We start from the raw sequence: 54942 nt of genomic DNA on the forward strand, positions 1-54942 counted from the left end.
AAAAAAACTCCCCAAAAAATCAAAATTTATTTTGAACGGGAGAAAATTTGGGCTTTTTTAAAAATTTAGAGGTTATGCAACGCGCTCTTTATTTATAAAATAACTCTTACTGATTATAGGTGTATTGGTCTGTTTCCGGTTGCTGCTAAAGCGGCTTCTTTGACGGCTTCTGTAAACGTTGGATGCGCATGAGAGAAAATAGCGAGGTCTTCGGCAGAGGCTCTGAACTCTAATGCGACAACGGCTTCGGCAATAATATCTGCACTGCGCGGCCCGATAATATGAACACCTAACAACTCATCAGTATGTTGATGTGCCAAAATTTTCACAAAACCATCTAAATCCATACTTGCGCGGGAACGCCCCAAAGCCCGAAAAGGAAAACTTCCTTTTTTATAGGGAGTTCCTGTCTCTTTAAGTTCTTCTTCGGTATAACCTACACCGGAGACCTCCGGCCAAGTGTAAACCACTGCTGGAATATTCCGATAGTTTATATGCGGATGCTGGCCGGCAAAATGTTCCGCTACAAAAACACCTTCTTCCGAAGCTTTATGTGCCAACATCATTCCGGGAATCACATCCCCAATGGCATAAACTCCGGCAACGTTTGTCTGTAAATGCTCATCCACAATTACACGACCTCGTTTGTCTAAGTTTACGCCTATTTTTTCTAAGCCAAGATTCTCAGTATAGGGCTTCCTTCCGGTAGAAACAATACAATAATCGCCGGAAAGTTCTATTGCATTGCCGGTTTCTCTGGAAACAGCTTGTAAAACTACGGCATCACCGTTATTTTGCACTTGCTTGACTTCATGGCTCAGATAAAATGAAAAACCAAGTTGTTTTTCTAATACCTTTTTGGTTTCTTTACCCAATTCGCGGTCCATCCCGGCAATAATTGCGTCTAAATATTCTATAACGGTAACTTTTGCTCCTAAACGTGCATACACAGACCCCATTTCTAAGCCGATAACTCCTCCGCCGATAACCAACAGATGTTTGGGAATCTCCGTTAAATTTAATGCTTCTGTGGAGGTTATGATTCTCTTTTTGTCAATAGTAACCCCCGGTATGGAAGCCGGTTTAGAACCGGTAGCTATCACAATGCGCGGTGCTTGGATAACCTTTTGCCCATCAGAAGTTTGGACAGATAAGGTATTTGAAGTTTCAAAAGTTCCATGTCCGTTATAAACATCTATTTTGTTTTTCTTCATCAGAAATTGGATTCCGGCTACCGTTTGCTTCACTACGTCATCTTTTCGTTTAATCATTTGGGTTAAATCTATCCGGAGGTTATCTAATCCAATTCCGTGCGTAGCAAAGTGGTTTTTGGCATTATGATAATGTTCGGAAGAGTCTAATAATGCTTTTGAGGGGATGCAGCCTACGTTTAAGCAAGTGCCTCCAAGTGCCGCGTAACGTTCTACAATAGCTGTTTTGAATCCTAACTGCGCACAACGAATGGCACATACGTACCCGCCCGGCCCAGATCCTACCACAATTACATCGTAATTCATCTTTTTATGGCTAAATTTTGTGCCCAAAACTACGTTTTTTTATCCAAACACACCAAAGAAACTTAACCTATGAGGCTTTACTCTCGTTCATAACAAACCGTATCCATCTATTGCTAATTTGTTTGTTAAATAGTATTTTTATTTCAATTTAAATAATTTATTCAATTTTTTATTCAAAAAAATAACAAATTATGGAACCAATTATGTTATATGGGATGGAAAGCGTAATGACTAACCAGCCAACGTTAATTCCCTATTCAAAGCCAAGGCATCGGGGTATAATTACCCACAAAATGTGATACAGAACTGTCGCAAGAATAAAACTCGCTGCCCAGTAAAAAGGAGACTTTTTATTGTATTCATCTATTTGCTAATGTTTTGGATTTTCTTGGGAATACTGATTGTAGCTCAGAAACTACACAGTTTATAATTTTGTTTTTATTATACTTTCTGGGAGATAGCTGATAATCAAGCTATTGGCGGTGTTAGTTTCCAGCGTTTGTGGGACCAAAGCCAGCATTCCGGTTGTTTTCGGATGTCTGCTTCTAAGAGTTGCGCAAATTGTTGAATCAGTTCTTCAGTGGTATAGTCTTGTGCATCTTTGGTCATAACTTCAAATTCAAATTGATATTTAGATCGGCTTTTTTTCCAGATGCGACAATAGAAGATAAGCATTTTGTATTCTTTTGCGAGCAATACCCCGCCGGGCAAAAAGGCAGTTGGTTGCCCAAAAAAGTTTACCCATACAGCTTTGTTCGGGTCTCCGGGAGATTGGTCGGCAATAAAGCCGGCTAAAAAAGCCTTATCTGGGTTATCTGCAAACCACTTTTTGGTTTCATAGGTAGGGAGCAAAGCGCAATTAGATTGGCTGCGAATTTTTCGCATCCATTTATCTATGGCCGGATTCCGAAGCGGCTTGTAAATAGCAATAAACTGTTTGTGTAACAATTTACTGGCATGTGCTAACCATTCCCAATTAGCAAAGTGCCCCATTATACCGATAGCATTTTTTCCGCTATCTAAATGGGCATTTACCGCATCAATATTTTGGTGGCCTAAGTGTTCTTGCGCCTCTTCGGCAGTTAAATAATTAGATTTCAGGACTTCTACCAATAAATCAGCAAAGTGAATATAAAACCGGCGTGCAATGTCTGCCCGCTCTGCAATTGTTTTTTCAGGAAAGCAACGCTCTAAATTAGCATAAATGACGGATTTTCGGTACTGGATTACATGAATGAACAGCCAAGCCAAAACATCAGATATTTTGTGCAACACAGGCCAAGGAAGCCGCCCAAATGTTCCTACAAATAACCGAACCAAAAGATAAACAAAATAATCAGATATTATTTTCATATAAGCGAAAATAGTGCATTCGGAAACCAAATCCAAGTGAGTATTAAGCCGGTGAGTGCTCCCCAAAGATGGGCATCATGGTTAATAGGACGCGGGTCATTTTTGGCCGCAAAAAATGAATATATTAAATAAAGCACCCCAAACAACCACGCTGGAGCTGGAAATATGTATAAATAAATTTTCTGAAACGGATTTAACGCGATAAAACTGAATATCACCGCACTAACAGCCCCAGATGCCCCCAAACTGCGGTATTCAGGGCGATTCCTATACCGAATTAAAGATGGTATATCGCTGATTATCAACCCAAGTACATATAACAAGAGAAACCGAACTGACCCTAAAAATACTGCTTCTAACAGAAAGGCAGCAAAATAGTAGGTAATCATATTCAGAATAAGATGTAATAACCCTGCATGAACTAACCCGCTGGTTATGATTGTGTAATATTTCTTTTTTCGAAAAAAATAATATGGATGCAGGATAAATTGCTGATACACTCTATTATCAACATACAAAGCATAAAGGCTTGTAACTAAGGTTATTAAGAATATAAAACTGGCTATTGGAGCCGCATGAATGGGTAGAAAGTTCATCTGCGGGTAAATATCATCTTAAAATGCGGAATTTTAGCTTCATAGAATTCGCTTCCGACTGCTTCAAAGCCCAAACGGGAATAAAATCCCAGTGCGTTGCTTTGTGCATGTAAATAGATAATATTTTGCTCCGGAATTTCATTGATAACGTGCTGCACGATAGCTGCGCCTATTTTCTTTCCGCGATAAGGTATTAATACGGCACAGCGTTCTATTTTGGCATAACCTTGTTTCGTAAGCCGCCAACGGGCACAAGCTACGGCATGGCCGTCAAGCCAAAAACCATAATGTTTACATACCTCCTCAAATTCATCATACTCTAAGGATTCCGGAACACCTTGTTCTACCACAAAGACTTCCCGCCGAATGTGGTATAACTCGGCTAACTGCTCGGAAGAAACGGCCTGCAAAATCATCTTAAACTCAACGTATAATTACCATTTTCCCCCAACCGTTATCGAAAAACTTTTTGGTTTTATCATTATTCATTTTCAATTGGACTTCGTTAGGCATCCGAATTAAGGTACGATAGAGGTAAACGCCATTAGCCAATCTATCCCCAAATTCATCTGTACCGTCCCATGAATAATTGGTCATCGTGTTTCCAATACGAAGTTCTCCAAGACTTTTTAGGTCAATTTCTTTGACATATTTCCCTGATATGGTAAATATCTGAATTTTAAAGACTTCTGGAAGTAGGCTTCCTGTAAGGGTATAGACAAACTTAGTTGAAGTTGAAAATGGGTTTGGATAGTTAAAGATATTTGTGATGGTACTTTCGTTGATTACTTTAAAGGATATTTGGTAGCGGAGTTTTTCGCCGGATAAATTTTTGCGTACATCAAAGCCTTGTGCTTCTAAGACATAATCGCCATTAGGGAGTGGCCCTGGTCTGAATATCACTTGGGCACGGTTTTCGGGCATCGTTGCCGGAACGAATACCATTCTTCCATCTCCAAAAAACACACGTTTTGCCGGTGTAGGGTCTTCTTTGGATTTAAAAAATACTTCTATGGCCGTAGTGTCTGTTAAAGCTAAATATTTGTTTTCATCGTTTACATCCATTGTAATTGTGGCTATTGGGGAGACAATATCTCCGTCTGTAATATGCCGTCCGTCAAATGTTACGTCTAAAATAGGGTTAATAACATCCGGCAGTACTTGGAATTTTTGGTAGTAAACATTATTAAACAAATATTGCTCCGGCTGCTGCCTATCCGGGTTGATAGTAACAATTAAGGTATTTTCACCTACAAGCCCAGAAGAGGAGAAAGAATATCGAAAGGAATATTCTTTCTGTGCACGCAGGGAGTCCATGAAATATTCTGCCAGTAAAACTTCTGTTCTATCTGCTTTTCTCACAACATAACGCACTAAGAGGCTATCCATGTGTAGGTTAGATATATTTCTGGCAGTCAGTTGAATATGCATACTATCTCCTTCTTCAACAGTGGTGCTATAGAATTGGAAGTTAGTTTTGGGATCTAAAACGGCTTCGGGAACAGCGGAATACAAGATATGCCAGTGTTTTAGCTGTGGGGCAGTTCGGTAGAGAGAGTCGGATACATCGGCACGCAGGCGTAGTTGTGGATACATTGCAGGCGATATTAAACTTAAATCGTGGCTACCTCTGGGTAAATTTTCCAAGAGTTTATCTTCCTGCCCGTTTCTTTGTACTCCCCAAACGGACACTTTGGTTTGGTCGCTTACACCTTGTTCTTGAGCGTCCCAGTTCCAGATAAGCTCATCCCAAACGATTCCCGGCCCAATAAGCGGGCTTTTAATAATTCCGGTAGCGGTGTTAGAATACATGGTGTAACGCAGTTCTATTTTGTAATTGCGATTAAAATCATAGGCTTCAACGGCTGCTCCCATAGGTGCGCCTTTTTGCCCTACAATGCCAAACCATACATTATCAGGAACATTTCGGATGGTGTTTGAGACTCCTACACCATTTAAGGCTGCAAATAGTGCTTGTGAATACTGTGGAACACGTGGATTCCCGACCCCCAACATCACAATATAGTCTCCTTGATTCATAGTGTTCAAGATATTCACAAATGCGTTCATTTGTTCCGGAATTCTGGCTAATTCACAATTGTAGATGTTAAAGTCATATAGTTTAGGTTTCAGGGTATTTTTGTCAAAAATCTGATATATGATTCCGGCACTAATACCCGCTGCATTTTGGGTGTTTACCATAGAGCTACCGTTCAGGTAATAGTCATAGCTATTAAAGCCGGGTGCTTGGTTCATAGATATTTGGATATTAGACTTGATGGGGTCAAAAGCCCATTCGCGCTGGTCTTTATCCATAAAGATACCGGAGGTGATATTTTTTTCAAAAAACTGCGGGGGTTTAGATTGTGCCCAGCCGTCATGTGGGATGTTTTTGATATACTTAAATGATGAGTAAGCCCATTGAGCCTGTGGGTCGTCAGCTAAACGAACTCTCCAGTAATAAACTGTGCTGTCTATCAACGTAAAAGGAACAAACCAACTTCCTTGTATGGCTGTACCACTCACAACGGGAGAACGGCTCAAACGAGGGGAGGTAAACTCAATAACGGTATCTATTTCAAAAAGATAGTTTACTAAATTTGGGGTTACTCCGTAGGTAGATGCAACCAGTGAAACCGTATCTCGGTTTATAACAGCAAATTCGATTGGGAATAAGCAGTATGGGATATTTGCCGGAACACTTTTTTCAACCATTACCCGGTTATTGGTTTCATCGCTTTCTGGAATGGTATCTAAAGCATCTACAAATATGTCAAATTGGTTGATGCCGGCAGATTCCATTCCGGGATTTTTTACCCGAATAGATAATGTATCCCAAAAATGAGTTGCCGTAAAAGGGTGCTTTCCATGATCAACCCACGACCCGCTGCCGGTTAGCTGCCGAATAGATACCATAAAAGTATCATCTACAATTGTGCCTTTATTCTGAACGATTACATTAACCGTAAATGAATCTACTTGGGTAGAGATATTATCCGGAGAAAAGTAGATACTTGCCGGAGTAATAGCGAGATCAGGCATTTTGGGAACAGCAATGCGCATAGCTGGATCTCCTTGTAGATTAATCTGCATGGCATGGTTCAAATACAGTTGATTAGTATTAGGTTGCGTTCCTATAAACTGATGAATAGTTGCTTGCATCTGAGTACCGATAGCTCGACCTATGGAATCTCTATAAGCAGCTTTGTAAAACTCTTCTGTATGCTGCCCTAATGGGCCAATGTATCCAGTTGATGAAGAGGATATGTAGGCAATAGCTCCCTTCGCAGGAGTTAATAAAAAATCTTCCCCAAAAGAACGATATATGCTACTTGCAAAATCACCTGAATAACAGCCATTTGCAATAATAACCGGGTATTTTTTATGGTTATTATAAACCTGAACGGGTTCTAACTGAACGTCAAAAATGTTACTGGTAGAGTGGCCAAAAAATGTTATTTGCACAACTCCGGAGTCTATCAAAGACCGAACGTCTAAGTCATTTCCGATAACGACATTTGATGTCTTTTGGCTATAGAAGATGCTGCCTCCCAGAGGCTGAGATTCAAATATGGGTTCAAATCTTCCTTCCAGAAAAGACCGAATAGATTGTTGCTCTCCGTCTCCTTTACCGCCGCCTAAGTGTAATCCTTGTTTTTTCCAAATATCAAAAGGTGCGTGTTCATATTCTATCATTTTATTTAGAAAAGATAGACCCTCTTCGTCATTCCGAACATTCATACGGCCAATTGGAATAATCGGGGTATAGTCTTTCTGGTCCGGGTTAAACTTACATACATACATGATGTCGCTGGCAGGGAAACCATAAGTAGGAACAAGGTTGTTTGCTCCCGATTCACGTTGAAAAAAAAGACCTTTTCCCCATAAAAAGAAAAATTTTGGTTTAGTCTGCCAACGGGTAGCGGCTGCATAACAAAAACGTTTGATAGCCAATGCGGTTGTTGAACCATAGCCAAACTCATCGTAGATTTCATCTACATAAACTATTTTTGTAGATAACCGATTAACGGTGTTGGTATCTCGGTAAGTAGCATAGGATTCGGCAGATTGCTTTAGGCTTCTGTGGGTAATGATAACAAACTCTGCGCCTGCTGAGTTTGCTAAATTTGCTAATGAAGGGTCTTGAATAAGAGGACTCTGGATACTTGAGCCATCTGTTACCCAATATTCTGCGGAAGTTCCGGTTGTTTTGGGAACAATCACATGTAAATCCGAACCATTAATAGTTCCTTTTGCCCGAATTCCGTTCGTAACGTCATAAACGAACCCTGAATCTGGGTCGTTATGACCAATATTTTCAAATATAAAGTATGAATTTGTGCTCAGTTGATCCCATAAAAAGCTGAACACCTTGTCGCTATTAAACTTAAACTGCCGTTGATATTCTATTTGTACCCAACATATCAAGTTGTTGTCGGTAGTTGTGGATGAGGCTCCGGAAGTAAAGGTTACATTTGTAGCAGGCGTTATGTCAGAAGCATTTGCAGACAGCGAGAACGTATTGATTGTAATTCTATTATAGGAAAAAGTTTGTTGTGCTGTTCCTGCCTTAATGGTTAAGCTGTGTGGCGTATCAGAGAGCCCAAATATGCGGGCAAGAATCGTTGGAGAAGCCGAATTTGGCACAATGTAAGGTGTAGGCACTGTGCTAACAAACGATTGACCAATATTATACCCCGTATAACCCTCGCCGGTGATATAATCAGAATTACCATAATAGTCGGTTGCTCCACCGGATATTATAGACCCGCCACCTCTTTGGTAATAAGAAGTATTGTATTCCAATAAAGCGCGGTGCTTAAATGAAGGCTGAACTGTCAGTGAGGCATAGTTAGTATTGAGATAATTCTGCATACGCAAGCCGGGTAAGTTATCCCAAGTTAAAAAATAAGCACTCGTATCCGTAAATATAGAATGATAAATATTGGGCTGCTGGCCTGCATCTTGAAGCCCCGTTTGCGGATGACGGTATAATAAGCTGTCTATAAATCCGTTATTTTTTCGGCCAAAAAACTCAAAAAAATCACTTCCGTCAAATTCCGTTACATTTCCTGAATTTGACACAAAAATAGGCACTTCTACACCTCGATAAATCAGATGTAGATGCACCGGATTCACCCCCGATAGATTAACATCAGAAGCAGTTACTCTGTATATCCCATCTTTCCAAACAAGTAATTTCTTGTAGGTTAATCCCGGATTATACCACTGATTCCCAATATTATAAGTCTGAGAAATGCCGCTTAATGAAATTAGATATAATACTAAAAATCCCAAAAACGACCGTAAATGAGCCATTTGTAAATAACAAGTTTGTAGGACGTAAAAATACAACTTTTCTGTTATCCTCATGCTACTATACTTCTGTTAGAGGTAGATATTTCTTACTTTTGCAGCGATATTTACCTATTGCGTGCCGGATATTGCCAAAGGCAGAGAATTTTTAGCACTACCGCTCAATCGAAGAACCGAAGTTTAACTTTAGCAAAAAGTTTCATACGAAGCACTTCACCCGCTCTCTTGCAAAACCGTTTGTTGGTGGCTGTGCTGTGTAGGCGTTTAGTTAGAACAATGATTGTTGTGTTTCTATTTTCGGATGAAAAGTCCCGATAATCATAAACGGATTTTTTCCAGTAAAATGATGAAGCTGTGATGTTCCTAAAAACAAATGCAAGTCTTTTGTTTTTGCAAAGTCGTCAAAGTATTTTTTCTTAACATCTTCAACGGCTTTTGCTTCGTTGCCTTCGTGTTTGGCAAGGCATTTCCAGTAAAGCCCTCCGATTTCCCAATCTTCAATCATTAGTTTACTTTGTTTGCCTTGATTATCTTCAAAAATGTAAGAAAATTTATAAGGCAATTTCTGCACAACGTCAAACGGATTTTCGGGTTGTTGGAACAAATTTCCCTGTAATCGTTCGGCTTCGAGTTTGGCTAATTTGTTCTTGTCCCATTGACGTTCAACCTCTTCAATCGTAAAGTTTAAAATTTTTGTAGGTTTAAAAACTGCCAACGAAGTACAAATGTTTTTGTTTTGTGCTTCTGCAATCAATTCTTTTAGGTTGTAATAGATTTTCCCTAAAACAAATTTCTTTCTTTCCGCCCAATTATGCGTCGTTTCAAGATGATTGAGAATTTTAATTTCGCTGTCGTGCGAATATGGACGATAACTTTCTGGTCTAAAATCGCTGTCGTTTTTTACCAAATCAAGTTCTATCCAATCGTATTTTTTGTATTGTTCTTCAAACGACTTTTTACGAAACTGAATTGGATAAATTCTTATCCAAGTTCCGTTTTCTGTGAAACCTGCTGTACAAACCAATTCTTCGTATTTGCTTGAAATGGCTGGATAGGTTTTGACTGTGATTAAAACTTTTGTCTTTGCCATTTTCAAATGTGTTTTACTTCGTAATCAAAGTCAGGCAAGTTCTCAATAGCTTCTGCTAAATGTTTGCGATGGCATTGGCAAATGTTTGCTTCAAAACAAGTCAAAGCAATGCGTTTTTTTTCTTTCAGCAAGTTCAAAATTTTCACTTGTGAAGATGTTGTTTGTGTTAAATTATTTTTGCGATAAACAGCAAACAATTTATCGTAGTCGGCTTGTGTGTTTAGTTCTTGTCGTTGCTCAGATTGTATGCCTACTTCGGGATAATGCACATATTCAATCCCCAAACTGTTGCAAAAGCGTTGTAATTGGCTTTTGCTAAAACCGTACTTCATACTCAACGGATTGTTGCGAACGTCCACCAAAATTTTCACATCATTTTTAAGCAACCTGTTTAAGTATTCTTCTAACGAAATGCCCTCATAACCGATTGTAAATAAAATTGTTGCTTCACTTTTTGGACGGCTATCATTTACTTTTTTTAACTGTTCAGGATTTAAAATTTCCTGTGCTTTTATGCTATTTATCGCCCAATACGGAAAATTTAAATAAGTATGCTTCATTAAAGCATTCGCTTTCATTTTTCCGTATTGATCTTTCACATACAGCATCAACTTTTTGTCATCCGCTTTTAGTGTGTTAAAATAGTCTGTTGTTTCATTACTCTTATATGCTTTTTCAAGGTCGGTTAGTATTCCTTTGCTAACCATAGCAGTTAAATCGGCATTAGCAGAATAGGAATAACAGCCAAACTTGTATGGGATAAAATCGTATTCGGCTTTGGCTTGACGTTGGGTAAACAGGAAAAGTAGCTTCTGTAGGCTGATTTTATCAATCGTTCCCTCAAAAATTTGCAACAAGGCTAATATAACTTTTCTTCTGTAAAACATCCCACAAAGGTCGTAAAATACGCTTTTTCTTCCTACGAAAAACGGGAAAGAATGAATAATCAAATGTTCAAAACCTTATTTATTGGTTTTCTATTAGTTTTATTTCGTCTGTTGTCAATTCGTAAAGTTCGTAAACCATTTGGTTGATTTTATCTTCTGCGTGTTCAATTCTGTTTTCAATCATTTCAATTTGGTTAGGCAAGGTTACGTTTTGCTTGTCTTGGTTGAGTTGGAGAAGTTGTTCAACAAGTTTAATGATTTCGGTTTGTTGTTTATCGTTGTTCTTATCAAGCAATTTAATAGGCAAATTTTTAGCATCATTAGGATAAAAATGTAAATCTTCACTTAGGAAATTCCTGAAATACCAATTAATCAAATTAGAATTTAAAATACCGAGTAAAAATTTGTAATCGTATTTTGTACATAATTTTAAGTCAGTTTCTTTTATTGCTTTACGAGCTGAAATGTGTTCTGCTTTAATCAATTTATCAATGCGAACACAATTAATAATAGTATGACTGTTGTAAAAACCTTTATTATCATACGCAAATCTCAATCGGTCTTTAACAACATTAATAAACATTATTTTTTCATTTTCAAATAATTCAGGAAACATAGAATTGTAATGTTCATTGGGTGTGTAGTTTAACCAACCGTATTGAGAAAAACTATAACGTTCAATGTTTTTTCCTTCTAAAAAAGGTTTGAAACCTTTTTCTTTTTTATCAGAAATATAATGCTCTTTCCCAATGTTTTTTGTTTTGTGGTTTAACCTTGCACCGTAAGCAATCAAACAAATATTAGAAAGTGGAATACTGCTTTCCCAAATTTTTTCTTTCAGCGAAATTAATGAGCCAACAGGTTTTGTTTCTAATCGACTATCTTCTAATGTTCGAAATATTTGTTGTTCTGTTTCAAATACATCAAATTTTTCTGCTATAAAATCAGCTTCAGAATTGACTTTAATAATCCTTGTATTTAGCGATTTTGCTTTTGAGGGTTTATGCTGAATAGTCAAAATAATATTTTTCACTACTGCACTTGAAAACACAAAGTATTTGCTGGTATCTACGATTTCTTTGATGAAATAATCATCAATTAATTTTTGCCTTAATAGTGTTCCGTAATTTTGATTTGTAAAAGCATACGGAATAATAAATGAAATGAAACCGTTTTTTGTTATATACTCTAAATTTTTTTCAATAAATGCAACATAAATATCTGTACGGCCTTTGCAAGTTTTATATTTTTTGAAAAAATAGGCTTTGCTTTCTTCACTTAAATTTTCAATACTCACATAAGGTGGATTTCCAATTACGCAATCAAAACCACCTCCTGAGCCTGTCGAAGGGTTAAAAACTTCGGGAAACGCTTTTTGCCAAGAGAAAGGTTTTACTTTTCGTTCTTCTCCAAAGTTCAATTCATTGTCGTAATAATCCAAGTCAATTAAACTGTTTCCGCTTTTAATGTTGTTGTCAAGCGTTGGTAAAATACGGTCGTGAAACAATTTTGTTTGTGCTTCAATTGTTTCTTTGGTTTCGCCCTCCATACATTTCAAAAGCAAACTTAACTTTGTTACTTCCACTGCGTTGCTGTCTAAATCAACTCCGTAAATGTTGTTCAACAAAATGCGTTTCTTTTCGGCTGTGGTCAATTCGCCTGTTGGTGTTAGCACATCATCTTTTCGTCCTTTAATCCGTAATTCATCATTTTTAATTCGTAATTTATTGTAATAATCTTTGTGCCAATTCAATAAAAACTGGTAAGCGCCAATCAAAAAGCTGCCGCTACCGCAGGCAGGGTCGCATATTTTTAGTTTGCTTACTTCTTTGGGTGTGAGTGGTGAGCCTGCCGAACCATCAACCAGCTTTCCAACGGTGTTTTTTACGATGTAATCCACGATGTATTGCGGAGTGTAATAAACGCCACCTGCTTTGCGCACTTCGGGCTTTTCTTCTATTACGGCTTTTCCCGTTTTAGAAAGTGTGATTTGTTTTCCTAAAAATTGTTCGTAAGCACTTCCTAAAATTTCAACCGATAATACCGAAAATTCATAAGGGCAAATAGGGTAGTAAAGTTCTGAAATAATGTTTTTAATGACTTTATTATCAATCGTAATTTTCTCGCTGATTTTATCTTTCTTAAAATCAAAAAGTCCTGAATTATATTTTTGGTCTGCTTGATGAAAACGGAATAAAAGATTTTGGTAATAGGTTCCGGTTTTAATGTCAGTTTGCAATTCGCCGTAAGGTTCGGCACTTCTATCTTCTGCAATACGAAGAAAAATTAGTCTGTCTATGGTATGTTGCACTACAAAATTTAATTCTTCCTCGTTAATATCTTTGTTGCGAAGTGCAATATTTATCGCCAATTCAACACGCCATTTGTCTAATGATAGCAGAAATTCGTTATCAACTGTGGTTGTTCCTTTTTTGTTTTTGTCGCTGGTAATGTATTTGTCAAAACTGCCTTTGAGAACATATTCTTTTGAAAAAGTTTCCCAAATAAAATTAAAGTCGTTTAGGTAGTCAGAATATTGTAAATACTTAATTCGTCCGTTGCTGGCTTTGTCTGTTGGTTTGGGTTTGTTGGAGCAATCGTAAATTGCAAATTCTTCAAAATCGGTAATTACGGAAATGGGCATTTTCGCACTCCAACCGTAACGCCTTACTTGATAAGCCGGCTGAATATCGTCTTTGATAAAAACGCTTGGTTTTTTGGCTTCGAGAAAGAAAAGTCGTTTTCCGCCAACAAGTCTAAATGAATAATCGGGAGCTTTTGTTGCACCGCCCACTTTTACACGGTCTTCGTGAATTACCTCACGGTAGCTTTCTGCATAACCGTTTTCGTTGTCAATATCCCAACCGAGAGCTTTCCAAAACGGGTCAATAAAATCGCGTCTTGTTTGCGTTTCGTTGTAATCTGCTTTTTTGTAAAATTCTTTTTGTTCGTCAAAGCGTTGAACTAATGATTTTATTTTTTCAAATGCTATTTGTTTTTGCATTTACTTTCTATTTACAGTAAGTGAATATTTTGGGTCGTTTTAGTGTGCGTTTTCAATTCAGCACTGTTATTCGCTTTCGTTAAGCCGATATTCAAGCGACAGTAGTTCTTTTTGTAGGTTCAGCTTGTTAAACTATTTAGTCATACTCTCAATAAACGGATACATTTTTTTAACTGTCGCATAGATAATGTTTGTGTTGTCAAAAAGTGTGTAGATAACTCCGATAATGAAAACGGCAATAGAGATATAAAGGTAACGAGTTTTCCAAGCGTTATTGTTGGTGAAGTAGAGAGCTATAAGTATTACAAGAGTTGTTATCAGCGTTGTTCCCCAAAGTGAGCCGATTGTCAGGGGTTTAACTTGGTCAATGAGTGAAGCTATCACAATACCTGGTGAGAAAGCTATTATTGAAACAATCACACAGAGTGCAATAAAAAGGATTAAAAATACTTTAGCTGCACTATTCTCTTCTTTTTTCTTAGCCATTAGTTTTTTATTTTAGGGTTAATAGATATTTGTCCTTAAAGTTAGAAAAAAATTAGTTTTTTTATCCAATTTTTTTCAGCACAGTCGTTCGGTAGGGTTCTGACTAACGGGTGAAAAACTGGTGATGGGCGGGATTTTTCATCTGTCTTTTGCTTTTTTCTTGTCTATTTGTTTGGTATTTTCTTTTTCTTTTAGTATTGCCTTTGTGTTCAAAGATATAACACTTTTTTTGCTTTTTGAACTACAAACTAAAAGCGATATAATTTTGGCTTAGCTGAAACAAAATACTACTATCTTCGCGTATAAATATCCAGAAAACGAATACTAAAAGATGAAGCAGATTTTTCAAGAATATTTTAATCCATTTCAGGAAGAAAATGTTTTTTTAGATCAAAGTAAAGACTTTACTACCAGACTGAATGAGGTTCAAGAGATACAGAAAAAGGAGCAAAGTAAAGAGTTACGCTCTTTTACTGCTTTTGGGCTGATTTTTGCTGTTGCTGCTTTCTTAATGATTTTACAGTTTTTGGGTATTAGTAACACCTACTCGGATTTTAGCGTAATAATATGGATAGCTTTGTTTTCGGCAACTATTTATACCATAAAACGAATTAAGAGTAACCCTTTGGTACCTTTATACGAGGAGTTGGAATTTGCTTGGCGGAAAGTTTATGCACGAGCCAACCAAACTTCTGTGGAATATAAAAAACCATATCGGCCGAAAGTCATTATGGGTGTTGCGGCGAATATTGCCGAAAAATTAGGCATCAACCCATCAATAGTGCGATTGCTACTTGTTATATTGTTATTTATTCCTTTTTTAGGGGGCGGAATTTTTATATCATACTTTATCTTGGGAATCACACAACAGAAAAAGGAAAATTATCTAAGTAGGTAATTGTAAATATCTTGGATACTAACTAAAATTGACTCACAAACTCAAATTATCGTTAGTAGGGAATCTTTTGGGGGAAACGAGTTATCTTAGGCGTTTGTTGTGATTCGGGTAGGCTCTATTCCAAATTTCTCATAATATTCAGCGGCTATTAAATTCCAGTTTGAGTTGAGTATCTTGGGGTCTATTAGGGCGATGATACAGCCTCCAAAGCCGGCTCCGGTCATTCGGGCACCCAAACTTCCGGGTAATTTTAAAACTGTATTAACCCAAAAATCTAAGGCTTCGCAACTTACTTCATAGTCATTTTGCAATGATAAATGCGATTCTACCCAGATTTTTCCCAACTGATTCCAGTCTTTTTGCTGAATAGCAGCCCAAGCACTAAGTACTCGCGAATTTTCAGAAACTACATGCTTGGCTCTTGCATACAAAACAGGTTCTTTTATGCAACTTATCATCTTCTCGTTAGCATCTCTTAAAGATTGAATTTGGAAGCCATATTTTTGGATAGCAGCAACGGCTTGTTCACATTCTTTTCTACGAATATTATAGGCAGAATTAGTTAGTTCTCTGGTTATCTGTGAGTTAATGATAGTTAAAAAACCTTTTGGAATATCGAAAAGCGTTTTTTGTGTAGAAAGATTTTGGGTATCAATAAAGGTACAGTATCCACTCATTCCGTCAGCAATTGCTAATTGATCTAAGATGCCGCAGTTTACTCCCACAAATTCATTTTCAGCTTTTTGGCATAATTTTGCAATTTCAATAGAAGTTAGATTTTGGTCTAAAAGTTGAATTACTGCGCGTGCTGTACAGATTTCTAAGGCTGCGGATGAAGAAAGGCCACTTCCGGCCGGTAACGTAGAGCTAAAATGGAGTGAAATTCCAACTGAAATCGAAATATACTTACGTAATTCAGCTATTACACCGATACAATAATCTGTCCAATGATTTTGTTTAACCCAGTTTTCTGAATATAAAAATCGGTGAAAGCAAGGCTCATTCGTACGTTCATAATCAGAGGATAATTCTATTTGTTGTTCCTCTATGAAGTGCGCAGATACCGTAATTCCTAACCAGAGAGTTAGCGGAATGCAGTATCCCTGATTGTAATCAGTATGTTCTCCAATCAAATTAATGCGTCCCGGTGCAAATACGGTAAGCATACATTATCAAATAGTTACAACTTTTTTTACTTCGGGAACTAATTTTTTGATTATTTCTTCTACGCCGGCTTTCATGGTCATGTGGCTCATGGAGCAAGAACCGCACGAGCCAAGTAACTCTAATTCTACGGTTAAGTCTGACGTAATTTGGTGCAGACGAACGTCCCCTCCGTCAGACTGTAAATGTGGGCGCACAGTATCTAACGCCTGCTCAACACGTTGAATTAAATTTACCATTCTAATTTATTGAAAAATCTTATGAATCAAAACGCTACAAACTTCAACTAAGTTCCCAAAGTGCTTACTGCTTATCTGAATAACTTAAAACTATGGAAAAAATTACAATAAGAAGGTTTTTTTGGGTGATTTTAACTGCCTTTATTTTTCGCCAATGATGGTTTAACATAAAAATCATAGCCTCCGGATGAATACCAAAGTTTTAAATTAGAAAAACGAGTCATAACTTCCTCACGGTCATTAACTTTTGCAGAAACATAAACGGGGTTTTGAAATTGTTCGGATAAAATAAAGTCAGGGTTATCTTGAAGTTTTGATTTTTCGGGGGTAGTTTTCCCGTAAAAATAGTGCGCATAGCTCTTGTAACCAACAGGAATAGCAAGTTCAGACCTTGAATCTTGTTCTCTAAAAAACTGTATAGCAGGCCCTTGTGTGTATTGTGCTATTTTAGGAACAATATATTCATTCACTAAATTTAAGGATATAGCGGTATTAATCATAAAAGCGTACACAAATTTTTCATATTGTTTAGAAATTATGAAATAGAGAGCAATAGTTCCGATTATTACAAAGGAGATTCCGGCAAGCATATCCCAGTAGCTCCATGATAACGGCAAAGATAACGCAGCAGAAATAAACTTATCATGAATACGAGAAAGGATAAGTTCAGGGTGCATCCCTAAATACGGAACGGTTATTAATGCTGCACTAACGCCCAAGATCAGAACAATGTAGCCCAAAAAAACTTCCCATGCAGGATGCTTATTTTCATACATTAATTTAGCTACATAGAAAGCTGCCAAAAATGCACCGGGGTAATAAGTCATTGAAGAATAATGAACTATCTTGGTTTGAGAGATAGAAAAAATAATCATCACAACCCAAAACCACAAAAACATGATGGTTTTTAAAATACGGGTTTCAAGATTAAGCCTCTCCGGAAACATACCGCGAAAAGCAAATAATGACATGGGAAAACAACCAATCAAAAATACTATAAAATGGTAATAAAAAGGCTGCTCGTGCCCGGCAACCGGTTGGGTAAATAATTCAATTTGGTAATGAAGAAATTTTTCTACAAACCAAGTACCGTGGACGTATGTTTCAACACCGAACCAACTTCCCACAACTACAGTGTAGGAAATAAGCATTCGTATGACTCCTGTCAAAAAAGAACGAACCTGAAAAAACCAACAGGCATAGCCAAAGTACGTTAAGCCAACTATGAGTAGAGCTACTGGACCTTTGGTTAGCGTAGCCAATCCAAGCCAAAAGCCGGCATACAACGGAGCTGTCCAACGAATATATTTAGAAGATGCCTCTCTTTTACTAAAAACTTGCTCAAAACGAACTAAGTTGATGATTCCTAAAAATATAAAGAAGTTAAAAACCGGGTCTATAATTCCGCTTTTAAAATACAGATGTGGCAATAAACTGGCAACGTAAAAGCCTGCAACCAAACGGCCAAATTGAACATTAACTAATTGAGAACCAAATCTATATAAAGATAAAATCACGATAATTCCGATAATAGCGTTTGGTAGTCTTGCCGCCATTTCATTAACTCCAAAAAGATGCATACAGCCGGCTTGTAGCCAGAAAAATAATGGGGGTTTCTCCCAAAAAGGCTTAAAATCAATTTGAACCTGAAAATAGTTACCGGAAACCAACATCTCGCGTGCAGATTCCGCAAAATTGATTTCGTCCCAATCAAAGAGTTGGTTTCGCCCGAGCCCTAACAGAAAAGATATTCCGCATAGAACAAATAGGAAAAGCCAATCTGTAAAACGGGACCGGTTGCTAAAACGGGCTTGGTTACTCGTATTCACACCACAAAGGTATAACAGCAAACGGAATATTTGCTAATATAAGTAAGATAAGTTGTATTTTTGGCTCTGAAATACGATATTAACGAATGAACATTAAATATAGGCGGGTTGTCAAAGACACCATTTCGCGTAAATCTTTAAATGAGAAAGCGAACCAACAGCAATGGATACTTTTTGCATTATTTCCTGAAACGGAATCAAATCCGTATGAAATTATCTACCTAAATCCGGCTCAGGATACTGCTATTCATTATATTGAAGATGATTTTTTACAACTTGCATATCTCTTAGTTAGGGGAGACCAAGATGAATCTGTGTTGCAAGAGGCTGAATCTGTAATCCCTGTTTATCTGGAACATGAAATCGTTTTTTTCTTGGAGAAAGCAGAAAGCATTGAAAGCAAGGTTCAAGCATTGCACTATGCGGCTATTACTGCTCCGGATACTTTTTATGAGTATTATTTTAATCGGTTTTTAGATGCCTTAAAATCAACCGATATTCAGGTCAGAAATGCTGCTATTATTGGCATCGGATACGTTGGTTGGCGAGAGTTTCAGCCAGTATTAGAGCAAATTGCAGAAAGTGATCCCGTTCAGGCTCTGCGGGATAATGCTCAAAAGTTGTTGGAAGGATTTAGCCCCCGATGGAAAAGTAGTGAATAAGAGAACTATTTTTCCTACTAAATCAAAAAGGTCGTCTGTTAATTCAGACGACCTTTTTGATTTACGTTAGCAAATAATTAATTTTCTACTTTAATTGCTACGGTTGCGCCACCACCGGTAGTTGCACTGGTGATTTTTACGATTCCGTATTTACCGGAAGTAGTATTTTTGAAAGCGAATACTTTTCCTACGGCAAAGTCGCTTCCACCAATACGCTCACCGTCTCCGTTTCCTGAATAGGTGGATAAAGTTCCATTGTTGTAAAGGCCAGCTAAGGCAGTTTGGTCATCAACAGCGTCAAAATCAGTTGTGCTTAAGGTTGTTGTTTTCCAAATGGTTTGTACAGCACCCCAGCTTTGGTAAGCTGCAGATCCCTGATAAGCAGAACCTTTACGAGTTAAAGGAGATATAAAGCTATGGAAAGAAGTGCTACTTGAGTAGAAATAGGTTATATCAACACTACTTGCATTTCCTTTGGCTATGGAAGAATCAGTACCTGCGGTTGCTGATGCTGTATTTGAAGCTAAGAATCCACTACCATTGCTAAAAGTTACGGCTGAGAATAGTTTAGGAGCAGTAGGGCCTGCGGTAGCTTTTACTGTAACGGTGATTTTGCGGGTAGCAACTTTTCCATCAGTAGCTGTTGCGGTAAATTCATAGCTTATCGTTTGCTCTGCTGCAGGTAAAGTAACGGTGGTATCTAAGGAAAAAGATGCACTGTTGATTTTGTCATGTGTGTTCGAATAAGGAGTTCCGGTAAGTGAGGAAGTTGACTTAGAAACGAATTTATCAATATTTTTACCATCTTTTCCTTTGTTTACTAAGATTTTAAAATTGATAACTTCTCCCGGTGCTTTGGTAACGTCTGCACTGACCCCGGCTCCGTCAAGGGTAATGGTGGGGTCTTCTAATTTTACTTCATCATCTTTTTTGCAACCTGTTAATACAGTAGCAAACAATGCGATTCCGGTTAGGAATAATTGGATGTTTTTCATTTTGGTTTAAATAAAAAGTGCGCAAAGGTACATATTTTTTGAAAAAGTCAAGCCTATTTTTCTTAATTTTCTGAAATATTCTAAAAAGTCAAGTACGTTTTTTAGCGAATAGGTTTAGCCGGATTTCCGGCAATTTTAGCACCGTCAGGGAAGTTTTGGGTTACAACTGCCCCTGCACCCACAATGACATTACTTCCTAAGGTAACTCCGGGCAAAATAGTAGCTTGTGCACCAATAAATGATTCATCACCGATAGTTACATTCCCAAGCAAGACAGCTCCCGGCCCAATTTCACAAAAATCTCCTATTTTGGTATCGTGATGTATCTGTGCACGTACGTTGATGAGTGTTCCGATACCGATTTCCGTAAAGCTTTCTAAATAAACTTCTGATAAAAAACTAGCCGAAGGAGAAATTTTGATAAAAGGTATTTTTTCTGTACAATGATGATTCAATCCGATGCAGTTTCCGGTTAATTTTATCAATAAGTTAAAGAAATACTTTCGTAAGTTAGGGTTTCCTACTGCGAGCAAAAAATCGAATTTTTGTAGATTCCCGTTAGTGTTTAGCCACTCTCTTAGTTGAATTTCGTTAGGTATTACGGGAAAGTAGCTTTCTAATCTAACGTCCACATTTCCAGAATCATACCAAGCAGTTCGGTCGTATTTTAGGTGAACGATTTGGGGTAATAGCTGTTTGGCAAGCCCGCCCGCCCCAACTATTAGAAGTGAGTTCATATAAAATTTAAGATATGAAAAATTATTAGATAAAATAAGAATTATCCACAGAAATCTACAAATATCGTGTAAATTTGTATAAAATAGTTTTTGCCGATGTTATATTCTCTCTGTATTTTTGCGCTGGCTTTAATACGGAAAATAGCGGGTTCATAATGTATAATTACGAAGAATTACTTGCCTTGATAGACCGGTCATCTCGGTTTCAGGAAATGCTTGAAGACCGTATCGGTAGAATCAACGGGAATTTAGCCTCCAAAGAAGAACTACATCCGGTTATAGCTTCTTTATTTGAGCATTTACGTAAGCACCATCAACTGCCAATTGTCTCAGAAACAGATTGTGACGGTGTAATAATCAATGTAAATGAAGAGTTTTGCCGAAAAACTAAATTTACTAAGGAAGAGTTAATTGGCCAAAATATCCGTATTATCAAATCTGGGCATATACCAAGCAATGTGTTTCAGTCCCTTTGGTCAAGGATTAGCCGCGGCGGAGTCTGGATGGGAGAACTCAAAAACCGCGCAAAAGACTTTGAAACTTTTTGGGTAGATATTTTTATCGCTCCGGTGTTAGATGAAAGCGGTAACCCAATTCGGTATTGGAGCGTAGCCTATGACGTTACCGACCAAATGAAACAAAAGGAGGAAAACGAGGCAAAAAGTAAAGACATTATGGAATCTATCCGGTATGCTAAAAGAATCCAGAAAACTATTTTACCGGATAAAAACGCTATGGATAAAGCACTGGAAAACCATTTTACTTTATTCAAACCCAAAGATATTGTTTCAGGAGACTTTTATTGGTTTACTTCAACTGTCAATAAAGTTTTTGTGGCCGTTGTGGATTGCACAGGGCACGGAGTTCCGGGAGCTTTTATGTCCTTAATTGGTTACAATTTACTAAATCAAATTGTAAATCAGCAAAATATTCATACTCCTGCTAAGATTTTAAACGAACTACACGTACAGGTAAGATCTACCTTAAAACAGGATTCAACGGAGTCAAAATCCCGAGATGGGATGGATGTATGCCTTTGTGCTATTGAGCGTTATGGTGAAGATGTAGAGTTTGCCGGAGCTTTTCGCCCCCTACTTTGGTGGCATGAAAACGAACTTGTAGAGATAAAAGGAGATAAATTTTCAATAGGCGGTGAACAAATGGAAGAAGAACGGGTTTTTACTAACCATTTCTTTGAGGTATCGCAAGGAGATATTATCTATATGTTTTCTGACGGAATGACAGACCAATTTGGAGGCCCTGACATAAAAAAGTTCTCTACCAGAAGGCTAAAAGACCTCATCGTTGAAAACCACCATGAATCTATGCACGTCCAACGTGCCTTGTTTAACATCGTTTGGAAAGACTGGAAAGCCGAAGAAGAACAAACTGATGACGTTACTATGATTGGCATCGCTTTCTAAGTTATTGAGCAAAATACACTTATTCCCGTAGTAGCCGTCTTTCACCGATGCTAAAAGTTTATCAATATATTTTCAACCAGATAGCAGAAACACCCCACAAGAAGTTTTATCAAAAAATCTGGAGGCGCTTTTTTCAAATCCTTCAGAAAATACTCCTTAAAATATCAAACCCAATCGTAAAAACAAACTTATACGGCTTCCCCTTTCAAGTACCATTTTCGCATGACTTACCTAAAAACCTAAAAAAGTATCCGAATTATTCATTTAATTTACTGAAAATAGCATTGTGGGTAAATCAAAAATATCCGGATACTCCGATTATTGATATAGGAGCTAATGTTGGGGATACCGCAGCATTATTACGGACTCAGTTGAAAAACGCCATACTGTGTATTGAGGGGAATCCCCATTTTTTTGAACTTTTGCAGCAAAATACCCAAATCTTTACCGGAGTAAAGCCAGTTATTCAGTTATTGGGGGCAGAAAATACAGCACTTCATTCAGAATTGGTAATTAAAAAAGGAACTGCACAGGTGAAAAATGCTTCAGAAAAAAAGTCTTCTGTAAAAATGCTAACGACCGTTTTGCAGCAATATCCGGAATTTCTGAATTCTAAGTTAGTAAAAATAGATACAGACGGCTTTGATGGCTATATCTTACGCGGTGCAACTCAATGGATACAAGACCAAAAACCATATATATTTTTAGAATTTGACCCGTATTTTTTGGGTATTCAACAATTTCCGGTTATGGAGATAATAGAGATTTTTAGAGAAAAACATTATAAATTAGTTTCATTCTTTGATAATTTCGGTAATTATCTAACCACAGTTAAGATGAATGAGTTAAGCGAAATTGAGCGTTTGGTACAAAGAATCAAAGGATGTGAGGGCGTTTGTTATTATGACTTGTTATTTATGCCGGAAGACGACTTAGTTGATTATCCGTATCTACGCTGAGTGTATTGTTGTTAGTTATTTTTTTAGTCTAACTGTGGCAATGGCTGGTAGGTGGTCTGAATATTGAATAGATGGCGTTTTAAAGTCAGCGATGATAAGTTTGTTGGATGCCAAGATGTAGTCAATTCGGTGCTTGTTAATTAAGCTATTTCCGTAAGTTTTTCCAAGCCCGAATCCTCGTTCCTCAAAGGCATCTTGCAGGTCTGAACGTACGGCACGGTAATGTGGATGATAGGGTGTTGCATTTAAGTCCCCGCAAACCATAACAGGATAATGGCACTGCTGCCTGTCTTTTTCATACGCTTCTATTTGGCTATGCTGCTTGCGCCAAGCCTCTAACATCACTTTTACTACAGTCCAAAAACTGCGAAAACTATACGGTTTATTGCTATTTTCTGACCAAAAATCTATATGCTGTTCGTGAAAATTATAGGATTCTAAATGAGCATTGTAAACGCGAATTGTATCCCCAAACAGACGAATATCGGCAAAGATTAAGCCGTTTGTTGTATTTATCTCAGAATAAACTAATTGCTTTCCTTTAACAATTGGAAAACGTGAAAAAATAGCTAATCCAAATGAACCAAATACTTTTGAAGGGAAAAAAACAGCATACGGTAAGTTCAACTCTTTTTTAAATCGGCTTTTAACATCAGAATAACTTATTTCGGTATTTGTGGTATCTTCCTTAGATTTAGTTGCTTTGGACTTTAGTTTGGGATTCCAAAATTCCTGCACACAAAGAATATCCGGCTGCTGAGGTTTTATCACTTTGATACAAGTATCTATATTAGATACACGATTATCAAATACCTTGATGTTATAGCTCATTACCTTAAAGTCTCGTTCTGTTAAATCCATTGCCCCATTAAATTGAATTGTATGGGTAAAAGCCGGATAATTAATAATTAAAAAAGCGAAGTTAAATAGTGCTTTTTTTAGGGAGAACATCAGCCAGACGAGGGTCCAAAAAGCCGGTATCAAGAGCCAGTACGGTGCGTGTAGGCTAAACAAAGTAGGTATCCACCACGTATCCGGCATGATATAAGGAGCTATGGCTACCAACAAAGCCGGCGGCAGCATAACTATATTTAGGTAAAAAAAAGTACGGTTAAGTAGCCGGCTAGTCCAGTTAGTCTCTTCGGCTGGCGTTGAAGAGGGTTTGTTTTTCATCGGTAGTTAAATTTTCATAACCCACAGAGGCAATTTTATCTAAAATGCGGTCTATCTCTGCTTGATTGGGCATAGTAGATTTACGACTTAAATTTGTTTTTGCTGAAGATGATGTTTTAGTAGTTCGGTTATTGTGCGGTTTGGGTTGAAATAATGAAACTATCCATTGGATAGGCTGATGCCATTCAAAACCTTGCTTTAAAGCGCGAATGGCTAAGAAACCGTAAAGAGCAGCACCTACTTGAGCTAACGCACTGGCCGGATTCCCAGAACTTGCAATCATAAAAATATTAAACGTAACGATAGCCAACCCAATCCAACGAAGGCGTACTCTCCCTAACAAAAAGAGCGTTATGCCATAATCAGGAACCAATGTTGCTGATGCGGCTACAATTGCATTCAGCCCGGCAGACGCTCCAAAGATATATCCCTCCATACCTATAAAAACAGGAAAAATAGCATAACACAAAATAGCAAATAAAGCCCCAAAAAATGCCCCCTGTAAATAAACACTCCAAATGACCACAGATTTTGTGAAATCTTTAAAAATTCCACCAATCCAATAGAACCACACCAAGCTAAATAATGTGCCGATAAAATCCGGATAACGAAATAAAAATAACCACGTTACCCAAGACCAAGGGGAGTTTAACCAACTGCTAACCCGCGTTGATAAAGGAATTGTTTGATAAAAAGCCGTAAAGACAGAACTTTGGTTTACTAAAAAAAAGAATAGATGTATAACAGCCAATAGCAAAAATAGTCCGGCACTAATGGCAATTATCTGCCCGATAGCTCCGTAATGGCGGATAAATTGATCCCGAAAATTATAACCAATATCATTCATTATTCGATACAATGGCAGCGCAAATTTCGTGATATATCCGCGAATAAAGCCATTTCTCGATTAAAATTGTCGAAATAAATACAAACTATCTTATTAAACTAAAAGCTAAATAGTTTTTGAAAAAGCAGGTTTGTTATTTTAGATTTTTACTTAACTTTCGTTCTTTAAGCCAAGTAACGATTATGGGAATTACTGAAACGATAATGATACCGATAACGATTACTTCCAAATATTCCTTAATTCCGGGGATTGTCCGTCCTAAAAAATAACCGGATAAAGTCATAGAAAGAACCCACAGGATTCCGCCGGAGATATTAAAAAAGACAAATTTTGAATATTCTAATTTGGCGACACCGGCAACCATTGGTGCAAAAGTCCTGACTATTGGCACAAAACGTCCCATAACGATTGTTTTTCCGCCGTGTCTGTTGTAAAAGTCTTTGGTTTTTTCTACATATTTAGGCTTAAAAAACCATGATTCATCTCGTTTGAACAGGGTTTCTCCGGCTTTTCTGCCAATAATGTATCCTGTTTGGTCTCCGGCTATTGCGGCTACTACCAGCACTGACGTTAATATTAAAATATTGGTTTGAAAAATTCCGGTAGCGCATAATAATCCGGCGGTAAATAATAGAGAATCTCCCGGCAGAAAAAAACCAATCATTAAACCGGTTTCGGCAAAAACGACTATTGCCAGCAGGCTTAATCCACCATAAGAGATAATAAACTCAGGGTCAATAAGATGCTTAAACCCATTTAACAATTCAATAATTTCTTGAAACATAAAGGTATTGCTTGCGCAAGCTACTAAGTTTTGGGTAATGATACGGTTATAGTTCTTGGTGATTATACTTAGAGGGGCATTTCATCAGGATTTTTTCTGCCTCGAAAACATCTCCTTGATATTTTCCGATGATTACCACCTTATCTGCCTGCTCAAAGTTGGCCGGCTTTGGATCTCGATAGATAACTAATTGTGTATTATTAGTAGAGTCCTGTAAATAAAATTGAAAAATATCTTGCGCCGGATCATATTTAGCTTCATCTCTACGTACCCAAGAGGCTACGATATGTACATCCGATCCACGCTGTTTTGCATCGGCAAAAGTGGTGTAAATGCTGGTGCTGCCTGCAAAATTAATTATTAATAAGGTAATAAAACCAGCCAATATAAGAAGCCCAATAATGGATTTAAGTTTCATGGGTTTTTTATGTAGATATTTGATTATTATTTGTTTGAATAGGATTATCAGCACCAATTTCGGTTGTAGGCTGAATCAGTTTTGGGTAAAAAATAAAGATGATAAGGATAGCGGACGTGATAGCGAGGTCAGCGAGGTTAAATACCGGTAAAAGTGCGTAAAATCGTCCGCCGATGAAAGGTATCCAATCTGGCATAATACCGCTCCAAACATCAAAATACAGCATATCTACTACATTTCCGTTGAAAAGCCCGCCTTCATAGTCATTGATTCTTTCAAACCAACGCCCATAAAAGATGCGGTCAATCAAATTTCCGGTTGCGCCACCTAATATTAACGCGATTACGGTAGCCAACTGAGGGGTATTTTTCGCAGCTAAGATCATCCACCAAGCTATCCCAAATATTGCTAATATAGAAAAAACAGCCAGAACCAACTTGTCTGCTTCTTCTGAATGAGTAGATGTCTGGTTATTACCCCACGATAACACCCACTGAAATAAGCTGCTCAAGGTGATTCCAAATGCAGCTCCCTTATTTTCAATAAAATGTATTTTAAACCAATCTCCCAATACGGTGATTTCCTGCCCTAAACTCATATTGAGTTTTACGATAACCTTTACAATTTGGTCAATTAAAACAACAATAGAAGCTATGACAAAAAAGCGTAACGACTTCAAAATAGGTTATTTGATAAAATCCGAATAGTCTTCTGTGGGGGGAAGGTTCGGTTTTTGGGTGAGTTTGGCTTCCATAGATGTTTCTGTATGGGGCACAACTTTCAGTCTTTCTTTGGGGATTAGTTTACCGGTTACTTTACATCTGCCGTATGTTCCGTTATCAATTCGGATGAGGGCGCGTTCAAGGGCATCAATAAATTTTAGGGTTCGGGAGATAAAGACTTCGGTTTGTTCTTTATCACTGGTGTCGTTACCAAATTCGGTACGGTTAAAGCCGTCTGCGGCATTTTCGAGAGCACTTTTAAGGCTGTCTTGGAGGCTTGTATATTCCTCGCGTGCTTCTGTTAGTTTGCGGTTGATGATTTCCCGAAACTCTTCTAATTCTTCGCGGTTGTAATGTGTTTTTTCTGTCATAATATCATTTTTATCGTGAAATGACCAATAATCCGGTGTGGCCAAAAAGTTCTATTGTGATTCCGTTTTCTATATTCGGTAATAAAGTAAATTTACGAGACAATGTTTCCTTACAAATAGTTTCCTGATGTTGTTGTAAGGCTGTATTCCACGCAATATTTTCGGATAAGGCTACTTCGATGGTATCCGTAACTTCAAAGCCGAGTTCTTTGCGGGTATTTTGAATCCTATTGATGAGTTCTCTGGCAAATCCTTCGGCAATTAAGGATTCAGTCAGGTTGATGTCAAGACCTACGGTTAAGTTAGCAGAGGTCGCAACGCTCCAGCCGGGAACGTCTTCTGTACGAATGATTACTTGGTCGAGGGTTAGTAAAAAAGAAGTTCCGTCTGATAGCTCAATAGGAAGTTCGCCGGTTTGGGTTAATTTCTCAATAGCTTCGTTGGGTAATACCTCTACCGAAGATGCCACAAGAGCCATACGTTTGCCCAACAAAGGCCCTAATACCTTAAAATTGGCTTTCGCCCGCTTTATCAGAATAGAATCAGAACTGGATGAGAGTATTAGTTCTTTTACATTTACTTCGGAGCAAATTAATTCCTGTATTCGGATAAGGGCTTGCTTCATTGAGTCATTCGCTACCGGAATAAACATTTGTTGGAGAGGCTGGCGCACTTTAATATCCACTTTTTTACGGATACTTCGGGCTAATGAACAAGCCTCTTGGGCTAACGTCATTTCAAATTCTAATTCAGTTTGAATTATTTCCGGCCTTGATTTAGGAAAGTCTGTCAGGTTCACAGAGATATTTCCTGTTATTTGGAGGCTTTGATTGAGGCAGTTATACAAATATTCTCCCCAAAAAGGTGCGATTGGTGTTATCAGTTTAGCTACTGTTGTTAGGCATTCAAATAAAGTTTGATAGGCAGCCAGTTTATCTTGGCTTATATCTCCCTTCCAAAAACGTCTGCGGGAAAGCCGTACATACCAATTTGAGAGCTGGTCTATCACAAACGCTTGAATATTTCGGGCAGCTATGGTTGGCTCGTATTCAGAATAGGCGGTATCTACCCGCTGTATCAAACTATTGAGCATAGATAAAATCCATTGGTCAATTTCAGTGCGTTCAGATACTGGAATTACGGGATATTTATCATACTGAAAAGAATCAATGTTAGCATAGAGTGCTAAAAAAGAATAGGTATTGTATAGCGTATCAAAGAATTTTCGCTGTACTTCTGCTACACCGGCAAGGTCAAATTTTAAGTTTTCCCACGGTGGGGCATTTTCGACCATATACCAACGCACAGGATCAGCTCCATAGGTAGCGATAGTTTCAAATGGATCTATCACATTACCAATTCGTTTGGACATTTTATTCCCGTTTTTATCCAAAACAAGGCCGTTTGCAATAACGTTTTTGAAGGCAACAGAATCTTCCAAAAGTACAGCAATTGCGTGTAAGGTATAAAACCAGCCACGGGTTTGATCTACGCCTTCGGCGATAAAGTCAGCCGGGAAATTTTTGGTAAAAGACTCTTGATTTTCAAAAGGATAATGCCACTGGGCAAAAGGCATCGCCCCTGAATCAAACCAAACGTCTATCAAATCAGGTTCACGGACTAATATTTGTTCTTGATACCATACAAAGACTTCATCCATATAGGGTCTGTGTAAATCACTGGTAATCAAATCTTCCTGAAATGGTATGATATTGCCGCAAGCTATTTCTTGGGCAAAGGCATCGGGAGATTGCTGTATTTTTTCCCGAAGATTATGAATTTGTTGCTTAAAGGTTTCAATTCGGGAAAAACGAAAACCATATTTACGCAGGTCTTCGATACTGCCGGCACACCAAGTTAGGGAGCTATCGCCTTGGGCTTCATTTGTCCAGACGGGTAATGGTATTCCCCAATAGCGGGAGCGTGATAAGTTCCAATCTACTAAGTGTTCAAGCCAATTACCAAAACGGCCACTTCCGGTGCTTTCCGGCTTCCATTGAATCGTTTTGTTTAGCTCAACCATACGGTCTTTATATGCAGTCGTACGCACAAACCAGCTATCTAATGGATAATACAAAACAGGTTTGTCTGTCCGCCAGCAATGCGGATAGTTGTGTTCGTATTTTTCTACCCGAAATGCTTTGTTTTCATACTTTAGCTTTATGCAAATATCTACGTCAAGTGATTGATAATCAGCGTTATTTGTATAGTTTTTTACGTAGCGACCTGCAAATTCGCCCATTTCCGGAATGTATTTGCCTTCTTTATCTACAATAGGTTCTTCAGCGCCGTTTTTAAAGACAGTAATTGCCGGAATATTGTTTTGTTGAGCCACCCGAAAGTCGTCAGAGCCAAAAGTTGGTGCGATGTGAACGATACCGGTTCCGTCTTCGGTAGAGACAAAATCCCCGTGAATCACGCGAAATGCCGGCTTTGAAGGAGAAATATACGGCAATAGCTGTTCGTATTCGCTATTCAGTAGTTCTGAACCTAAAACGGTATTTAGTAAACACCAAGGAAGTTTTTTGGTGTTGTCGGAAATATTATCAGGAAAATTTTCTCGATGTACCTGTTCATCTGCGCCTAAGAAGTTTTTTACTAAATCTTGAGCAAGGATTATAATAATCGGCTGATAGGTATAAGGATTAAAGGTTTGTATGCGAGCATATTGGATGTTTTTTCCAACGGCTAAGGCTGCGTTGGCCGCTAAGGTCCAGGGGGTGGTTGTCCATGCTAAAAAGTACTCATTTTCAGTATTTTTGCGTTTAAACTGGGCAACGCAAGAGGTGTCTTTTATGAGTTTGTAGCAGCCGGGTAGGTTTAATTCATGTGAACTGAGCCCTGTACCTGCTGCGGGTGAATACGGCTGAATGGTATATCCTTTATAGAGAAGGTTTTTATCAAATAATCGTTTTAATAGATGCCAAACGGATTCAATATAAGCGTTATGACAGGTGATGTAGGGGTTTTCTAAGTCCACCCAATAGCCCATTCGGGTGGTAAGTTCGTTCCAGATGTCGGTAAAGCGGAAAACATCTTCTTTACAGGCTTGGTTGTATTCTGCAATGGATATTTTTGTTCCGATGTCTGCTTTGGTGATTCCCAATCTTTTTTCGACCTGTAATTCAACGGGGAGGCCATGTGTATCCCAACCGGCTTTGCGAAGCACTTGTTTGCCTTTGAGTGTTTGATAGCGGCAAAAAATGTCTTTGATAGTTCTGGCCATCACGTGGTGGATTCCCGGATAGCCGTTTGCCGAAGGCGGACCCTCAAAAAAAGTAAATGAAGGGCAACCTTTGCGATAATCAATACTTTTCGCAAAAATATCATTAGAATGCCAAAATTCCAGTATTTCTTTTTCTATTTCACTGAAATCCAGCTTCTTACGAGTTCTAAAATTATGTTTAACTACTGAGCTTTGCACAGAAAGCACTATTTTAATTTAAATCGCAAAGTTCGTAAAAAATAAAACAAATAAATCATTTATTCCCAAAATAGCCTATGTTTGTTTTGTCTTTTGAATTCTATGGTTTTAATAGATAATGTACTGATTCATGAAGCGATTTTTAGGGTAGAATTTGCGTGCCGTTTGGAGCAATGTAAAGGAGCTTGCTGTGTAGCCGGTGATTCCGGCGCTCCGGTAGAGCAATCCGAAATTGCTGAAATAAAGCAATGGTTATCAATAATTTGGGACTATTTAAGTGAAGAATCCCGTTTGGCTATTTTAGACCAAGATGTTGCTGTATATGACTCAGACGGGGATTTAGGTACACCTTTGGTGAAAGGCCAAGCCTGTGCCTATGCTTTCTTTGAAGGAGGTATTGCCTACTGTAGCTTTGAACGGGCTTATTTTGCCGGTAAAATACCTTTTAGAAAGCCGATTTCATGCCACCTATATCCCATTCGTTTGGAACAAGGGCAATTTGTTAGTATGAAATACCATAAATGGGATATATGCCAGAGTGCTTGCAGCCCTGAAAATAAAGAGAAAATAATTGTGTTTCAATACGTTAAAGATGCTATCATCCGTAAATTTGGGGAAGAATTTTATACCCAACTGGAAGAAGTCTTTTCCTATCTGAAACATAAAACATAAAATAATGTTTCTAAACGTTCATTCTCACCACCGAGTTGAATCGGAAATAGGTATTTTAAATCAAGAGTTTGGACAGATAATAGATGTTGAAGGTCATTTTTCGGTTGGGATACATCCTTATTTTTGGAAAGGTGCTGATTTTGATATTGATAAGTTTGAATCGCTATTGATACAAAGCACTGCTTTGGGAGAGTCCGGCTTGGATAGGAGAGGAGCCGAACCGATTTCTAACCAAATGAAATTATTTTTACAACAGATAGAACTTGCTCAGTATCATAATAAAACAGTTATCGTTCACTGCGTTAAAGCTTGGGGAGAACTTTTTAAAATACTGAAAGAATATCACCCAAAAGTTCGCTTTATCATTCATGGCTTTAATCAGAATGAGAAAGTTTTGGCAGAATTATTGCGATTTTCTTGCGGAATTTCTATTGGTTTTTCAGCCTTAAACCTTACCTCTAATGCCGCTAAACTGTGGCATAAAATTCCCCCAGAACAATTATTTTTGGAAACAGATAGTCGTCAGGATTCAATAGAAAGTTTATACCAACATTTTTCTAAATTATTGTCAATTAGTATATTAGAATTAATACAATGGCAATTAGAAAACTGGAAAGAATTTCAATTATTCCGAAATTCAAGTGGAAAAAAGATTTTAAAATAAGATAAATATAACCTCCGATTATGATGTTTTCTGAATTACAATCAAATTCTACCCTAAAACCGGACAAAATTCAGTAACTTTGAACTCTTGACTGTATTCGTGTGGTAGAAAGAATGAGTTGTAAATCTCCTCAATTTACTGAATCTCAGTTTATTTAAGAACCATTAATCCGTTGATTTTCATGAAATTATATTTTATACTAAAAATGAATATAGTTATATGATTTTCCCATAATGATTTCAAAAAAAACGCCATTTACTTAAATATGATTGCTGAAAATCAACCTAAATAAGTTATGATACTTCCCAAAAATAATGAAATCCTTGATTTACAGCATATTAGAAAAAATCTACCGGAACATCCCGGCGTGTATCAGTTTTGGGATGCCCAAAAAATAATCTATGTAGGGAAAGCCAAAAACCTAAAAAAACGGGTAAATAGCTATTTTAATAAAGATAATTCCCATGATTTTAAAACCCAACAATTGGTTCAAAAAATCCTTAATATCACTTATACAATTACAAATTCTGATGCTGAAGCCTTTTTATTGGAAAATAATCTGATTAAAACGCACCAGCCTAAGTATAATATTTTGCTGAAAGACGGAAAAACCTATCCCTATATCTGTATCCAAAAAGAGCCTTTTCCCCGCGTTTTTTCTACCAGACAAAAAATTTCGGATGGCTCTACCTATTTTGGGCCTTATCCCAGCGGAACAGCCCTTGTTACGTTGCTTAATTATATCAGAAAACACTATAAACTACGCACTTGCAGCCATCTGCTAACCCCACAGAATATCCAAAAACAAAAATTCAGAATTTGCTTAGAATATCATGTAGGTAACTGCTTAGCTCCTTGTGTAGGGAAGCAAAGTGAAGAAGACTACAACCGAAATATCTATCAAATTACGCAAATATTAAAAGGCAACTATAGTTCTTTGCTTCAGGAACTTACCCAAGAAATGAAATTAGCTGCCCAAAACCTCAACTTTGAATATGCCCAGCAGCTAAAACAGCAATTGGATTCTTTACAAGAATACAAACGAAAAAACACAATTGTATCTGAAAATATTGGAAATGTGGAGGTTATATCAATCGTTCAGCAAGATCATCTGGCTGTTGCGCATCATTTTAAGATTCAAGGGGGGGCAATCATGCGCACCCATGCTTTTGATATAAAAATTCAGGAAAATGAAACTTCGCCGGAAATCTTTGAAGCCGTAATCTCACATCTAATCGCCGAAGACGAATCATTTTATCCCGAAATAATTACCAATATAAATTCAAATACATTTGATTTCCAAAGTATTACCAAAATAACGCAGCCACAGCGCGGGGAAAAGTATCAGGTGTTGCTCCTTTCTCAAAAAAATGCCCAAACCCTGTTAGACGAAAAACTTAACCGAATAGCGCAAAAAAAAGCCCGAAAATCCGGCGAAGAACTACTACAAAGAGCTCAGCAAGATTTACGTTTAGATAAAATTCCCCTGCGAATAGAATGTTTTGATAACTCAAACATACAAGGTGAATATGCCGTTTCTGCCTGCGTTGTGTTTATAGATGCTAAACCCGCCAAAAAAGAATATCGGCACTTCAATGTTAAAACAGTTTCCGGACCTGATGATTTTGCCACTATGCGCGAAGTCGTTTTAAGACGTTACAAAAGACAATTAGCTGATAATAAAGAACTTCCTGACTTAATCCTAATTGACGGCGGTAAAGGGCAACTTTCTCATGCCTTAGAAGCACTGCAAGAACTAAACTTACACCATAAAATTCCGGCTATTGGCATTGCCAAACGGTTAGAGGAGCTGTATTACCCCGGAGACCCAGTACCGCTGCATTTAGATATAAAAAGCCCCACCTTACGCTTACTGCAACGTATTCGTGATGAAGCACATAGATTTGGGATAACATTTCATCGTGATAAACGTAGCCGCGAAACGCTCACAACAGCATTGACCGAAATACCCGGAATCGGAGCCAAAACAGCTCAAAAACTACTGCACGAATTTAAGTCCGTAAAAAGAATCAAAGAACTAACCTTAGATGAACTGAGCAAAGTCGTAGGGGAAAAATTAGCCCAAAATATTTTAGAAAGCCTTGCTAATTAGATAGTTAAAGGTTGATTTTACCGGTAAATTGCTGCAAAAAACGAATGTCGTTTTGGGAATACAACCGAATATCTGGAACCTGAAATAATAGTTGTGCGATTCTTTCTACTCCCATTCCAAATGCGAAGCCGCTGTATTCATTTGGGTCAAGGCCGCAATTTTGCAATACATTTGGGTCTATCATTCCGCAACCCAAGATTTCAACCCAACCAGTATGTTTGCAAACCGGGCAGCCATTGGTTTGGCAAATCAAGCAGGAAATATCCATCTCGGCACTGATTTCCGTAAATGGAAAATAGGAAGGACGTAGCCGGATTTGAACAGATTGACCAAAAAGGGTTTGAACAAAATAGTGAAGTGTTTGTTTTAAGTCTGCGAAAGTGATGTCTTTATCTACGCAAAAGCCTTCGATTTGGTGAAAAAAGCAATGTGATCGGGCAGAAATGGCTTCGTTTCGATAGACTCGACCGGGAGCTAACACCCGTATAGGAGGTTTTTGGCTTTCTAAGACCCGAATTTGAACATTTGAAGTGTGGGTACGCAGCAGCCAATCCGGATCTTTACGAATAAAAAAAGTATCCTGCATATCCCGTGCAGGATGATTCTCTTCAAAGTTTAAAGCCGAAAAATTATGCCTATCGTCTTCTATTTCAGGACCGTCAGCTACTACAAAGCCTATTTGCTGAAAAATCTCTGCAATCTTTTGCTCTACTAACGAAAGCGGATGCCGGCTCCCTACCCAAAAAGCATTGCCGGGTAAGGTTAAATCTTCCCCGTTTTCCTGCTTAGATTGAACCAAGATTTTGGCTTGAGCTTGCTCATATTGGTTATTAGCAAAAACTTTTATTTCATTAAAAAGTTTACCGTATCGGGCTTTTTCTTCCGGAGAAAAAGTTTTTAATAAGTCAAACAAAGCTGTAATGCGCCCTTTTTTTCCAATAAATAACTGCTTAAATAGCTCTAAATCAGTTGTAGAATGGAAAGCAAAGGAGGTAATTTCATTGCGTAGTTGCGCTAAATCCGCTAAGGTCATGCTGCAAAATTACACGGATTTTTGGCACTAAATAAATCAGCTTGTATTATTCTACTTTTACAAACAACCCAGTGAGGAAAATAACTTAGTTGAAAATGTTTTTCTGAAAATATGTATCTTTCAGAAAATGAGGATATTACGAGTTATTTTAACCATTTATTCAGCCAATCTATAAATACTCTGCTCCAGAGGATGCTGTTTTGAGGTTTCATTACCCAGTGGCCTTCATCTGGAAAGTATAAAAACTGTGTAGGAATACCGCGCAGTTTTGCGGCCTGAAATGCTTCAATTCCTTGATTTATAGGTACTCTAAAATCTTTTTCTCCGTGTATGACCAGAATGGGAGTATCCCAGTTCTGAACAAATTTATGTGGGGAAAAATCGGTGTAAGATTTACTGGCTTTGGCTGTCCAGTAGCTCCCTTTTAAGTCCCAATTAGCAAAGAAAAGTTCTTCCGTTGAGCCATACCAACTTTCCATATTGAAGAGGCCACAATGAGATATAAATACTTTGAAGCGCTTATTATGGATTCCGGCAAGGTAGTAAACGGAGTATCCGCCGTAACTTGCGCCTACGGCTCCTAAGCGGCTTTTATCAATATATTTTTCTGTACAAATATTATCAATGGCGGATAGATAATCTTGCATTGGCTGGCCTCCCCAGTCGCCACTGATAGCATCATTCCATTCTTTGCCAAAAGAGGGTAAGCCTCGCCGGTTGGGGGCAACTATAATGTATCCTTGCGAAGCAAGCAGTTGAAAATTCCAACGGTATGAAAAAAACTGATTTACAGTACTTTGCGGTCCTCCTTGGCAGTATAATATTGCCGGATATTTTTTGGTGGAATCAAATTTTGGGGGGTAAATAACCCAAACTAACATTTGCTTTCCGTCTGTGGTTGTTACCCACCGTTCTCTGACTTCCCCTTTCGGAACGCTGCCCCACACATCTTCGGTAATGAATGTTAAACGTGTTTCTTGCCCCTTATCGGTATCTATCAGCATTAATTCTGTGGGTTGGGACATGGTTGTCTTTTGGGCAATTAGCCCGAATTGTGAATAATGGAGAGAATTGTAATTTTGGCGGCCATTGGTGATTTTTCGGATATTTCCTGTTGTCAAAGTCAATTCATACATTTGAATAGTAGCTTTCAAGCCTGATAAAAAGTAGATTTTATCATTATTTGGGTTAAAGACTACATCTGAGGCACTTTCCGGAAAGTTTTCGGTGATGGGTTTCCCTACTTTTTCAGAGAAATTATACCAAATTAAGGTATTTTTTTCTGATTCACAGCCGTCAGTAGGCTGGCTTTCCCAGATGATAGATTTTCCGTTTGGGGCGAAAACAGGGTTTAAGTCATAGCCATTTCTGCCTTCACTTAGGTTAATGGTTTGTTTGGTCGTTAAATCATATAGATAAACATCTGCATTTGTGGATGTTGCTTCGAGTACACCGGATAGTTTTTTGCTACAATAAGCGACTGCTTTTCCGTCTGGCCGCCAAGCGATTTGTTCCATACCTCCTTGTGGTGAAAGCGGGGAGTCAAAGTGCTGGTTTTCCATAATATCTAAGGCAAGGGTATCTGCTCTACCTGCCTGATAATTAGCAAGAAAGATGTGGCTATAAGCATAATCATGCCAGTTATCCCAGTGGCGGTACATAAGGTCGTCTATGAGCCGCGCCTCTGTCAGTGGTAAGTCAGGGTATTGTTCTGCTACTGTTTTATCTAACGTTACATCTGCGATGAAAAGCACTTTATCTTGTGTGGGTGCATAGGAAAATCCGGAAATAGCTTGTTTCCAATTAGATGCTTGAATGGGCATACTGCCGTCTATATTAATTTCCCAAAGTTGTATTGAGCCGCTTTTATTAGAAAGGAATCCGATACGTTTTCCGTCCGGCCTCCAGCGTGGGCTAAACTCTGATCCCGGCCAGTCCGTTATTTGGCTAAGTCGCTTACTTTCTAAATCATAGATAAACAGATTTTTGTTTCCTTTATTTTGGGGTACGTCATAGTTTGTAACTCCAAAAACTATCTTTTTGCTATCCGGCGAAACCTGTTCTTCTGAGATGCGGGGAATTTTCCAAAGTAGTTCTGGTGTTATTACTTTTCCATTTTGGGCAAATAAGCTGCCGCTAAACACCCCAAAAACTATCCACAATAACTTTTTCATGTTGCAATATTATAAATTATATTGAACAGGAGTGCAATGGCGGCTAAAAGTAAAACCCAAGATGTAGCTCAGAAAACTTGGTTGATTTCTGATTTATTCTAAGCGAACTTTTATCATACTTTCTGAACCACAATTTCCTGTTGGTTATTTATCTTTTGAAAAATAGTGGCTATCAATAAGACTAATAAACAGCCTATGGCATTTAGCCAAAGAAAAGAAATTATATCTGAAATATAAATCCCGATGATGATTAGCTCTGTAATGATAGCAGACCAAAATACGGCATTTCCGCCTACTTTTTTGAAGTAAAAAGCCACTAAAAAAATCCCTAAAATAGTGCCATAAAATAAAGACCCCAGAACGTTTACGGCTTCAATCAAACTGCCTAAACTGCTGGCAAACATCGCAACTGCAATGCAAAAAATACCCCAGCCTAAGGTAAACCATTTTGAAACAATGTAATAATATTGCTCGGTTTGTTCTTTGACCCAAAGTCGTTTGTATAAATCAACTACACTGGTTGATGCTAAGGAGTTTAATGCTGCTGCTACGCTTCCCCAAGCGGCCAAAAATATCATCGCTATCAGCAGCCCAACCAATCCTTTGGGGATATTTTGAATAACAAAATACAGAAAGATATAATTTGTATCGTTGGTATCTGCTGTTCGATCATTGCTTTTCATTAGCTTCAAAACATTTTTTCGTATTTCTTTTGATTGGGTTTCGTTTTGAAGTAATTTATTTTGTCTTAAACGAACCTCTGATTCGTTATTTTGCTGTAAAGCTAAGCTCATATATTTAGCGTCTTCTGCCCGAATTAAATTGAGTGAATCATGCTGGGCTTGTAATTGTTGAAACTCACTGCTGTAATTGGAGTGTAAAATTTTATCTATTTCTTTTTGATTGTAAAAAACAGGTGCTTGATAAAAGGTGTAAAACACAAACACTAAAGCACCTACCAATAGGATAAAAAGCTGCATAGGCACTTTTACGATACCGTTCATTAGCAATCCGATACGGCTTTCTTTTAAGTTTTTGGCTGTTAAATATCTTCCAACCTGGGATTGGTCTGTTCCGAAATAAGAGAGTGCTAAGAAAAAGCCGCCTATCAAGCCGCTCCAAATGTTGTATTTATCTTTCCACCAAGATTCACTTGTGATGTCAATTTTGGGTTCGATCACATTTAGCTTTCCCATTTTGCCGGCGATATGCAGTGCGTCTGTAAAGCTAATTCCGGCAGGTAGCATATTTATGACCAAAAAGCCCGCAATAAATAAACCGATAAAAACGACTACCAATTGCTGCATTTGAGTGTAAGCTACGGCCTTAGCTCCGCCAGTAACGGTATAAATAATTAAAAAACCACCCATGATTAAGTTGGTAACATAAATATTCCAGCCAAAAATAGAAGATAACACTATGGAGGGTGCATAGATGCTGATTCCGGTAGAGAGTGCCCGAGAAACCAAAAACAATACCGAAGCTAAGGAGCGTGTTTTTAAATCAAAACGCTGTTCTAAAAACTCATAGGCCGTATAAACCTGTAGTTTATGATATATCGGAATAAAAGTAATACACAAAACAACCATTGCTAAGGGAAGCCCAAAATAGTATTGCACAAACCGTAGTCCGTCTGTATATGCTTGCCCGGGCGCAGAAAGAAAAGTTACAGCACTGGCTTGCGTTCCCATAATAGACAGTAAAATCAACAGCCAACCCATAGAATTACTGCTTTTAAAATAACCATCTAAGGATTTTTCTGTCTTACTTTTGTATAATCCGTAGCTAATAACTGTAAGTAAGGACACAAACAGTACAATCCAATCTATACCACTCATGAAAAATGCTTCGTAAATAAGTAAAATAAGACGATTTGAATGATTAGGAATAAAATCACTCCTCCATAAGCAGTATTCCAGTTAGAATGCTTATTATTAGTTGGTTCGTCCATTTTTAATTATTTTTAGGTAATTCTAATAGATTTACAAACAGGCGATATGCTCCGGGGACTCCGGCTGGTAATTCCCGAAAAAAGACCAAGCCGGTATAGGCGAAATTACCTTTTCCGTATTTACCGATAATCAAACTACCTTCTTGTTTATCCTCTTTGGGGTCATTCATGCTAAGGATAGTTTCGTAGTTTTTATCTATATCAGTTGCAAAGTAAATTCCACGTTCTTGAACCCAGCCCTCAAAGTCTTTTTCACTAATTTTGTTTGGGTGGTTTAAAGCAGTATGTTTGGGGTTGGTAAATGTTACGGTAGCATTTTCATCAGTTACGCGATTAGCGGAAATTTTAAAGGCATAAGGGCCGATGTTTTCTTTTAAGGGAGCTAAACGATTGTTGGTATTGTACTGAACAATTAAATTTCCGCCTTTTTTTACGTAATTCATCAATTTATTATAGTAAATAGGCATTCGCTTATTAACGTTGTAAGCTCTTACACCTGCAACAATGCTTGAATAAACGCTTAAATCTTCCTTAGCTAATAATTCATCAGTTAAGATTGTAACGTCATAACCGATTTGGGTTAAGCAAGTTGCTACATTATCACCGGCACCTGGGATGTAACCTATCTTGTGTGCGTTTCGTTTTAAGTCCACAAAAATGAGTTTGGCTGAAGCATCATCCAAAAAGAATTGATACGGAATATGGTCATACTCAATACGTGTGATACTTTTGGAGTACGTTTTGCCACCAATTATAAGTGAAGCGGATAAATTGCCGTCTGTATGTTTGCCGGTAGGCGTTATGGTAGCTTTAATAACTTGCTCATCTCCTTTGTTTTTTAGCTGAAAATCAGGATTATTAATATTTATATTCCATCCATTAGGAGCTGTTATTTGTAATTTTCCGCTTAGGTTAGGAGCGTTTGCCTTGATGGTAAGGGAAATTTCTTTTGCTTGGTTATTGCTAAATACAAGTACGTGGTTGGATAAATTGAGGGTAGCCGGTGGCAATATTTCAAAGGGACGGTAAATTTCCCCTTTTACGGGATCAGTATATTTGTAACTAAAAGGTCGTTCAATAGGGAGGGTTTCATTTTCAATCATAAGATAAAAGGTAGCCTTTTCGGCAATTGGGTTCATGGGTAAACCGATTAATTGTTGGTTGGTTACTGCATACATAGTGTTATTATGCGGATTTTTTAACCAATACGGGTCAGAATAATCGGCTTCGGCATTAAGAGTAATGTTTTCCTTAAACTCTGATAACTGATTGTTTTTCAGTTCTTTTTTAGAATCATCAATAGTGATAGCGTGTCCGTTTGAAAGTTCAATTTTGTTTAGTTTAACTTTACAAGGATTGCGAACGATTATTTGCGCTGTTATAGTGATATTTTCTCCTGTTATGGTGCTATAATCGGCTGCTATGGCTTCAGCCCAGATTCCGGCGCAAGCTGTTATCAGATTCTTACAAACTGCTAATTTTTGTTGTTTCCAATAAGCTGCATCAGCATCTTTTTCACCTAATTTTTGAAGAGCAGTATAGATTTTAATGAGTTGATTGACACTTTTTTCCGGCTGATTAGCATCATATTTTTGTTCTAAATCAGCTATCCATTTTTGCAGTTCATTTGTGTTGGGTAACCGTAGCCAAGTGGTGTTAATATCTTCCAGAATATCTGTTTTAGGTTCTTTATCTCCTTTTAAAAATTTGAAGTATTCTATATTTTCGCCGCGTTGCATAGCGGTTCCAAATCCTTGGCTTTTGTGCATTGTGCGGCTTTTGGCGGCGATTTCGCCATAGTTTAGCCCTAAAAGCGGGTTAAAGCCGCCAACGTCAATTTTTAATTGTTCTGGTGATGTGGTGTTATTCCCGCCAAAGTTAAAAGTGTTCCAAAAAATCCGTTTAGTTTGCCAAGGTTGAGTTTCTGTTAGTTGTTCTGGAAATTTTTGGGGGTCAGCAGCCGCTTCAAAGGCTTCCATAGCCAAGATAGCTGAAGCGGTATGGTGCCCGTGCCCGCCCTCGCCGGTTGTAGGAAAGCGGCAAATAATAACATCCGGCCTAAAACGCCTGATTGTTAGTACAATATCAGATAGTACTTTTTCTTTGTCCCATAAATTTAGCGTTTCTTCAGGGTTTTTGGAGAAGCCAAAGTCATTAGCTCTGGTAAAAAATTGCTCTGCTCCATCTACTTTACGGGCAGCCAATAGTTCTTGGGTTCTGATTAAGCCTAACGCCTCTCCTTGCTCATTTCCGATAAGATTTTGCCCTCCATCCCCTCGTGTGAGTGATAAATAACCGGTTCTAAGATGCCGTTCATTAACTAAGTAAGAAATGAGCCGGGTATTTTCATCATCAGGATGCGCAGCTATGTATAAAACAGAACCAACTGTATTTAGCTTTTTGATTTCATTTAAAATCTTTGCACTATTCCATTCAATAGCGTTTTGAGCAAAAATTTGAAGAAAACTAAGGGTAAAAATTAATAGAAAAAACTTCTTTAAGAACATAATTTAAGCTACTATCTAAAAAATTCAAAACTAATTTAACATTCAAATATAGTTATTGGTTGCTTTTTTAATCAACCTGATTCAGTTTGGGGTGTTAATATTGCTTCGCAGACCCAATAGGTTTGGATTTGCATACCCAATTTTTGGTAGGTGGCTATTGCTTTGTTATTGTGCGGGACTACATATAGCCGAATTAGTGAAACGTGTTGTTTTTTAGCTAATTGTGTTGTGTGATGATACATTTCCCGAAAAACGCCTTGTCTTCGATATTCTGGTTTTACATAAACACTTTGTATCCACCAGATTGTACTTGCTCGCCAGTCGCTCCATTCGTATGTAATGAGCAAACAAGCTATAATATTTTGGCTTTTGTCTTTAGCGACTATGTAAAAGCCTTTTTCCTTATCTTGAAAGATTGCAGATACACCTTGCGTTAAGATTTCTGGGGAAAGTTCGTACTGTTCTGTTTCCCAAGCCATTGCACGATTGAAGGCGGCTATGGTTGTTATATCTTCAATTTGGGCTTGCTCGATTGTTAGCTGTAGCATCAAGATGCACTAATAATCTGATTGCGAAGGGCTTGTATTTTGGCTGCTACCTCTCCTAAATTTTCTACATTGAATTTTTCGGGAGTCTTAATCGTTGCTAAAGAATCTATTGATGTAATATTTGCTTCCCCAAAAAGTTGCTTTAAGCGGTTTTTTATTTCTGTTAAAGTTTCTTTGGTGGCTACTGTTTTGGGCAAAGTTTCCGGATATTTCTCAAATAGATTGTAAATATGTAAAAATGAATGATATTGGCCGTATAATAGCTTGATAAGTTGCGGGCTTGTTTTTTGCTGTAATAAACGCAAGTTAAAATGAGTTCCTTCTAACCATGCACCGGTTACGATAAGCAAGGCAAAACCGGTACGGTTGTTTTTTTCCAAAATAGTATGCGTTTGTTCATATATCTTAGTAACCAATTCCAACAACGCTGTATTATCTTGTTTCTTTTCGTCAAGTTGTTTAATTGTTTTAATATCAATAACTTGTTCTATGGATAGTTCTTCACATAGCCGGTTTGTGGCCTGAAAATATTCCAGAACTTCTTGGTTTTTGTGGTGCGCATTGCAGTAAGAAAGGTCTCCTAAATAAACGCCCAGATTCAGGGCGACTACAGAACTTGTAACATATTTTTTTGCGTTTGTAGTTGGGTTCAATAAACTTGGGGTAAAAGGGCTTCCCGTCTGAGCCAGCACTTCATTGACTTCAACCGGTGAGGGAATGTTTGCAAAAATATGTTTCAAATCGTTCAAATCATCTTCTGGAATTAAATTTAAGGTAGTGTTATTATCCTGATTCTTAGTTATTTCACAAGAAGTAAGGAAAAAGGCGTTCATTAGCAGCCACACACAGCAAAGACGTGTTATCGAAAACATATTGATGCAAGATACCGGAATTTTCATAAATTAATTATTTTTATCTGCCGCTACGGGATGATTTTCTTTTTTAGTGCGAAAGTTTTGAAAAATATAAATACCTAATCCAGCCATAATTGCCATATCTGCAATGTTAAAAATTCCAGTTTTTGCCCAGCCTCCTAAATCAATGAAGAAAAAGTCGGTTACGCTGCCAACTAAGAACCGGTCAATGATGTTTCCAATACCGCCACTTAAAATCAATGCGATTGCAACTTGCAATAGGTTTGGTAATTCAGGATTTTTGAGCAAGTAAACCAACCCTAAAAATAACAACACAACGGGAATCCCTAACATAAAAAGAGTGTGATAAGGCTCTGGAAGCCCTGAACCTAAACTCAAAAATGCCCCTGTATTTTGGGCTAATATTAGCACAAAATACTCCCCAATAACATTAACAGAATCATATTCAGTTAGATAACTTCTTGCCAATGCCTTAGATAATTGATCTAAACACAACACAGACAAGAAAGGTACTATCCAGATAATCTGTTTTTTTAGCACAAAATGACTCAAAATAGATGGCCGGTCAAACAAACAGCGAAAAAATTAAATATTGCCGAAAGTTACAAATACTTTGTGAACGGTTTGATAAATGCTGTAAATCAAGGTAGGCTTTTGATTGAGCAGTTTTCTACCTCAATATAGTTCCCTTGTTAGTAAGATACAGATTTTGGTTATCTATACGAATGAGTGCTAAACCGTTATAAAAAGGTTCAGCATAATCAAATTCATAAGTAGTTAATAATAAACCGTTTTTTGCCAAAAATTGATATTTGCCATTTTCATTTTGAAATAAAAAGCAATTTTCTTTAAAACCTGAAGACGGTGTAAAAACAGACGCATTGATGGATAAATTTAGCTGAATCGGAGTAAACCCATTGGGATTCAAGAAGTACCACTTCTGCTGAAATTTAACTAAGGCTAATTTTTCTCGAAAGGAAAATGCCTCTGCATAAGTTGGTTCTATTATCCATTCATTGAGGTTATTAATGAATCCCCATTTTTCAGAACTTTTGACAGCCGCTTTTCCTTCTGAAAAAGACCGTACTAACTGATATTTGGGGGCTATTGCCCAGTTTCCGGCAGTATCTAAAAATCCCCAACTGCCTTGATACAAAACCGCAGCTAAAGATTCTGAAAAAGAAAAAAAATGTGCATACATTGGCTTTTGCACCCAATTTCCGGCAGTGTCTAAAAATCCCCACAATTTACCTTTGCGAACCGGCAACCTATTGAAAGCAAACTCTCCCACAGCCTCTACGGAATCTACAATAACTTCTTTTCGGGATAAATGATATAAGCAAGAACTCTTATTATCTATCAGTTCAGCGATTTGGCCGGTATGGATAACTATTGATTGATATTTTGGTGAAAGTATCCATTCTCCTGATAATGAGATGATTCCATAGCCGGAAAGGGTGCGAACGCACAATAAACCGTCTTTTAGTTGAGTACCTTCTTCGGTAGTATTTATAAACTCCGGCTGAAGAACCCACGTCTTGGCTGCGTTATAAACCCCCATTTTGGCATTTTGCCATACTGCAAATAGCTTGTTACCAAGAAATTGTATGTTATCTGCTGGCTGACTTAATAAAAACGTTCCGTTTGGAGCTAATAACTGCCAACCGCTTAAATTGTATCTATTTGTGTCTAATTTTACCTGAGCGATTCCCTCATTAAAGGGATATGCCACTAAAAACTGCGGCTGAATAATCCACTTTAAATTAGCATTTACGTATCCCCAATACCCGTCTTGAAAGTAAGGCAATAATGGATTATTCTGCGCCGCAATAATTTGAGGAAATAACCACCCAAGAGCGACAATACAATGAACTAACCCAATATTAATAAGCCGATTGCCAAAACAGCTAATATTAACCCTGACCACTTAAAAACTGAAAAATGTTCCTTAAAGAATAAAAAACCGACTACATTCGCAGCTATCAAAAGCCCAATATTATTTACCGTAAAAAAAATTGTAGGCGGCAGATGCTGAAGACCTTTGGTTAAAAATACGACCGAAAAATAATTGGGAACTCCAAGTCCAATCCCGCCAATAACACTTTTCCACTCTAAGGATTTCTTTTTATACAAAACTTGATACCCAACTAATACTGCCCCAATCAAAGCAGATGTTCCAAAACAAACTATTGCAAAGTGGCTTATAGGCACAGTACGGGAATAAAACGCTTCAAACCACTTAAAATTAATATCAATCAAGCCGGAACCTAACCATAAAATAGCTCCCAACAATAGTTTGCGTTTGATTGGGATTTCTTCTTTTGCTGAAACATTTTTAGCAGGCTGATAATGAATCAATACGATAGAAAACAATGCTAAGCAAATCCCAATGTATTGCCGAAAATCTATGGGAATTTTGAAATAAATCGCACTAAACAATATGGGAATAACCAGCGAAATTTTACCCATTAAACCGGTATATCCAATTCCAATCTGTGCTGATAAATAGCCGGTTATGTAAAAAATCCCGATGAATAAACTGCCTTGAAATAGCCCAAAAGTGAGCCAATTTTGCGGTTTGGTGGTCATTTCTTGCCAAAAATCCGGCGCAGCCCAAATACCACACAAAACACAAACCCAATAATTGGTAGCAATTACCTGCAGTAAATCCAACTTAAATTGAGCGGCTAACCGAAAGGTAATGTAAAAACTCAGCAGCAGTAAAATACAAATAGCTACATAACCCATTGTTTATCAAAAACTTATTTTGTTATGAATAAATTTAGGCCATATTCTTGGGGAATACGGCCTAATAATTTCAGATGAATTGATAAATATCATCTGACAAGTTCCATTTCCTGCACTAAGTGGCCGGCATCTGCAAATTTATCTATGATAAATAACACATAGCGAATATCAACACTGATTGTTCTTTTATACTGGGGGTCAAAGACTAAATCTCCTGTCATAGCTTCCCAATTGCCGTCAAAAGCGATTCCGATTAAGTGTCCGTCTCCATTAATAACCGGACTACCAGAATTACCGCCAGTTATGTCGTTATCGGATAAAAATGCTACCGGCATCTCTCCGTTTGAACCATAAATTCCATAATCTTTTCTTTGGTACAAATCTTTTAGCTTAGCTGGCACATCAAATTCAGGGTCTTTGGGGATTTCTTTTTCCATAACTCCTTTTAATGTTGTGGAATAGCTGAAATGAACGCCGTCTTTTGGATAATAATCGGCAATTTTTCCGTATGTTAGGCGTAAGGTTGAGTTTGCATTTGGGTAAAAATGCTGGTCGGGGTTCATTTCGCGTAAACCGGCAATAAATTTTTTCTCAATTTCACTTTCTTTGGCTGAATAAGCTGCATAAGCAGGGCGTAGTTTTTCAGTGGTGTAGGTAAGCAACTTTTCTAATAAAATAACAACCGGTTCTTTTTTAAGTGCTTCTAAGTTGATTTTATCTAAAAAAGCGGCTGTTTTTTCCGGAGAAGTGAGTTGAGAATGCTTAAAGAAGTCGGCAGCAAATTTTTCATAAGACTGCTCTATTGTCTTGGCTTTGAATTTTTTACGGATTTCAAGTAATATCGGCGGTTGCTGGCTTTCTGGAATATCGGTTGCGTATAATGCAAACATTTGTGCAAGCATTTTTTGGTCGGTAGAGGCAGAATAATCCTTAAAGAAAGTTTCGATACCGCTTTTTATTTCTTCAACCATTGGCTGCCAGAGTTCTTTTTTGTCTCCTGTTGCTTCCATTGTTTTTTTGAGGCGATAATAGGCGATGCCGTTTTGCAGGATGTTGGGAGCTAAACCGGCAACATTTAGATAATAAAATGGTTTAGCGAATGGGCGAAATTCTTTAACGGCGATTTCCATATCAGCAACTACGTTTCCATATTTTGCATTCCGGGTTGCATCAGCCTTAGCCCATTGAAGAAACTTTACTTCTTGTTCTTTTTTGAAATCAACAAGATTCAGGTGTTTAAGTCCCTCATTTTGGCCAACAAAATATTTGTAGGAGTTGCTTAGGCTGGCGTAGTCGTCAGCTAAGTGAATGCGGATGTTATTATCAGCATCCATATCTTTTTTCATAATTTCTAATCTTTTGGCAAACAGTTTGATTAGCATTGGGTTAAATTCGTCTATGGCGAATTGGGTTTGGGCAGCCAATTGGTAGCGGTCAGTGCTGCCGGGGTAGCCATAAATCATAGAAAAATCATTTGCTTTAATTCCTTTTAGGGAAATTGGTAAAAAATATTTGGGTTTGTAGGGGATGTTTTGGTCTGAAAAGGAGGCCGGTTTTCCGTCTGGGCCGGAATATATCCTAAAAAGTGAAAAGTCTCCGGTGTGTCTGGGCCACATCCAGTTGTCTGTATCTCCACCAAACTTTCCAATGGATGAAGGAGGTGCACCTACTAAGCGGACGTCTGTAAATTTCTCATACACAAAGAGATAATATTCGCTTCCGCCAAACATTGGTTTTACGGTTGCTTCGTAATGAGTGCCTTCTATAGCTTTTTTTTCAATTTCAGCGATATTTTTTTTCTCGGATCCTTGCCCAGAAAGTCCTCCACCTCCTTTTAGTACTTGGTCGGTTACGTCTTCCATACGGACCAAAATAGAGGCATATATTTCCGGACAAGGAAGTTCATCTTTCAGTGTTTTTGCCCAAAATCCATTGGTTAAGTAATCATTTTTTACACTTGAATGAAACTGAATGCTACTAAAAGCACAATGGTGGTTTGTAAGCATCAGCCCTTTATCGGAGACAATCTCACCGGTACAAAATCCTGATAGAGAGACTATTGCATCTTTCATGCTATTACGATTGACGTTGTAAATTTCTTCTGGAGAGAGTTTACAGCCCAATTCTTGCATTTTAGCATAGTTTAAACGTGAAATAAGCATAGGTAGCCACATACCCTCATCCGGAGGTGGATTCGGAGCGGCTATTCCGGTGTTAAAAACACTGACGGAGGCTAATAAACCCAACAGTAGGGTATTCCAAATTTTTCGTATTTGCATGGGCAAAGGTAAAACTTCTTATCATAAGTATAACTATTTTTCAGCTATCGAAATAGTTAATTGGTCGAGAAATAACCGATACTCGGGTAAAGTGCCCAGTTGTGGTTTAGAAAACATGAAAACTACTATTCCGATGATGAAAAATTATTATAATCAAGGGTATTATTTTTCCTACAATACTGTCCTAAACATTTTTTATCATATTTTTCTGAACCAAAACTAAAATATGGTTTTTATTGTTCCCGTAATATAGTCTCTTGTATTTGGGACAAATAAAAAAAAGCAGTAGTTTTGAAACGTTTCTATGAAGTTTTATTGGATTCTTGCGGTAGCAATAAGTTTTATATGGGTTACACAAGCGCAACCCAATTTTCAACAAGTTGTAAAATGGAAAAATTACCCGGAAAATACAAATCAATATGTTGTTGGTGAGGTAGTTACGCTTGTTTTTGAGGCTAAAATAAATAAGGGATACCATATTTACTCTGCTATTCCACCGGAAAAAGATGCAAATATGCCCACTGAATTTGGGTTAGATAAAGGTACGCACGGCGTTGTGAAGGTAGGAGACCTCACCGAGAGCGGCAAAAAACATACTGAATATGATTCCGTTTTTGAGGCTAATGTCAGCTACTATGGAGATTTTGTCATATTCAAGCAAAAATTAAAAATAACAGACCCCAAAATCGTTATTAAGGGATATATCCATTACCAAGTATGTGATTCACAGACCTGTGTTCCGGCTTATAATGACTTTTCTTTTACTTTTACGGCAAAGCCGGCAAATAATAAATCTGCTAATGAACCCCAGAAAGATACTGCTGATTCTTCTATCAACGTAAATCCTACCAATACAGCTTCCCAAAATGGCTCTTCCGATAATTCTCAGCAAGTTAAATCTCTTCCCTTAAAAGAAGCTCCTGCTGCTGAAAAGTCGTTATTTTCTTTGTTTTGGGCTGCTTTTGCATTTGGATTGGTTTCATTGTTAACGCCTTGCGTTTTTCCGATGATACCTATGACGGTCAGTTATTTCACCAAGAAGCAAACTGATAAAGCTACAAATATCCGGAATGCTTTATTTTATTCCATATCCATCATTTTTATTTATGTGGGGTTAGGTCTGCTTATTACGCTGTTATTTGGTTCTTCTGCGATATATCAAATGGCTTCAAATCCTTGGGTAAACTTGCTTTTTTTTGTCATTGTATTTGCCTTTGGATTGTCATTTTTAGGGTGGTTCGAGTTAGCGTTACCATCAAGTTGGCTCACTAAATTAGATTCTAAGAGTAGCACAGGAAGTTATTCTGGTATTTTTTTTATGGCATTGACTTTGGCGTTAGTGTCTTTTTCTTGCACCGGTCCGATTATTGGAACGCTCCTGGTAGAAGCCTCACAGGGGAGCTACTTAGGGCCAACGGTAGGAATGTTTGGTTTTTCCTTAGCCTTTGCATTTCCATTTGGGCTTTTTTCGTTGTTTCCACATTTAATAAACTCATTACCCAGTTCCGGCGGGTGGCTAAATTCCGTAAAAGTAGTGTTGGGTTTTTTGGAAATCGCTTTAGCCTTGAAATTTTTAAGTAATGTAGATTTAGTTTGGCACTTAGGCATTTTAGACAGAGAGGTGTATTTAGGAGCTTGGATAGCAATCTTCTTATTATTAGGAACTTATCTAATGGGGTGGTATAAACTTCCCCATGATAGCCCCATTGCACATATTTCTATACCACGGTTGCTGTTAGCCATAGTAAGTTTTTGGTTTGTTTTTTATATGGTTCCGGGCTTATGGGGAGCACCGTTAAAACTTTTATCCGGCTTTTTACCGCCACATAATCCAGATATTGGAGTAGTTGTTTGGGGAAAAGAAGCAATGGCTTCTGTAACAGAAAAATCAGAATCTCAGTTAGTTTGCAGCCAAAATAGAAAATATTCAGAGAAATTATCCAAAGACACTCCTCTGGGTTTTTGTGCATTTTATGACCTTGACGAGGCATTAGCCTATGCTAAAAAAATAGACAAACCGGTTTTTGTGGACTTTACCGGCCACACTTGTGTAAACTGCCGCTGGATGGAAAGCAATGTATGGCCTGACCCAGCAATAAAAAAATCACTAAACACAGACTTTATACTCGTTTCGTTGTTTGTAGATGACGCTGAACCATTACCGGAAAATATCACAGCCGCAGACGGCACTATCCTAAGAACCGTTGGCGATAAATGGCTACAACTCCAAAAAGAACGCTTCCAAACAAATGCCCAACCTTATTATGTAATATTAGACGGATCCGGAAACCAGCTAATCCCTTATGGATTAGGAAAAACAGATATTCCAACATTACAAAAAATGCTGCAAGAAGCTAAGGGAAGATATACAAAATCATGAACAACAAAAATTTACAACCTGAATATAGCTTTCCTATCCAAGTATATCAGCAACAGTGTGTGGTAGAAATTGCGGTGGGGGAAACTCCAGAAAATCCGGTTGAAGAAAGCACCATTGGTGAAATACCAATACTTCTGATAGATGGTTTAAATGCTTCACCCAAAATCATAGCCCAATGGCAGCAACAATATGAAAAGGGAGCAGCTAAAATAATACTACCAACGGAGATTCAAGCTCAACAGTTTTGGGAAGACTACCTCAAATGCTTTACCTTGATAGAAGCAGCCGGCGGAAAAGTATTTTCACCGGAAGGATTGGTGTTGGTAATCAAGCGTTTTGGAAATTGGGACTTACCCAAAGGGAAAATAGAAATAGGAGAAATGCCCAATGAAGCTGCCGTACGGGAAGTGCGTGAAGAAACCGGCCTGAACGAAGTGGTAATAATTGAAAAACTTACCCCAATCTATCATTTATACCAAAACTACCATGAACAAAATAGCTGGGTAATCAAAAAAACACATTGGTTCAAAATGTTTGCCCCTACACCTAACCAACTTGTGCCTCAAATTATAGAATCAATAGAAGAAGCTAAGTGGGTTAGTATAAATGAATTATCAAAATTATCTACCTATAAATCTTTAGAAAAACTGTTTAAGATAGAAGTGATTTAAACCATTTTGAGTTGTAGTTCAGAAAGTATGCTCACAAGATTGAAGAGAAAGAGCAGATAAAAAATATAATGCCCTGATTGTAATAATTTTTCATCAGAGAAACTATAATTTTTATGTTTTCAGAATCCAGATGTTTATTTTTTTTCAGTAAAATTTTTGGAATATTCTTGATAGAGCTTGTTTTTGTCTATGGCAACAACGCCCACTTCTTCACACACAATTCCCCCTGCAAGGTTGGCGAGCTGAGTAGCTTGGTAAATAGGTAGCCCAACGGCAATGGCTAATGTAAGCACACTTACCACCGTATCTCCGGCACCGGAAACATCAACAATTTTGCGAAAATGTGCCGGTATATGTCTAAAGTGTTCATTTTCATCACAACATAACATTCCATTTTCACTTAGGGTTACTACGGTGTATTTATGAGGCATTTTTTTTCGTAATAACAACACCGCGTCTTGAATAGCCGGAATATCTCCATTACGAAGTGGTATTCCAACGCCTTCACTGAGCTCTTTTAAATTTGGCTTAAAACAAGAGCTACCGGCATAATGCCAAAAATTTTTAAACTTTGGATCTACTATAACCGGCTTATTGGTATTATTGGCTTGTTGGATGAGTGCCTGAATAATGTCTTGCGAAAGTAGTCCTTTATCATAATCTTCAAACAACAGTGCATCGCATTGAGCCAAAAGGTCAAAAACTAATGGACGAAAATCTTCAAGTTCTTGATTAGAAAGCGGGTATCTATCTTCTTTATCTACCCGAAGTAGGTGCTGTTGGTTTCCGATAATGCGGATTTTAGAGGTAGTTCTACGTTGGTTTGATTTAATTATTCCATTAGTATTCAATTGATTCAGAGATAAAGTTTCGATAAAGTCATTTCCTTCTTTATCTAAACCTACTATTCCGGCGAGTATAGGCGTTGTGCCCAATGCAGCTAAGTTAGAGGCAACATTGGCAGCCCCGCCGGGTCGGTTCTCCTCCTGCCGAACGTCCACAACGGGAACCGGAGCCTCTGGCGAAATCCGAGAAACACCCCCCCACAAATATCTATCCAACATAACGTCCCCTACAACCAAAATTCGCAAGTTAGTTGTAGCTTCCCAAAATAATGACACAGAATCCATATTTATTAACACACATCAAACTACTTAGGGCAAAAACTAATATTTCAAGGCATAGCAGCTTTTAAAAAAGCTATTTTTTCTCAGAAGAACCATTTTTTAACTACAACTACCAAACTTTATTTCTTACAAAATACAGATTAATTGAAATATAAAAAAACTACTTAGTAATCAATAAGTTTCAGTAATTTTTGGTGAAATATATTTTTAGGCAGGAAGTTTTTTTCTAAGTTAGCGGTAAAAGGAATTGGGGTATCTAAAGAACCTACTCGCATAACGGGAGCATCTAAATAGCGGAACATTTCTTCACTGATTGCGGCTGCTATTTCTGCACCAACGCCTCCGGTGAGGGTGTCTTCGTGTAATACCAAACATTTTCCGGTTTTTTTCACAGAGCTAAATACCATTTCAGAATCCCAAGGCAATAAAGTTTGTAAGTCAATAATTTCAATAGAAGTATCCGGAATCAACTGGCTGATTTCCAAAGCCCAATGAACTCCCATGCCATAAGTAACAATCGTAATATCTGTTCCGAACTTAGTAATAACGGCTTTACCAAGCGGTAAATTATAGTATTGCTGTGGTACTAAGCCACTTATACTTCTGTATAAAACTTTATGTTCAAAAAAGATAACCGGGTTAGGTTCCCGTAAAGAAGTGGTTAGTAATCCCTTAGCAGAATAAGGATTGGAAGGATAGACTACTTTGAGGCCGGGTACTTTAAAAAACCATGCTTCATTACTTTGGGAATGAAAAGGCCCTGCGGCAACACCGGCACCGGTAGGCATTCGGACTGTTACATTAACGGGTTGCTGCCACCGATAATGATTTTTAGCTAAGTTATTAACAATCTGATTAAAACCGCAGGAAACAAAGTCTGCAAACTGCATTTCTACCATAGCGGATTTATCTCTAAGAGACAACCCTAAGCCAGTAGCTATGATAGCAGATTCACAAAGAGGGGTGTTTCTAACTCTTTCTTTACCAAACTCTTGCACAAACCCGTCTGTTATTTTAAAAACGCCGCCATATTCGGCAATATCCTGCCCCATCAGAATCAGGTTGGGGTCTTGCAGCATCGCTTGTTTTAAGCCTTGGGAAATAGCGTCAATGGTGCGCATCTCCTTTTCTTCGCCGGTAGGCAAAATATAGTTAGAAAAGGCTGGTGCATAGACATCGGCGAGTTCTTCTTCTGTATCAGGTGTTATTTCCGGCTGAGCAAAAGTTTGCTCAAGAGCCTGCTCTATTTGATGCTTAAATTCTGAACGAATTTCCTGAATCTGTGCTTCTTGTAATACTCCGATTTCCAATAGCCATGCCTCATAATTTCTCACAGGGTCCTTGGTTGCCCAGAAATCTTGCAATTCTTTGGGTACATATTTAGTTCCTGAGGCTTCTTCGTGCCCGCGCATACGAAACGTCATCGCTTCTAAAATAACCGGCTTACGGTTTTGGCGCATTTTCTGGGCAATATCCTGTACCGCTACATAAACATCAACGATGTTGTTTCCATCTACCTGAACGGCTTCTATTCCATAGCCTATTGCTTTGTCTATAAATTGTTTACAACGAAACTGGTCTGAAGAAGGCGTGGAAAGCCCGTAGCCATTGTTTTCAATCAAAAAAATCACCGGTAAGTCCCAAACTGCGGCTACATTTATAGCTTCATGGAAATCACCTTCACTGGCACCGCCGTCTCCGGAAAAAACAAGGGAAATAACAGAATCTTGATCTAAATTGGAAGCTAAACTTACGCCGTCAGCGACACCGAGCATAGCTCCCAGGTGAGAAATCATACCGATAATCCGGTATTCTTGAGTCCCAAAATGAAAAGACCGGTCGCGCCCTTTGGTAAAACCGTTCTTTTTTCCCTGCCATTGGCAGAAAAGCCTCACTAAATTAACTTCTCGGGCAGTAAAAACGCCTAAGTTTCGATGCAGAGGAAAAATATAATCTGAAGTTTCTAAGGCTTTTGTGCATCCTACTGCAATAGCTTCTTGGCCAATTCCGGAAAACCACTTGCTGATTTTATTTTGACGTAGCAAAATCAGCATCTTTTCCTCAATTATTCTGGGCAACAAGATGGCTCTATACAAATCCAATAATGTCTTGTCAGATAAACCTTTTCGATCAAAATGAATAACCGGTTTCATTGTTTCGGCAACGGACATATAGATAACAAAATAAAACGCGAATTACGGAAATTAAATCGGGTTGTGGTTCAGAAAGTATGATGAAATTCTCGGCAATAATTAAGAGGTTGTTTAAAAATGGTGTAAAAATTGTTAAATTATTTAATATCACA

General features: G+C 37.9%; 42 protein-coding genes. 9 read left to right on the top strand and 33 right to left on the bottom strand.

Annotated features, from left to right (window positions below):
* Nucleotides 1-113 precede the first annotated feature (113 nt).
* The 9 genes from lpdA to LC115_01545 form a co-directional block, all read right to left on the bottom strand.
* The gene (gene lpdA / locus LC115_01505; protein MCZ2355357.1) at nt 114-1517 is read right to left on the bottom strand and encodes a dihydrolipoyl dehydrogenase; all 1404 of its coding nucleotides are present in this window, start codon (nt 1515-1517) and stop codon (nt 114-116) included.
* Nucleotides 1518-1985: 468 nt separating this feature from the next.
* The gene (locus LC115_01510) at nt 1986-2870 is read right to left on the bottom strand and encodes a hypothetical protein (protein ID MCZ2355358.1); all 885 of its coding nucleotides are present in this window, start codon (nt 2868-2870) and stop codon (nt 1986-1988) included.
* Complete coding sequence (locus tag LC115_01515) at nt 2867-3466, bottom strand: rhomboid family intramembrane serine protease (protein ID MCZ2355359.1); 600 nt, start codon at nt 3464-3466, stop codon at nt 2867-2869. The genes LC115_01510 and LC115_01515 overlap by 4 nt, the downstream gene beginning before the upstream one ends.
* The gene (locus tag LC115_01520; protein MCZ2355360.1) at nt 3463-3882 is read right to left on the bottom strand and encodes a GNAT family N-acetyltransferase; all 420 of its coding nucleotides are present in this window, start codon (nt 3880-3882) and stop codon (nt 3463-3465) included. Before LC115_01520 ends, LC115_01515 begins: the two co-directional genes overlap by 4 nt.
* Nucleotides 3883-3889: 7 nt before the next feature.
* Nucleotides 3890-8785: a C25 family cysteine peptidase gene (locus tag LC115_01525; GenBank protein MCZ2355361.1), complete on the bottom strand. Its 4896-nt coding sequence runs from the start codon at nt 8783-8785 to the stop codon at nt 3890-3892.
* 265 nt (nt 8786-9050) lie between these two features.
* Nucleotides 9051-9872, bottom strand: a complete 822-nt coding sequence (locus LC115_01530) for a hypothetical protein (protein ID MCZ2355362.1) — start codon at nt 9870-9872, stop codon at nt 9051-9053.
* A 2-nt stretch (nt 9873-9874) separates the two neighbouring features.
* Entirely contained in the window at nt 9875-10759 is an 885-nt protein-coding gene (locus tag LC115_01535) for a DUF488 domain-containing protein (protein ID MCZ2355363.1), read from the bottom strand.
* Nucleotides 10760-10838: 79 nt separating this feature from the next.
* Complete coding sequence (locus LC115_01540; protein ID MCZ2355364.1) at nt 10839-13763, bottom strand: N-6 DNA methylase; 2925 nt, start codon at nt 13761-13763, stop codon at nt 10839-10841.
* A 132-nt stretch (nt 13764-13895) separates the two neighbouring features.
* Nucleotides 13896-14249 (bottom strand): hypothetical protein, encoded by a 354-nt coding sequence (locus LC115_01545; GenBank protein ID MCZ2355365.1) that lies wholly within the window; start codon nt 14247-14249, stop codon nt 13896-13898.
* Between the two features lie 331 nt (nt 14250-14580).
* On the opposite strand from LC115_01545, the gene LC115_01550 reads away from it, so the two are divergent.
* Nucleotides 14581-15147 (top strand): PspC domain-containing protein, encoded by a 567-nt coding sequence (locus tag LC115_01550; GenBank protein MCZ2355366.1) that lies wholly within the window; start codon nt 14581-14583, stop codon nt 15145-15147.
* 86 nt (nt 15148-15233) lie between these two features.
* Here LC115_01550 and galK read toward each other — a convergent pair whose 3' ends face one another.
* The 3 genes from galK to LC115_01565 all read right to left on the bottom strand — a co-directional run bounded on the left by galK (nt 15234) and on the right by LC115_01565 (nt 18379).
* Nucleotides 15234-16313, bottom strand: coding sequence for a galactokinase (gene galK, locus LC115_01555; protein MCZ2355367.1), 1080 nt, complete (start codon nt 16311-16313; stop codon nt 15234-15236).
* A 6-nt stretch (nt 16314-16319) separates the two neighbouring features.
* Nucleotides 16320-16550 carry a NifU family protein gene (locus LC115_01560; GenBank protein ID MCZ2355368.1) on the bottom strand — a complete coding sequence of 77 codons (231 nt, stop codon included), beginning with the start codon at nt 16548-16550 and terminating at the stop codon, nt 16320-16322.
* Between the two features lie 131 nt (nt 16551-16681).
* Nucleotides 16682-18379: a glycosyltransferase family 39 protein gene (locus LC115_01565; protein MCZ2355369.1), complete on the bottom strand. Its 1698-nt coding sequence runs from the start codon at nt 18377-18379 to the stop codon at nt 16682-16684.
* Between the two features lie 86 nt (nt 18380-18465).
* Here LC115_01565 and LC115_01570 point away from each other — a divergent pair, with 86 nt between their 5' ends.
* Nucleotides 18466-19041 (top strand): hypothetical protein, encoded by a 576-nt coding sequence (locus tag LC115_01570; GenBank protein MCZ2355370.1) that lies wholly within the window; start codon nt 18466-18468, stop codon nt 19039-19041.
* A gap of 77 nt (nt 19042-19118) precedes the next feature.
* Here LC115_01570 and LC115_01575 read toward each other — a convergent pair whose 3' ends face one another.
* A complete protein-coding gene (locus LC115_01575; GenBank protein MCZ2355371.1) occupies nt 19119-20036 on the bottom strand; it encodes a hypothetical protein in 918 nt (305 codons plus the stop codon).
* A 101-nt stretch (nt 20037-20137) separates the two neighbouring features.
* Nucleotides 20138-20773, bottom strand: coding sequence for a hypothetical protein (locus tag LC115_01580; protein MCZ2355372.1), 636 nt, complete (start codon nt 20771-20773; stop codon nt 20138-20140).
* A 155-nt stretch (nt 20774-20928) separates the two neighbouring features.
* On the opposite strand from LC115_01580, the gene LC115_01585 reads away from it, so the two are divergent.
* Entirely contained in the window at nt 20929-22197 is a 1269-nt protein-coding gene (locus tag LC115_01585; GenBank protein MCZ2355373.1) for a SpoIIE family protein phosphatase, read from the top strand.
* A gap of 47 nt (nt 22198-22244) precedes the next feature.
* Nucleotides 22245-23156, top strand: coding sequence for an FkbM family methyltransferase (locus tag LC115_01590; protein ID MCZ2355374.1), 912 nt, complete (start codon nt 22245-22247; stop codon nt 23154-23156).
* A gap of 15 nt (nt 23157-23171) precedes the next feature.
* Here the strand turns inward: LC115_01590 and LC115_01595 are convergent, their stop codons facing one another.
* The 7 genes from LC115_01595 to ileS all read right to left on the bottom strand — a co-directional run bounded on the left by LC115_01595 (nt 23172) and on the right by ileS (nt 30904).
* Complete coding sequence (locus LC115_01595) at nt 23172-24329, bottom strand: endonuclease/exonuclease/phosphatase family protein (protein MCZ2355375.1); 1158 nt, start codon at nt 24327-24329, stop codon at nt 23172-23174.
* Nucleotides 24289-25176 carry a rhomboid family intramembrane serine protease gene (locus LC115_01600; protein MCZ2355376.1) on the bottom strand — a complete coding sequence of 296 codons (888 nt, stop codon included), beginning with the start codon at nt 25174-25176 and terminating at the stop codon, nt 24289-24291. The genes LC115_01595 and LC115_01600 overlap by 41 nt, the downstream gene beginning before the upstream one ends.
* A gap of 133 nt (nt 25177-25309) precedes the next feature.
* Nucleotides 25310-25960 (bottom strand): VTT domain-containing protein, encoded by a 651-nt coding sequence (locus LC115_01605; protein ID MCZ2355377.1) that lies wholly within the window; start codon nt 25958-25960, stop codon nt 25310-25312.
* 46 nt (nt 25961-26006) lie between these two features.
* Entirely contained in the window at nt 26007-26378 is a 372-nt protein-coding gene (locus tag LC115_01610; protein ID MCZ2355378.1) for a cytochrome c maturation protein CcmE, read from the bottom strand.
* Nucleotides 26379-26385: 7 nt separating this feature from the next.
* Entirely contained in the window at nt 26386-27057 is a 672-nt protein-coding gene (locus tag LC115_01615; protein ID MCZ2355379.1) for a signal peptidase II, read from the bottom strand.
* 6 nt (nt 27058-27063) lie between these two features.
* A complete protein-coding gene (locus LC115_01620) occupies nt 27064-27471 on the bottom strand; it encodes a TraR/DksA family transcriptional regulator (protein MCZ2355380.1) in 408 nt (135 codons plus the stop codon).
* Between the two features lie 10 nt (nt 27472-27481).
* Complete coding sequence (gene ileS / locus LC115_01625; GenBank protein ID MCZ2355381.1) at nt 27482-30904, bottom strand: isoleucine--tRNA ligase; 3423 nt, start codon at nt 30902-30904, stop codon at nt 27482-27484.
* 93 nt (nt 30905-30997) lie between these two features.
* Between ileS and LC115_01630 the strand changes: the two genes are divergently transcribed.
* The 3 genes from LC115_01630 to uvrC all read left to right on the top strand — a co-directional run bounded on the left by LC115_01630 (nt 30998) and on the right by uvrC (nt 34344).
* Nucleotides 30998-31567 (top strand): DUF3109 family protein, encoded by a 570-nt coding sequence (locus tag LC115_01630; GenBank protein MCZ2355382.1) that lies wholly within the window; start codon nt 30998-31000, stop codon nt 31565-31567.
* A gap of 4 nt (nt 31568-31571) precedes the next feature.
* Entirely contained in the window at nt 31572-32231 is a 660-nt protein-coding gene (locus LC115_01635; protein MCZ2355383.1) for a TatD family hydrolase, read from the top strand.
* Nucleotides 32232-32526: 295 nt separating this feature from the next.
* Nucleotides 32527-34344 carry an excinuclease ABC subunit UvrC gene (gene uvrC / locus LC115_01640; protein ID MCZ2355384.1) on the top strand — a complete coding sequence of 606 codons (1818 nt, stop codon included), beginning with the start codon at nt 32527-32529 and terminating at the stop codon, nt 34342-34344.
* 4 nt (nt 34345-34348) lie between these two features.
* Here uvrC and pheS read toward each other — a convergent pair whose 3' ends face one another.
* From pheS to LC115_01690, 10 genes are all read right to left on the bottom strand, one after another.
* Nucleotides 34349-35377 carry a phenylalanine--tRNA ligase subunit alpha gene (pheS, locus tag LC115_01645; protein MCZ2355385.1) on the bottom strand — a complete coding sequence of 343 codons (1029 nt, stop codon included), beginning with the start codon at nt 35375-35377 and terminating at the stop codon, nt 34349-34351.
* 143 nt (nt 35378-35520) lie between these two features.
* On the bottom strand, nt 35521-37551 hold the full coding sequence (locus LC115_01650; protein ID MCZ2355386.1) for a S9 family peptidase: 2031 nt from the start codon (nt 37549-37551) through the stop codon (nt 35521-35523).
* Between the two features lie 113 nt (nt 37552-37664).
* Nucleotides 37665-39389, bottom strand: coding sequence for a sodium:solute symporter (locus LC115_01655; GenBank protein MCZ2355387.1), 1725 nt, complete (start codon nt 39387-39389; stop codon nt 37665-37667).
* Between the two features lie 115 nt (nt 39390-39504).
* Entirely contained in the window at nt 39505-42009 is a 2505-nt protein-coding gene (locus tag LC115_01660) for a PIG-L family deacetylase (protein MCZ2355388.1), read from the bottom strand.
* 71 nt (nt 42010-42080) lie between these two features.
* Nucleotides 42081-42557 carry a GNAT family N-acetyltransferase gene (locus tag LC115_01665; protein MCZ2355389.1) on the bottom strand — a complete coding sequence of 159 codons (477 nt, stop codon included), beginning with the start codon at nt 42555-42557 and terminating at the stop codon, nt 42081-42083.
* Entirely contained in the window at nt 42557-43456 is a 900-nt protein-coding gene (locus tag LC115_01670) for a hypothetical protein (protein MCZ2355390.1), read from the bottom strand. The genes LC115_01665 and LC115_01670 overlap by 1 nt, the downstream gene beginning before the upstream one ends.
* A gap of 3 nt (nt 43457-43459) precedes the next feature.
* Complete coding sequence (lspA, locus tag LC115_01675; protein ID MCZ2355391.1) at nt 43460-43972, bottom strand: signal peptidase II; 513 nt, start codon at nt 43970-43972, stop codon at nt 43460-43462.
* 130 nt (nt 43973-44102) lie between these two features.
* The gene (locus LC115_01680; GenBank protein MCZ2355392.1) at nt 44103-45239 is read right to left on the bottom strand and encodes a WG repeat-containing protein; all 1137 of its coding nucleotides are present in this window, start codon (nt 45237-45239) and stop codon (nt 44103-44105) included.
* A gap of 65 nt (nt 45240-45304) precedes the next feature.
* Complete coding sequence (locus LC115_01685) at nt 45305-46180, bottom strand: hypothetical protein (protein ID MCZ2355393.1); 876 nt, start codon at nt 46178-46180, stop codon at nt 45305-45307.
* An 89-nt stretch (nt 46181-46269) separates the two neighbouring features.
* Entirely contained in the window at nt 46270-48459 is a 2190-nt protein-coding gene (locus tag LC115_01690; protein MCZ2355394.1) for a S46 family peptidase, read from the bottom strand.
* A 304-nt stretch (nt 48460-48763) separates the two neighbouring features.
* Between LC115_01690 and LC115_01695 the strand changes: the two genes are divergently transcribed.
* Together LC115_01695 and LC115_01700 are read left to right on the top strand one after the other, a co-directional pair.
* A complete protein-coding gene (locus tag LC115_01695) occupies nt 48764-50839 on the top strand; it encodes a thioredoxin family protein (GenBank protein MCZ2355395.1) in 2076 nt (691 codons plus the stop codon).
* Nucleotides 50840-51111: 272 nt separating this feature from the next.
* The gene (locus LC115_01700; protein MCZ2355396.1) at nt 51112-51510 is read left to right on the top strand and encodes an NUDIX domain-containing protein; all 399 of its coding nucleotides are present in this window, start codon (nt 51112-51114) and stop codon (nt 51508-51510) included.
* Between the two features lie 134 nt (nt 51511-51644).
* Here LC115_01700 and LC115_01705 read toward each other — a convergent pair whose 3' ends face one another.
* Nucleotides 51645-52652 carry a PfkB family carbohydrate kinase gene (locus LC115_01705; GenBank protein MCZ2355397.1) on the bottom strand — a complete coding sequence of 336 codons (1008 nt, stop codon included), beginning with the start codon at nt 52650-52652 and terminating at the stop codon, nt 51645-51647.
* 149 nt (nt 52653-52801) lie between these two features.
* Nucleotides 52802-54808: a dehydrogenase E1 component subunit alpha/beta gene (locus LC115_01710; GenBank protein MCZ2355398.1), complete on the bottom strand. Its 2007-nt coding sequence runs from the start codon at nt 54806-54808 to the stop codon at nt 52802-52804.
* Nucleotides 54809-54942: the final 134 nt, after the last annotated feature.

The sequence above is a fragment of the Bacteroidia bacterium genome, from assembly GCA_026932145.1.
Lineage (GTDB): Bacteria > Bacteroidota > Bacteroidia > J057 > JAIXKT01 > JAIXKT01.

Bases quoted from the DNA above. Each gene is read 5' to 3' on its own strand.
- lpdA (MCZ2355357.1), bottom strand. From the start codon at position 1,517: ATGAATTACGATGTAATTGTGGTAGGATCTGGGCCGGGCGGGTACGTA.
- LC115_01510 (MCZ2355358.1), bottom strand. From the start codon at position 2,870: ATGAAAATAATATCTGATTATTTTGTTTATCTTTTGGTTCGGTTATTT.
- LC115_01515 (MCZ2355359.1), bottom strand. From the start codon at position 3,466: ATGAACTTTCTACCCATTCATGCGGCTCCAATAGCCAGTTTTATATTC.
- LC115_01520 (MCZ2355360.1), bottom strand. From the start codon at position 3,882: ATGATTTTGCAGGCCGTTTCTTCCGAGCAGTTAGCCGAGTTATACCAC.
- LC115_01525 (MCZ2355361.1), bottom strand. From the start codon at position 8,785: ATGGCTCATTTACGGTCGTTTTTGGGATTTTTAGTATTATATCTAATT.
- LC115_01530 (MCZ2355362.1), bottom strand. From the start codon at position 9,872: ATGGCAAAGACAAAAGTTTTAATCACAGTCAAAACCTATCCAGCCATT.
- LC115_01535 (MCZ2355363.1), bottom strand. From the start codon at position 10,759: ATGTTTTACAGAAGAAAAGTTATATTAGCCTTGTTGCAAATTTTTGAG.
- LC115_01540 (MCZ2355364.1), bottom strand. From the start codon at position 13,763: ATGCAAAAACAAATAGCATTTGAAAAAATAAAATCATTAGTTCAACGC.
- LC115_01545 (MCZ2355365.1), bottom strand. From the start codon at position 14,249: ATGGCTAAGAAAAAAGAAGAGAATAGTGCAGCTAAAGTATTTTTAATC.
- LC115_01550 (MCZ2355366.1), top strand. From the start codon at position 14,581: ATGAAGCAGATTTTTCAAGAATATTTTAATCCATTTCAGGAAGAAAAT.
- galK (MCZ2355367.1), bottom strand. From the start codon at position 16,313: ATGCTTACCGTATTTGCACCGGGACGCATTAATTTGATTGGAGAACAT.
- LC115_01560 (MCZ2355368.1), bottom strand. From the start codon at position 16,550: ATGGTAAATTTAATTCAACGTGTTGAGCAGGCGTTAGATACTGTGCGC.
- LC115_01570 (MCZ2355370.1), top strand. From the start codon at position 18,466: ATGAACATTAAATATAGGCGGGTTGTCAAAGACACCATTTCGCGTAAA.
- LC115_01575 (MCZ2355371.1), bottom strand. From the start codon at position 20,036: ATGAAAAACATCCAATTATTCCTAACCGGAATCGCATTGTTTGCTACT.
- LC115_01580 (MCZ2355372.1), bottom strand. From the start codon at position 20,773: ATGAACTCACTTCTAATAGTTGGGGCGGGCGGGCTTGCCAAACAGCTA.
- LC115_01585 (MCZ2355373.1), top strand. From the start codon at position 20,929: ATGTATAATTACGAAGAATTACTTGCCTTGATAGACCGGTCATCTCGG.
- LC115_01590 (MCZ2355374.1), top strand. From the start codon at position 22,245: ATGCTAAAAGTTTATCAATATATTTTCAACCAGATAGCAGAAACACCC.
- LC115_01595 (MCZ2355375.1), bottom strand. From the start codon at position 24,329: ATGAAAAACAAACCCTCTTCAACGCCAGCCGAAGAGACTAACTGGACT.
- LC115_01600 (MCZ2355376.1), bottom strand. From the start codon at position 25,176: ATGAATGATATTGGTTATAATTTTCGGGATCAATTTATCCGCCATTAC.
- LC115_01605 (MCZ2355377.1), bottom strand. From the start codon at position 25,960: ATGTTTCAAGAAATTATTGAATTGTTAAATGGGTTTAAGCATCTTATT.
- LC115_01610 (MCZ2355378.1), bottom strand. From the start codon at position 26,378: ATGAAACTTAAATCCATTATTGGGCTTCTTATATTGGCTGGTTTTATT.
- LC115_01620 (MCZ2355380.1), bottom strand. From the start codon at position 27,471: ATGACAGAAAAAACACATTACAACCGCGAAGAATTAGAAGAGTTTCGG.
- LC115_01630 (MCZ2355382.1), top strand. From the start codon at position 30,998: ATGGTTTTAATAGATAATGTACTGATTCATGAAGCGATTTTTAGGGTA.
- LC115_01635 (MCZ2355383.1), top strand. From the start codon at position 31,572: ATGTTTCTAAACGTTCATTCTCACCACCGAGTTGAATCGGAAATAGGT.
- uvrC (MCZ2355384.1), top strand. From the start codon at position 32,527: ATGATACTTCCCAAAAATAATGAAATCCTTGATTTACAGCATATTAGA.
- pheS (MCZ2355385.1), bottom strand. From the start codon at position 35,377: ATGACCTTAGCGGATTTAGCGCAACTACGCAATGAAATTACCTCCTTT.
- LC115_01650 (MCZ2355386.1), bottom strand. From the start codon at position 37,551: ATGAAAAAGTTATTGTGGATAGTTTTTGGGGTGTTTAGCGGCAGCTTA.
- LC115_01655 (MCZ2355387.1), bottom strand. From the start codon at position 39,389: ATGAGTGGTATAGATTGGATTGTACTGTTTGTGTCCTTACTTACAGTT.
- LC115_01660 (MCZ2355388.1), bottom strand. From the start codon at position 42,009: ATGTTCTTAAAGAAGTTTTTTCTATTAATTTTTACCCTTAGTTTTCTT.
- LC115_01665 (MCZ2355389.1), bottom strand. From the start codon at position 42,557: ATGCTACAGCTAACAATCGAGCAAGCCCAAATTGAAGATATAACAACC.
- LC115_01670 (MCZ2355390.1), bottom strand. From the start codon at position 43,456: ATGAAAATTCCGGTATCTTGCATCAATATGTTTTCGATAACACGTCTT.
- LC115_01685 (MCZ2355393.1), bottom strand. From the start codon at position 46,180: ATGGGTTATGTAGCTATTTGTATTTTACTGCTGCTGAGTTTTTACATT.
- LC115_01690 (MCZ2355394.1), bottom strand. From the start codon at position 48,459: ATGCAAATACGAAAAATTTGGAATACCCTACTGTTGGGTTTATTAGCC.
- LC115_01695 (MCZ2355395.1), top strand. From the start codon at position 48,764: ATGAAGTTTTATTGGATTCTTGCGGTAGCAATAAGTTTTATATGGGTT.
- LC115_01710 (MCZ2355398.1), bottom strand. From the start codon at position 54,808: ATGTCCGTTGCCGAAACAATGAAACCGGTTATTCATTTTGATCGAAAA.